Source organism: Geodermatophilus sp. SYSU D00684 (assembly GCF_054050455.1).
Genome location: NZ_JBJGZI010000013.1, coordinates 57672 through 115052, shown reverse-complemented (window position 1 = coordinate 115052; position 57381 = coordinate 57672). Strand labels below are relative to the sequence as shown.

Sequence of the window (57381 nt, the reverse complement as noted above, 5' to 3'; positions counted from 1 at the left end):
CGGTGCCGACGGACCTGCGCGAGCGGGCCGCCCGGCTGCTGCAGCACCAGCTCGCCGTCGCCGAGGAGCTCGTCGAGCGGATCACCCAGTCCCAGCGCCAGCGCGACGTCGCCGCCCGGATGGCCTACCGGCCCCGCCCGGTGGCCGCCTTCATCGACAGGGCCCTCTGACCCCGACTGGCACAACCCCACAACGCACCGGCCCGGCCGGGTCCGCCTCGCGGCGGGCCCGGCCGTCGTCGTCCCCGGGCCGGCCCCGTCCCCTGCGGGCGGGAGGCGGCTCGGGAGGCGGCAGGGGCCCCGGGAGTGCGCACCCGGCCCGTCCTCGCCATCCGTCCCACCCGTCACGCGAGTCACGGAACGTGGTCAAGGTGTGACGGACCGCTGCCGAGAACGGTCCTGCACGGACAGCACCACTCTCGCCACGGATCGGCGGCCCCTCCCCTGCGCTCGCGCGCCGGGGTCCCCGACGTACCCGGAGGCCAGTCGTGTCCTGCCGTCCTGCCCGCCGGCGGTCCACCCGATGACGATCAGCGACGTCACCATGACGACGCTGCACGCGGCGCTGAGCGGTCTGGCCCAGCGCCAGCGCGTGACCGCGGACAACATCGCCAACGTCCAGACCCCGGGCTTCCTCGCCGGCCGGACCGACTTCGAGTCCTCGCTGCGCACCGAGCTGCGCCAGGGCAGGACGCCCACGGTCTCCGGCGGCTCGATCGCGCGCTCGTTCGAGCCCACCCGCGAGGACGGCAACAACGTCAACCTCGACAGCGAGACGGTCATCGCCACCGAGACCGGCCTGCGCTACCAGTTCGCGCTCACCGCGCTCGACGGCAAGTACAGCGGTCTGCGCACGGCCCTGAGGACGTCCTGACGTGTTCGACAGCCTCGACATCTCCGGGTCCGGACTGTCCGTCCACCGCCGCTGGATGGACGCCGTCTCGGACAACATCTCCAACATCAACACGGTCAGCTCGACCGACGGCGAGGCGTTCCGGGAGCGCATGGTCGTCGCGCAGGCCGTGGACTACGGCTCCGGCGAGGGCGGCGTCCGCATCGCCCGGGCCGAGTTCGGCAGCGGCGAGGGCCGGCTCGTGCACGAGCCCGACCACCCGCTGGCCGACGCCGAGGGCTACGTCCGGTACCCGGACATCGACCTCGGCGACCAGATGACCCAGCTGATCATGGCCCAGCGCGGCTACCAGGCGAACCTGGCGTCCCTGGACCGGGCGACCACCGCCTACCAGGCCGCCCTCCAGCTCGGGAAGGGCTGACCGTGACCTCTCCGATCGACGGCATCTCGCTGCCCGGCGTCCCCCCGGTCGGCGCGCTCGACGGCGTGGCCGGCACGACGGCCGCGGCCCCGGCCTCGACGTCGGGCGAGGGCTTCGCGGCCGTGCTGACCGGCGCGCTCGACCAGCTCGGCAGCATGCAGGAGGCCAAGGACGCCCTCGCCGTCCAGGGCGCCACCGGCGACCTGCGTGACGTGCACGACTACATGATCGCCGCGCAGGAGGCCTCCGTGGCCACCGAGATGGTCGTGACGTTCAAGAACAAGGCGGTCGAGGCCTTCACCGAGATCATGAGGATGCCCGTCTGATGCCTGCCGCACTCGCCGGTCCCCTGGCGAAGATCAAGGGCACGCTCGCCACCATCAGCCTCGGCCAGAAGGTCGTGATCGGCCTGCTGGTGGCCGGGCTGGCGCTGGGCGGCTTCTTCTTCTACCGCTGGATCACGACGCCGACCATGGCGCCGCTGTTCTCCAACCTGGCCTCCGCCGACGCCTCGGCGATCGTCGACGAGCTCAACGCCTCCGGCGTCTCCTACGAGCTCGCCGACGGCGGCGGCACGATCCTGGTGCCCAACGAGCAGGTCTACGACCTGCGGCTGCAGATGAGCGGCAAGGGCCTGCCGGCCGGCTCGGACACCGGGTACGCGCTGCTCGACGAGCAGGGCATCACCACCAGCGAGTTCCAGCAGCAGGTGCAGTACCAGCGCGCCATCGAGGGCGAGCTGGCCAACACCCTCGAGGCGCTCGACGGCGTGCAGACCGCCGTGGTCCACGTCGCGCTGCCCGAGGACGAGGTCTTCGCCTCCGACGAGGGCGAGCCGACCGCCTCGGTGCTCCTGGACCTGGAGCCCGGCACCGAGCTCGGCGGCGAGCAGATCCAGTCGATCACCAACCTGGTGTCCTCCAGCGTCGAGGGCATGGACCCCGACCAGGTCACCGTCTCCGACTCGACCGGCCAGCTGCTGTCGGCCGCCGGCCAGGGCGTGAGCGCCGCCTCCGGCGACGCCCGCTCGCAGATGGAGACCGACTACGAGAGCCGCCTGGCGTCCAACGCCCAGGCCATCCTCGACACCGTCCTCGGCCCGGGCAACGCCCGCGTCGCCGTGCGCGCGGACCTGGACATGTCGCAGAGCGACAGCACCGCGACCACCTACGGCTACACCGAGGGCACCCCGCCGGTCTCCGAGCAGCGCTCGACCGAGCAGTACACCGGCGACGGCACCGCCGTCGGCGGCGTCCTCGGCCCGGAGAACACCGCCGACGCCGCCAACGGCACCGGCGGCGGGAACTCCACCTACTCGACCGAGTCCACGACGGCGAACAACTCCGTGGACCAGACGGTCACCAACACCGTCACCGCGCCCGGCGAGGTCAACCGGCTCACCGTCGCCGTCGTCCTCAACGACACGGTGGCCGGCAACCTCAACCAGACCCAGGTGCAGGACCTCATCGGCAACGCCGTCGGCCTGGACACGGCGCGCGGCGACGACATCAGCGTCGCCTCGCTGGCCTTCGACACCACCGCCGCCGACGCCGCCGCCGCGGAGATGACCGCGGCCCGCGAGGCCGAGCAGCAGGCGCAGATGTGGGCGCTGATGAAGAACGGCGGCATCGCGCTCGGCATCGCGCTGCTGGTCCTGGTCGTGTGGCTGCGCTCGCGCCGCCGCGGCGACGACGAGGAGGACGAGGACGACGAGCCGCTGGAGCTCGACGAGGGCCTGATCGCCGAGCTCGAGCGGCTGCGGGTGTCCAGCTCGCGGGACGACACCGCCGTCCTGGACAACCGGGCGCTGGAACTGGAGGCCGCGGAGCGGCAGCGGGTGCGGGGGGAGATCGCCACGATGGTCAGCGAACGTCCGGACGAGGTGGCGCAGATGCTGCGCGGCTGGCTGAGTGACGTGAAATGACGCTCGCCAGTGTCGAGCAGCTGGTGGGCGCGGGCGGGACCAACCTGCCCGCGCTGCCGCCGGCTCCCCCGCGCCCCGAGATGCCCGGCCTGCGCAAGGCCGCCGTCTTCCTCGCCCAGATGAGCAAGGAGGAGGCCGGGCTGCTGCTGTCCAAGCTGCGCCCGCGCGAGGTCGAGGCCCTCACCCGCGAGATCATGAAGCTCGGCTCGGTGGAGCCCGAGGACGTCGACGGCGTGCTCACCGAGTTCTCGCAGATGATGGCCGCGCAGCGGTACGTGGGCCGCGGCGGCGTCGACTTCGCCCGCGAGATCCTGGCCGCCGGCCTCGGCGAGGACAAGGCCGAGGGCATCCTCGCCCGGCTCAACGTCGTCTACACCGAGGTGCCGTTCGCCTCGCTGCGCAACGCCGACGTCCGCCAGCTGGTCACCTTCCTCAAGGACGAGCACCCGCAGGTCATCGCCCTGGTGCTGGCCCACCTGTCGGCCGCGCAGTCGGCCGAGGTGCTCTCGGGCTTCTCCCCCGAGCAGCAGGCCGAGGTCGCCCACCGGATCGCCACGATGGACCGCACCTCGCCGGAGATGGTCCGGCTGGTGGAGGAGGAGCTCGGCCGCCGCATGGGGTCGCTGCTCGCCCACCAGGACATGTCCACCGTGGGCGGCGTCGAGACCCTCGTGGAGATCATCAACCGCTCGCCGCGGCCGACCGAGCGCTCGATCCTCGAGTGGCTGGACACCTCCGACCCGGAGCTGGCCGAGCAGGTGCGCGCGCAGATGTTCGTCTTCGAGGACATCACCACCATCGACGACCGGTCGATGCAGCTGGTGCTGCGCGAGGTGGAGGCCAACGACCTGGCCACCGCGCTCAAGGGCGTGCGCCCCGACGTCCGCGACAAGGTGGTCCGGAACCTCTCCGAGCGCGCCGCCGAGAACCTCGCCGAGGAGATCGAGCTGCTCGGCCCGGTCCGCGCCCGCACGGTCGAGGAGGCGCAGGGCAAGATCGTCGCGGTCATCCGCACGCTCGAGGAGCAGGGCGTCCTGACCATCTCCCGCGGTGGGGACGATGAGTTCGTCGCCTGACGGGTCGCGTCCGACGGCGCGGGAGTCGGTGCTGTTGCGCGGGGCCTCGGCCAGCGCGGCGGCACCCTACCGGCAGGTGGCGGGGACGACGGTGCCCGAGCCGCGCACGGCGCCGCAGACGGTGACCCACCCGCCGACCCAGCAGCTGACCCGGCCGGTGACCCTCCCGCCGCCCCAGTCGCCGGACGCGATGCTGACCCGGCCGCTGACGAGGCCGGTCGTGGACGGCGCGCCCGACGTGGTCGAGCGGCGGTCCACGGTCCGCCGCGCCGGCGACGTCCCGGTGCCCAACGGCCGGGGCGTGCGGCGGCTCGGCGACGTGTACGCCGAGGAGCTGGCCCGGCTGCGCGAGTTCGCCCGCGCCGAGGGGCACGCCGCCGGCTACGCCGAGGGCATGGCCGAGGCGGGCCGGGTCGTGGCGGAGGCCGAGGCACAGGCGGCCGCCCGGCTGGCCGACGTGCAGGCCCGCTGGGAGCGCCGGATGGCCACGGCCACGGCCGCGCTCGGCGCCGCCGTCGCCGCCCTCGACGCCGCCGCGGTGCCCACCGCCGAGGACGTCCGCGACACGCTGGTCGACGGCGTCCTGACGCTGGTCGAGGACCTGCTCGGCCGCGAGCTGTCGGCCTCGACCACCGCCGGCGTGGACGCGATCCGCCGCGCGCTGACCCTGCTGCCCGCCGACGCGCCCGCCGTCGTCCGGCTGCACCCCGACGACCTCGCCGAGGTCCCGCCGGCCGCCCTCGCCGCGCTGCCGCCGTCGGTCACCGTCGTCGGCGACGACGCCGTCGAGCGGGCCGGCGCGGTCGCCGAGTGCGGCCCCCGCCGGGTCGACGCCCAGCTGTCGACGGCGCTCGCGCGGGTGCGGGCGGTGCTGTCTCCGTGAGCACCACGCGCACGCTGATCGAGCGCGCCCGCCTGGCCGCCCGCCCCCAGCTCACCGGCTCGGTGGTCGGCGCCATGGGGCTCACCCTCACCGTCGAGGGCGTCGCCGCCGCCGTCGGGGACCTCGTCGAGGTCGGCCCCGGCCCGCGCGGGCTCGTGGCCGAGGTGGTCGCCGTCTCCCGCGACCGGCTCACCTGCATGCCGCTGGGCGAGCTCGGCGGCGTACACGCCGGCGCGCCGGTCCGGAACACCGGCATGCCGCTGCAGGTGCCGGTCGGCGAGGCGCTGCTCGGCCGGGTGCTCGACGGCCTGGGCCGCCCGGTCGACGGGCACGGCCCGCTCGGGCCCGGCGTCGACTGGGTCGACCTCGCCAGCGAGACCCCGCACGCGCTGTCCCGGCGCCGGGTGGAGGAGCCGCTGCCGGTCGGCGTCCGCGCGCTGGACACCCTCGTGCCGGTCGGCAAGGGCCAGCGGCTGGGCATCTTCGCCGGCTCCGGCGTCGGCAAGTCCACGCTGCTCGCCCAGATCACCCGCGGCACCGAGGCCGACGTCCGGGTCATCGGGCTGATCGGCGAGCGCGGTCGCGAGGTGAAGGAGTTCCTCGAGGAGAACCTCGGGCCCGAGGGCATGGCGCGCACGGTCGTCGTCGTCGCCACCTCCGACGAGCCGCCGCTGGTGCGGCTCAAGGCCGCGTTCGTGGCCACCCGCATCGCCGAGGGCTTCCGCGACCAGGGCCGCGACGTGCTGCTGCTCATGGACTCGATCACCCGCACCGCGATGGCCCAGCGCGAGGTCGGCCTGTCCGCCGGCGAGCCCCCGGCCACCCGCGGCTACCCGCCGAGCGTCTTCGCGATGATGCCGCGGCTGCTGGAGAAGGCGGGCCCGGGCGCGACCGGCTCGATCACCGGCCTCTACACCGTGCTCGTCGAGGGCGACGACCACAACGAGCCGATCGCCGACACCGCCCGCTCGATCCTCGACGGGCACGTCGTGCTCACCCGGAAGCTCGCCACCACCGGCCACTTCCCCGCCGTCGACGTCCTGGAGTCGATCTCCCGGGTCGCCGGCGCGGTCACCGCGCCCGCCCGGATGGCCGACGCCCGCGAGATGCGCCGGCTCATGGGCGCGCTGCGCGACGTCAAGGAGCTGGTGGAGATCGGCGCCTACCAGGCCGGCAGCGACCCGCTCGTCGACCGCGCCCGCGCGCTGTCCCCCGCCATCGACGCCTTCCTGCGCCAGCCGCTGGAGGACTCGACCTCCCCCGACGACGCCTGGGCGATGCTGCACCGGCTCGTGACGGCCGGCTGACGTGGCCCGGCCGGCCGCCTTCCGCCTCGAGCCGGTGCTGCGGGTCCGCCGAGCCGCCGAGCAGGCCGCCGAGCGGGCCGCCGCCGAGGCGGCCGCCGCGGCCCGCGAGGCGGAGCGCCGCGCCGAGGCGCAGGCCGCCGCGCTGGCCACCCGGGTGCCGCCCGCGTCCGCGCCGGCGCACGTCTTCGTCGCCGCGATGGTCGCATCGGCCGCCGCGGCTGCCGATGTGACAGCTGCACGGGCGACGGCGCAGGCCTCGGCCGAGCAGGCCGGGCTGCTGCGCGCGCGGTGGACCGCCGCCGCCCAGCAGACCAAGGCGCTGGAGAAGCTGCGCGAGCGGCACCTCCTCGCGCTGCGGACCGCCGAGCTCGGCGCCGAGGAGCGCGCGGTCGACGACCTGGTCACCGCCCGGCACGCCGGGACCGGACCCGAGGGAGAGGAGGACCCGTGGAGGGACTGACCGCGGTGCACGGCCGCATCGCCGCGATCCAGAACCGGATCCTCACCCTCGCCTCGGCATCGGCCACCTCGACGTCGGCCGCCTGGGCCGGCGCGGCGGCCGCCGCCGGGCTCACCGGCACCGCGGCCACGGCGGCGACCGGCACGACGGCGGCCGCCGGCAGCGGCCTGGAGGGGCAGGCGGTCGCCGCGGCGCAGCGCTACCTCGGCGTGTCCTACGCCTGGGGCGGCACCGACCCGTCGGTGGGCCTGGACTGCTCCGGGCTGGTGCAGCGGGTCTTCGCCGACCTGGGCATCGACCTGCCCCGCACCAGCTCCCAGCAGGCCACCGCGGGCACCCCCGTCGCGAGCCTGGCCGAGGCCCGCCCCGGCGACCTCGTGTTCTTCGACAACTCCCCGTCGCGCCCGGGCATCGACCACGTCGGCATCTACGTCGGCGACGGGAAGATGATCGCCGCGCCGCAGGAGGGCGACGTCGTCCGCGTGCAGGACGTCGGCAGCCCGACCGTCATCCGCCGGGTGCTGCCCGCCTCCGCCGCCGCGTCTGCCGCGGTGGCCTCCCCCGGCGCCGGCCTCGCGGGCGTCCCGTACGCCGACCTGTTCACCGCCGCCGGGGCGCGGCACGGCGTCGACCCGGCGCTGCTCGCCGCGGTGGCGAAGGTCGAGTCCGGCTTCGACTCCGCCGCCGTCTCGTCGGCGGGCGCCACCGGGCTCATGCAGTTCATGCCGGCCACCGCCCGCGGCCTCGGCGTCGACGCCACCGACCCGGCGTCGTCGATCGACGGCGCCGCCCGCTACCTGCGCCAGCTCACCGACCGGTTCGGCTCGACCGACCTGGCGCTGGCCGCCTACAACGCCGGTCCCGGCACGGTGGCCCGCCACGGCGGCGTCCCGCCGTACGCCGAGACCCGGTCCTACGTCCGCAAGGTCACCAGCGCCGCGGAGGCCTACTCGTGACAGCTCCCGTCCCGACCGCCGCCGCGGCCGCACCCGCCCCGGCCTCCCCGGCCGGCGGGTCCGACCCCGGCTCGGCCGCCGGCTTCGCGTCCGCCCTCGACGACGCCCTCGACGACCCGATCGCCGGGCGCCCGCGCGCCGACCGCGGCGTCGGCCGCGACGGCGACCGGCCCGGCCGCGCCGTGGGCCGCGACGGCGACCCCGGCCGCCCCGGGACCGCCGACGACGCCGCCGGCGCCGGACCGGGCGACGGGCGGCCCGCGGGCGATCCCCCCGTCCCACCGGGCGCGCTGCCGGCCGGCTGGGCGCTGGCCCTCGCCCTCGGCACCGCCGTCCCCGGCGCCGGCACGACTCCCCCCGGCGGCACCGGCCCCGCCGCCCCCGGCGCGGCCGCCGCGCACGGCGCCGTCCCCGCCGGGGCCGTCGCGGTGCCGGGCGTCGCCGCCGGCCTCCCCCAGGCCGCCGCGGCGCCGGTCCCCGCCGACGCCGGGGTGCCGGCCGGTGCGGGCACCGCGCCCGCCGCCCTGCCCGGCGCCGCCGTCCCGGCCCCCGCGACCCCTCCGGCCGCGGCCCCGGGTGCGGCGACGCTGCCCGCCGGGCTCGTCGTCGTCGCCGCGGACCCGCAGCCGGCGCCGGTCCCGTCGGCCGCCGCTCCCGCCGAGGCGCCCGCCGCCCCGGCCGCCACACCGGTCCCCGCCGTGCCCGCGGACCCGGGCACCCAGGAGCGCGACCCGGGGACCTCCGGCGGGGCCCTGCCGTCGGCGGTCCCGGCGCCCGCCCCGGCACCGGCCCCCGCCGCGGCGACCCCGCCCGCGGCCCCGGCCCGGCCCGACGTGCCGCAGCCGCCGGTGGCCGCCCAGGTCGCCCCCACCGTCGCCACGCTGGCCGCGGGGCCCGACGGCACGCACACCATGACGCTGGTGCTCACCCCCGAGACGCTCGGCGCGGTCGAGGTCCGGGTGACCGTGCAGCACGGCACGGTCGAGCTGAGCCTGCGCGGCGCCTCCGACGCCGGCCGCGCCGCCCTCCTCGACGCCCTGCCCGACCTGCGCCGCGACCTGGAGGCCTCGGGCCTGACCTGCTCGCGGCTGCAGGTGGACCGCGACCCGGCCGGCTCCGGCTCGTCGCAGGCGCAGGGCGGCTGGCAGCAGGCCCAGCAGCAGGGCGAGCACGGCCGCGGGTCCGCCCAGGGGCGCGGCCCCGCCGACGACCGCGGCCGGCCGTGGCTGCGCACCCCCGACCCCGACGGGAGCCGCCCGGCTGCCGCCGCCGACCACCCCGCGTCGAGCGTCCTCGACGTCCGGGCCTGAGAGGAGCCGACGATGACCGAGCCCGTGGGCGGCGCGGGCGGCAGCCCGGCCACGTACACGGCCACCACCGCGGTGGACCGCAGCGACCAGATGGGCAAGGACACGTTCCTGCAGCTGCTGGTGGCGCAGATGCGGTACCAGGACCCGAACAGCCCGACGAGCACGACCGAGTTCATGTCGCAGACGGCGACGTTCACCCAGGTCGAGAAGCTCGAGGAGATCGCCGCGCAGAACGCCGAGCTGCTGGCCCTGCAGCGCTCGCTGTCGGCCGGCGCGCTGGTCGGCCACGGCGTCAGCTGGACCGCCGAGGACGGCACCACCCGGACCGGGACGGTGTCCTCGGTCCGCTTCGGCGGGGACGGGCCGACCGCCGTCGTCGGGGGCACCGAGGTGCCCCTCGGCCGCCTCAGCGAGATCTCCCTCCCCGCCTAGAGAAGGACCCCCTCGCCCCCCACAGTTCGCAAGCTCGCGGCGGGCCCCTGCGAGGGGGCCGCCGACCCCTCCTGAGAGGACCTCCCCGTGCTCCGCTCGATGTTCTCGGCCATCTCCGGCCTGCGCGCCCACCAGACCAAGCTCGACGTGACCGGCAACAACATCGCCAACGTCAACACCGTCGGCTTCAAGAGCAGCCAGACCGTCTTCGAGGACACCCTGTCCCAGGTGATCCGGAACGGCTCCTCGCCGACCGCCGAGACCGGCGGCACCAACCCGGCGCAGGTCGGCCTCGGCGTCCGGGTCGCCGGCGTCACCACCAACTTCGGCCAGGGCTCCACGCAGAACACCGGCCGCGCCACCGACTTCATGATCAGCGGCGACGGCTTCTTCGTGACCCGCGCCGGCAACGAGAACCTGTTCACCCGCGCCGGGTCCTTCGACTACGACGGCGCCGGCAACCTGGTCACCCCCGACGGCGCCCAGCTGCAGGGCTGGATGGCCGGCACGGACGGCACCGTGGACGCCAACGGCCCGATCGGCCCGCTGTCCATCCCGTTCGGCCAGGTCATGTCCCCGACCGCGACGACGACGGGCGCGCTGGCCGGCAACCTGTCGACGGCGTCCGTGGCGGCCGACCCGCTGGCCAGCCCGCCGGTCCCGGCCACCCAGGTGCAGACGCAGATCACCGCCTACGACTCGATCGGCACCGCGCACCAGATCGCGCTGACGTTCACCAAGACCGGCCCCAACACCTGGTCGGTGGCCGCCGGCGAGAACGGCACCGCGATCGGCGCCGCGCAGACGCTCACCTTCGACCCCTCCACCGGCCGGCCCTCCGGTGGCAGCACCTTCACCCTCGGCGTCACCGGCGCCAACTGGCCGGGCACCATCCCGCTCGACCTCACCGGGATGACCGAGTTCGGCGGCAAGACGGCGCTGACCCCGAGCGGCGTCGACGGCAACGCCATGGGCACGCTGCAGTCGATCTCGCTGAGCAACGACGGCACGATCATGGGCGTCTACTCGAACAGCCTGCGCGAGCCGATCGGCAAGCTGGCGCTGGCCACCTTCGCCAACCCCGGCGGCCTGTCCAAGGCCGGCAACTCCAGCTACCGGGTGGGCGACAACTCCGGCCAGGCCGTCGTCGGCGAGGCCGGCACCGGCGGCCGCGGCTCGCTGACCGCCGGCGCGCTGGAGATGTCCAACGTCGACCTCGCCGAGGAGTTCACCGGCCTGATCGTCGCCCAGCGCGGCTTCCAGGCGAACAGCCGCGTGATCACCAGCTCCGACGAGATCCTGCAGGACCTGGTCAACCTCAAGCGCTGACAGCGCGTCCGACCGAGCTCGCGGCCCGGCACCCGATCTCCCCGGGGTGCCGGGCCGCGTCGCGTCGTCCCCCGGTCGCCTCCCGGTGCGCGTGTGACGTGCGGGAACGCGGTGCCCGGCTCACCCCCGGGGGTGGTGCGGCGGGCCCGGTTCGGCTCAAGCAGGCCCCGCGCGGGACCGATGGTCCCTGTAGCCGGCGCCGCGCCGTCGCGGCCCCTCCCCCTTCCCGAACGAGCCAGAGGACCCACCCGTGATCCGAGTGACGCGCCTGAACGGGGAGCACTTCGCGCTCAACCCCGACCTGATCGAGCGGGTCGAGGGCCACCCCGACACCGTCGTCTCCCTCGTCGACGGCACCAGGTACGTCGTCAGCGAGGACGTCGACGCGGTGCTCGACGAGATCCGCGAGTACCGGGCCAGCATCCTCGCGACCGCCTACGCCATGGACCGCGGCAGCTACCGCTCGGGCACGACCGCCGGCGCGGGCGCCCCGGCGACCGACGCGGCCGGCGACACCCGCCGCGCGTCGGTCGTCCCCTTCCCGGCCCGCGAGGAGCGCTGACCCGTGGACCCGTCGACCCTGATCGGCTTCGTCGTCTCGCTCGTCGCGCTCCTGGTCTTCATGGTCCTGGAGGGCGCCGATCCGACGTCGCTGCTCTTCCTCCCGGCCATCGTGCTGGTCGTCGTCGCCACCTTCGGCGCGGCGATGTCCGGCCAGACGATGGCCGACCTCAAGAAGATGGGCGGCTGGTTCAAGGCCGGCCTCGTGCCGGCCAAGGTCCCGGCGGCCTCCGAGCAGATCCAGACCCTGGTCAGCCTCGCCGAGAAGGCCCGCAAGGAGGGCCTGCTCGCGCTGGAGGCGCAGGTCAAGCAGATCCAGGACCCGTTCCTCAAGCGCGGCCTGCAGATGGGCATCGACGGCACCGACCCCGAGGAGCTGCGCGCGGTCCTCGAGAGCGAGATCGCCGCCAAGAAGGCCGAGGACAAGGTCGCCGCCAAGTTCATGACGACGATGGGCGGCTACGCCCCGACCATCGGCATCGTCGGCTGCATCGTCGGCCTGATGAACGTCATGGGGAACCTCAGCAACCCCGCGGCGCTCGGCCCGATGATCGCCTCGGCGTTCGTCGCGACCCTGTGGGGCGTCATGGCGGCCAACTTCTGGTTCCTGCCCATGGGCGCGAAGATCCTGCGGGTCAGCGAGCTGCAGGCCGCCCAGATGGAGCTGCTCGTCGAGGGCATCGCCGAGATCCAGGCGGGCACCAGCCCGCGCGCCGTCCGGCTCAAGCTCAGCGCCCTCATCCCGCCGAGCGAGGCCGCCAGGGAGGCGGCGTGACCGCCACCCGGGCCCGCGCGTGAGCGCCGGCGGCCACGGCGGCAAGCGCCGGGCGAAGAAGCACGAGGAGGAGGAGCACGAGAACCACGAGCGGTGGCTGGTGTCCTACGCGGACATGATGACGCTCCTCCTGGTGCTCTTCGTGGTCCTGTTCGCGATGAGCCAGGTGGACAAGGAGAAGTTCGCCGCGCTGGCCAGCGGCCTGTCGGAGGCGTTCGGCGCCCCGGTGAGCGCGCTGAGCAGCGCGGGCACCAACTCCGACGCGTCGGTGCTCGACTCCCTCGACGCCGCCGTCGACGTGCAGATCCCGCCGGCCCCGGCCGCGGAGTCCGACGTCGACGCGGCGGCCGCCCAGGCCGCCGCCCAGGAGGCCGTGAACGTCGCGGCCGAGGCGCGCGCCGAGTACGACCTGCTCGCCGCGGCGCGCGACGCCATCGACGCCGCCCTCGCGGCGGCCGGGCACGCCGGGACCGCGCGGTACGAGATCGACGAGCGCGGCCTGACCGTGCACATCGTGTCCGACCCGGTGCTGTTCGGCCCGGAGGAGGCCACGCTGCAGCCGCAGGGCCGCACCATCCTCGACGCCGTCTCCTCCGCCCTGGCCGCGCTGCCCAACGACCTCGCGATCGAGGGGCACGCCAACTCGCTGCCGGTGACCCCGGGCGGGCCGTGGCCCTCCAACTGGGAGCTGTCGGCCTACCGGGCCACCACGGTGGTGCGCTACCTCGCCGCCGCCGGCGTCCCGCAGGACCGGATGTCCGGCACCGGCTACTCCGACACCCGTCCGGTGGTGCCGGCGAGCGCCCCGAACGCCCTGTCCCTCAACCGCCGCGTCGATGTCGTCGTGCTGTCCGACGCCTCCGCCGAGGCCCGGGAGCTCCTGCCCGGCCTCGACGCCCCCGCACAGGCCGCGCCCGCACCGGCCGCCGCCCCTGTCCAGGAAGGCACCCACGAGTGAGCACCAAGAGCAAGGCCAAGGAGAAGGACGCCGCCGAGGACGCCGAGGCGAAGGGCGGCGGCAGGAAGAAGCTGCTCGCCGTCGTCGCCGTCCTGCTGGTCGCCCTCGGCGCCGCGGCGTACTTCTTCCTGTTCGCCGGCGGCGAGGCCGCGGCCGAGGAGCCCGAGCACGGCGGCTACACCGCGCTGGAGCCCATCGCGGTCAACCTGGCCGGCGGCGGCTACCTCAAGATCGGCATCACCCTCGAGTACACCGCGGCCGCCGCCTCCGGCGGGCACGGCAGCGGCGGCGTCGACGGCTCCAAGGCCCTCGACATCCTCATCTCCACCTACTCGCAGGCCCAGCCGGCCGACGTGACCGGCGCCCGCGAGGCGCTCAAGGAGTCCCTGGAGCACCAGATCGTCGAGGCCTACACCGAGGACGGCGTCCCGATGGTCATGCACGTCTACCTCACGGAGTACGTCACCCAGTGACGCAGTAGTCCCACCCGTCCCACACTCCCCGGCTGACCGGCGGCGCCCCGCGCCGCCGGTCAGTTCGCGTCCCGGCCCCGCCGATGAGGGGACCGTGACCCGCCCCGACACCGCGACCGCGCCCGCAGGGCCCGGGCCGCAGGCGCCGGCCGGTGGCGGCCGCGGCCGGCGCGGTGCGCTCCGCACCTACGACTTCCGCCGCCCCACCAAGCTCTCCCGCGAGCACGTCCGCGTGTTGCAGATCGCCCAGGAGGCCTTCGCCCGCCAGGCGACGACGGTCCTCACCACGATGCTGCGCACCGGCGCCCGGATGGAGCTGCACGGCATCGAGCAGCACTCCTACGACGACTTCCTCGCCACGCTGCCCGACCCCTGCTTCCTGACGACGTTCACCATCGAGCCGCTGGGCGGCAAGGGCCTGCTGGCCTACCCGCTGGACATGGCGATGGCCGGCGTCGACCACCTGCTGGGCGGCTCCGGCGCCGCCCAGCAGCCCGAGCGGCCGATGACGGCGATGGAGACCACCATCACCACCTCGCTGCTCACCCGGCTGCTGCAGGAGTTCGCCGCCTCGTTCGCGCACGTCACCGAGCTGCAGCCGGCCATCGACGGCATCGAGTACAACCCCGCCCTCGCCCAGGCCGCGGCGGGATCGGACACCGTGATGGTGGCCCGCTACACGATGTCGATCGGCGGCCGCGAGGGCGCCGCGTCCCTGGTGCTGCCCTTCAGCTCCTTCCAGCAGGCCCTCGACAGCGCCGCCTCCCCGCAGCTGTCGGAGTCGGCCCAGCGCACCCGGCAGCGCGCCGCCGAGCTGCTCGCCGCCCGCCTGGAGCTGGTGCCGGTCGACGTCAGCGTCCGCTTCAGCCCGCTCGAGGTGTCCTCGGAGGACCTGCTCTCCCTGACCGTCGGCGACGTGCTGCTGCTGCGGCACCCGCGGGACGCGCCGCTCGAGGTCACCACCAACGACGCCGTCTTCGCCCACGCCATCGCCACCAACCACCGCCGCCGGCTGGCCGCCGCCATCGTGCCCGCCCCGTCCGCCGTGAAGGACCCCGCATGACCGCCACGCTCGACACCACCCAGGCCGCCACCCACGCCGCTGCAGAGACCATCACCGCCGTCGTGGTGGCCGCCGCCCGGGCCGCGGCCGCGCTCGTCCCCTCCGGCGCCGAGCTGGTCCCCGGGCCCGCGGTCACCGACCCCGACGCCGTCCCGGTCCCGCCCGCCGCGGCCGCCGCGGTCGGCGCCCGGCTGTCCGGGGAGATCACCGGCGACGTCGTCCTGGTGCTGTCGGCGGAGGTGGTCGAGGCGCTCGACAACTCCCCGGTCGGCCCGATGGACGTCGCGACCGCGCTGCGCCCCGCGCTCGAGGCCGCCGCGGCCACCCTGGGCCGGGTGCGGGTCGACGCCGAGCGCACCGAGGACCCGGTGACCGCGCTCGACGGGCTGCGCGACAAGGGCATGTTCGTCGCCGTGCCGCTGGTCGCCGGCGCCGACCACCAGGCCACGCTCGCGCTGCAGGTGACCCTGCCGACCGCTCCGCGCACCCCGCGCAACAGCCTGGACCTGCTGCGGCACGTGGCCATGGAGGTCACCGTCGAGATCGGCCGCACCCGGATGACCGTCGGCGAGCTGCTCTCGCTGCACCCGGGCGAGGTGGTCGAGCTCGACCGCGCCGCCAGCGCGCCGGCCGACCTGCTGGTCAACGGCACCCTCATCGCGCGCGGCGAGGTCGTCGTCGTCGACGAGGACTTCGGCCTGCGGATCAGCGAGATCGTCACCGACGCCGCCGCCGAGCTGGGGGCCGCGCAGGCATGACCTGGATGCTGATCCGGCTGGTCCTGTCGCTGGCCTTCGTCGGCGGGGTGCTGTGGTTCGCCGCGCGCCTGGCCAAGAAGCGCGGCCTGGGCTCCAGCGGCGGCCTCGTCGAGGTCGTGGCGCGCCAGCGGATGGGCCGCGCCAGCACGGTCAACGTGCTGCGCATCGCCGACCGGGTGCTCGTCGTCGGCGCCACCGAGGAGCAGGTCACCCTGCTCGCCGAGCTCGACGGCGACGCCGTGGAGGCCACGCTCGCCGAGCGCGCCGCCGCCCCGGCCGCGGGCGGCCCGGCCGTCCCGGCGCCCCGCGTCGGCGGCGCGCTGGCCGGCTCGGTCTTCGACCGGTCGGGCTGGCAGGGCTTCGTCACCCAGCTGCGCGAGCGGACGGTCCGCCGCTGATGACCACCACCGCCCCGCCGCGCGCCCGCGCGCGCCGGGCCGCCACCCTGCTGCTGGCCCTGCTGGGCTGCGCGCTGGCCGGCGTATCGCTCGCGGGTCCGGCCGCGGCGGCGCCCACGGCGCCGACCGCGCCCACGGCACCGACGGTGCCCGCGGTCGACGGCGGGGTCGACATCTCGGTCGGCAACGGCAGCCCGAGCACCTCGATCACGCTGATCCTGGCGATCACCGTGCTGTCGGTGGCGCCCGCGGTGCTGCTGCTGTGCACGTCGTTCACCAAGATCGTCGTCGTCCTGTCGCTGACCCGGAACGCGCTGGGCCTGCAGTCCTCCCCGCCGAACTCGGTGCTCACCGGCATCGCGCTGTTCCTGACGCTGTTCGTCATGGGGCCGGTGCTCTCCGACATCAACGACGTCGCCGTGCAGCCCTACATGGACGGCGCGATGTCGGTCTCCCAGGCCTACGACGTCGGTGTCGTGCCGCTCAAGGAGTTCCTGCTCGACAACACCCGCGACGACGAGCTGCAGCTCATGGTCGGCCTGTCCGGGGAGGAGCAGCCCGAGGACCGCGCCGCGGTGAGCATGACGACGCTGGTCCCGGCGTTCGTCCTCTCCGAGCTCAAGAGCGCCTTCATCATCGGGCTGGTCGTGTTCATCCCGTTCCTGGTGATGGACATGCTGGTCAGCGCCGCGCTCATGTCGATGGGGATGATGATGGTGCCGCCGTCGATCGTGTCGCTGCCGTTCAAGCTGCTGTTCTTCGTGGTCGTCGACGGCTGGGCGATGATCACCACGTCGCTGGTGGGGTCGTACGGATGACCGACGCCGACGTCACCGACATCGCGATCCAGACCATGATGGTGGCCGCCAAGGTCGCCGCCCCGGTCCTGCTGACGGCCCTGCTGGTCGGCTTCCTCATCTCGCTGTTCCAGGCGGCGACCCAGATCCAGGAACCGACGCTGTCGTTCGTCCCCAAGATGATCGCGGTGAGCATCGCCCTGCTGGTCACCGGCAACTGGGTGCTCTCCGAGCTGGTCGACTTCACCCACACCCTGTTCGACCAGCTGCCGCGCCTGCTCGGGCGGACCTGACCGGCATGGACCTCGAGGTCCCGGCGGTCACCCTCGCGGCCCTGCTGCTGGCCACCGCCCGGGCGGCCGGCTTCGTCCTGCTCGCCCCGCCGTTCACCACCCGCACCATCCCGGCGCCGGTCAAGGGCGCCCTGGCCCTGGCGCTGTCGGTCGCCCTGGTCGACCGCGTGGCGCCGGGCCTGCCGGAGCCGACCACCGGGTTCCTCGTCGTCACCGCCGTCAGCGAGGTGGCCATCGGCGCGGCGCTGGGCTTCGTCGTCCAGCTGTTCTTCACCGCGGTGCAGTTCGCCGGCGAGCTCATCGACCTCACCGGCGGCTTCTCCCTGCAGCCGGCCTACGACCCGCTGGCCATGACCACCAACTCGGTCATCGGCAAGCTGCACTACCTGCTCGCGACGACGCTGCTGTTCACCAGCGGCGGGCACCTGATGATCGTGCGCGGGTTCGCCACCTCCTACGAGGGGCTGCCGGTCAGCGGCGGGTTCCCGGCCGGGGACGTCGGCCAGGTCGTGCTGACGGCGTTCTCGATGATGTTCCTCGCCGCGCTGCAGATCGCCGGCCCGATGGTGGCCGTGCTGCTGCTGGCCGACGTCGCCCTCGCCCTGCTGTCCCGGGCCGCCCCGGCGCTGAACATCTTCGCCATCGGCTTCCCCGTGAAGATCATGCTGACCCTCGCGCTGCTCGGGCTGACCTTCCCGCTGCTGCCGCCGGCGCTGGACGCGCTGGTGGAGCAGGCCACCCGCGCGATCGTCGGCTTCCGGAGCGGGTGAGGCCGCGTGGCCAAGGACGGACAGGGCGGTGAGAAGACCGAGAAGCCCACTCCCAAGCGCCTCAAGGAGGCGCGCAAGGAGGGGCAGATCCCGCGGACCCAGGAGCTCGGCACCTGGGCGGGCGTGGCGGCGGCGAGCGTGTTCCTGCCCGTGCTGGTCGGCAACGCCTTCGACGCGGTGGGCCGGCTGTTCGTGCGGTTCGGGTCGGTGGTCGAGCACCCGGAGGCCGACGCCGTCGGCGCGCTGCTCGGAGAGGCGCTGAGGACGTTCCTCGAGACGGCGCTGCCGATGGCGCTCGCGCTCATGCTCGTCGGGGTGCTCGCCTCGGCCGCGCAGGGTGGGGTCGCGCTGGCCACCAAGGGCATGAAGCCGACGCTCAAGAAGCTCAACCCGTTCCCCGGGATGAAGCGGATGTTCGGCACCCACGGCCTGTGGGAGGCGCTCAAGGCGGTCATCAAGACGGCGGCGCTCGGCACCGTCGTCGTCGTGACCAGCAGCGAGGCGCAGGCGCTGGTGTCGGCGTCCGGTGCGCTGCCGCTGTCGGCGGTGGTGGCGACGTTCGCCTCCTCCGCCGTCCTCATGTTCCGCGTCGTGGCGATCACCGGCCTGGTCATCGCGATCGCCGACTACGTCGTGGTGCGCAAGCAGACGATGACCAGGCTCAAGATGACCAAGTACGAGATCCAGCAGGAGCACAAGCAGTCGGAGGGCGACCCGCACGTGAAGGGCCAGCGCCGCTCGATGCAGCTGGCCATGTCGCGCAACCGGATGATGGCCGAGGTCGCCACCGCCGACGTCCTGCTGGTCAACCCGACGCACGTCGCCGTCGCGCTGCGGTACGAGCCGGACAAGGGCGCGCCGCGGGTGGTGGCCAAGGGCGCCGACGAGGTCGCCGCGAGGCTGCGCGAGCGGGCCGCCGAGGCGCGGGTGCCGATGGTGCAGGACGTGCCGCTGGCCCGGGCGCTGCACGCCTCCTGCGAGCTCGGCCAGGAGGTGCCGCCGCAGCTGTTCACCGCCGTCGCCCGGGTGCTGGCCTTCGTCATGCAGCTCGGCGCCCGGGGTGTGCGCGGCGGCTTCCACCGGCCGGGGTTCGAGGCGCCCGACGTCGCCGGCCTGCCCCGGGCCGGCCGCCGGAGGACCCCGGTCGCCTCGTAGGCACCCGCGACGCTGGGACGGCTGTGACTCGTGCGCCGTCAGCGGTCGGCCGGGGACCCCCGGCTGCCGATGGTGTGCCCGTGCGAGGGATGACCAAGGCCGCCGTGCCGATCGGCGTGGTGGCCATCGTCCTCATGCTGGTCGTGCCGCTGCCCGCGGCGGTGCTGGACCTGCTGCTGGGCCTGAACATCACGGCGTCGCTGCTGATCCTGCTGGTCGCGATGCAGATCAAGCGGCCGCTGGACTTCGCGGTCTTCCCGTCGCTGATCCTCATCGCGACGCTGTTCCGGCTCGCCCTCAACGTCTCCTCGACGCGGCTGGTGCTCACCGACGGCTACGCCGGCAAGGTCATCGAGGCCTTCGGGCACTTCGTGATCGGCGGCTCGCTCGTCGTCGGCCTGGTGATCTTCGTGATCCTCACGATCATCCAGTTCGTCGTCATCACCAACGGTGCCGGCCGCGTGGCCGAGGTCGGCGCCCGGTTCACCCTCGACGCGATGCCTGGCAAGCAGATGGCCATCGACGCCGACCTCAACGCCGGGCTGATCAACGAGCAGCAGGCGCGCAGGCGGCGCACCGAGGTCACCGCCGAGGCCGACTTCTACGGCTCGATGGACGGCGCCTCGAAGTTCGTCAAGGGCGACGCCATCGCCGCCATCATCATCACGCTGATCAACCTGGTCGGCGGCTTCGCCGTCGGGGTCATGCAGCGCGGCATGGCGCCGGGCGACGCCGTCTCCACCTTCTCGCTGCTGACCGTCGGCGACGGCCTGGTCTCGCAGATCCCCGCGCTGCTGCTCTCCACCGCGACCGGCATCATCGTCACCCGCTCGGCCAGCGACGGGGACATGGGCAGCGACCTGCTCGCCCAGCTCGGCCGCTTCCGCCAGCCGGTGCGCATCGCCGGCGGCGCGGCCCTGGCGCTGTGCCTGATCCCGGGGCTGCCGAAGCTGCCGTTCCTGGTCATCGGCGGGCTGTTCCTGGTCATGGCCGCGCGGATGCAGGAGACCCCGGCCGAGGACGACGACACGCCCGCGCTCGCCGCCGCCGAGGAGCCCGCGCCGGACTCCCCCGAGGCGATCGCCGAGCGCATGCGGGTCGACCCGCTGGAGCTCGAGGTGGCCTTCGACCTGGTCGACCTCGTCGACTCCTCCCGCGGCGGCGACCTGCTCGACCGGGTCAAGGCGCTGCGCCGGAAGGTCGCGATGGAGACCGGCCTGGTCATCCCGCTGGTCCGCACCCGCGACAACCTCGACCTGCCCTCGTCGCAGTACGTCATCTGGCTCAACGGCGTCCCGGCGGCCAAGGGCACCTCCCCCGCCGGCACCGTGCTGGCCATCGGCGACGCCCTCGACGGGCTGCCGGGCCGGCCCACCCGCGAGCCGGTGTTCGGCCTGCCCGCCAAGTGGGTGCCGGTGGAGCTGCAGCGGCAGGCGGAGATGGCCGGCGCGACCGTCGTCGACCGCTCCTCGGTCATCACCACCCACCTGGCCGAGGTGGTCCGCCAGAACGCCGCCGAGCTGCTCGGCCGCGAGGACGTGCGGCTGCTGGTCGAGATGGTCAAGCGGACCCACCCGGTCGTCGTCGAGGAGCTCACCCCGGGGCTGCTCACCCTCGGCGAGATCCAGCGGGTGCTGCACGCGCTGCTGGCCGAGAACGTCTCCATCCGCGACCTGGTGCGCATCTTCGAGGCGCTGTCGCTGCGCGCGAAGACCTCCACCGACCTGGACGGGCTGGTCGAGGCGGTGCGCGCGGCCCTCGGCGCGGCGATCAGCCACCCCTACGTCACCCCCGACGAGCGGCTGCACGTGCTCACCCTGGAGCCGGCCTTCGAGCAGCGGCTGCTGGAGGCGGTGCGGCACAGCGACGGCGGCCAGGTGCTCGCGCTGGACGCCGGCTCGGTCGACGCGCTGGTCACCGGGTGCAGCGGGCTGCTCGAGGACGCCGAGCAGCACGGCCTGTCCCCCGTCCTCGTCTGCTCCCCCCAGGTGCGGGCCGCGCTGTCCCGCCTGATGCGTCAGGTCCTCCCCCGCCTGCCGGTGATCTCCTACTCGGAGGTCTCCCGGACGGCCCAGATCGAGTCACTGGGAGTGGTGAACGGTGCCGTTGCCATCCGTTGAGGCGCCCACGCCCGAGGCCGCCGTCGCCGCGGCCCGCGAGCGGTACGGCAACGCGGTGCGGATCACCGGCGTGCGCCGCATCCGGTCCGGCGGCGTGCTGGGCTTCTTCGCCACCGAGCGGTTCGTCGCCGAGGTGGAGGACGTCGAGCCGGCCCGGCGCGGCCCCGCACCGAAGTCCGAGTCGGTCCGCCGGATCGAGGCCGCGCTCAGCCGCGACCCCGGCCCGCTCGCCGACACCGGCGCGTTCCTGCGCGCCACCGAGCTGCACCGCAGCCGCCCCGCGGCGACCCGGCCCACCGCGCGCCCGGCCGTCCGCACCGAGCGCCCGACCCTCCCGACGGAGCTGCCGGACCCGGTGTCCGAGCTGGCCGGCCTGCTCGGGTCCGGCGACGGCGACCCGGGCGTCGACCTGTACTCCCGGGCGTCGGTGGGCGCGACCCGCCGCCCCGCCGCCGGCACCGCGGCCTTCCGCCCGGCCACCGCCGTCCGCACCGCGGCCCCCCGCACCGCGGCCCCCCGCACGGCTGCCGCCCCGTCCGCTGCGGTCCCCTCGGCGGCCGCACCCTCGACCGCCCGGCGGCCTGCTCGGGCGGCGGTGCGCCCGCCGGCCGAGCCCGCCGGTCCGTCGCTGTTCACCGCCGCGCTGGCGCAGGTCGTCGCCGGTGACCGGGAGGTCCGCGAGGCCGTCGACGACGCCGTGCGCTCGGCCGCCGCGATGTCCGCCGCCGAGGCGCTGCGGGCGGTCCAGGCCGTCGCCGCCGCGACCGCCGAGGCCACGGACGAGGAGCTCGCGCCGCCGTCGGTGCTGCGGACCCCGGAACCCGCCCCCGCCGCGCCGGCGATGCCGCTGGCCGCCGCCCTGGCCGCCGCGATGGCCGCGCCCGCCCCTGCTCCCGCGGCTCCTGCTCCGGCTCCGGAGCCGGTCGCCCCGGTGGCCGAGGAGCCCGTGGCCGAGGCCCCCGTCGTCGAGGAGTCCGTGGTCGAGGCGCCGCTGCCCGAGGCTCCCGAGGTCACCGAGGTCACCGAGGTCACCGAGCCTGCCGACGAGTCCGGTCCCGGCGTGGACATGTGGGCCGACCCCGTGCCCGTGTCCCGCCCCGCCGCCGTCACCGAGCCGGTCGTCGCCGAGCCGGTGGTCGAGGCGCCGGCCGTCGAGGAGTCCCCGGCGGGCGAGGACCCCGAGGACCTCGACGACACCGAGGGCTCCCTCCTCACCGAGCTGCTCGGCCCGGAGGCGGACGAGACCGCCACCGACGAGACCGAGCACCCCGCCGTCGAGGACACCGCCGTCGAGGACACCGCCGCCGCCGTGACCGAGGACGAGCCGGTGACCGACGTGCTGCCGGCCGTCGTCGCCGAGCCCGTCGAGGTGCCGGCGCCCCAGCCGGTGGCCGCCTGGGCCGACGCGGACCTGACCGGCCCGGTCACCGGGCGGGAGGAGGCCATCGCCGAGGTGCTGCGCGCGGCCCTGGCCCACGACACCCCGGACGACGCGCTCACCGACATCCTCCGCGGCGTGCTCGCCAGCGCCTCCACCCAGGGCGGCGCGCACCGCGGCCGCCCGCCGGTCCCGGCGCCCTCGCAGCGCGTGGACCAGGAGCCGGGCTGGGTCGACGCCGCGGCCGAGTCCGACGAGTGGGAGGCCGAGGAAGCGGTGCTCGCGCCGACCGCCAGCGACCCGGCGCCGCTGGCGCTGGACTCGACGGCCGTCCTGCCCCCGCTGTCGCTGCTGCCGCCGCCCACCCCGGGCGCCGAACTGGCCGTGCCGCGGCTGCTCGGGCGCCCGCCGGTGCCGCCGGCGCGCCGCCTGCCCCCGGCGCCGGGTCAGGCCGTCGCCCGCGTGGCCGCCCCGGCGCCGGGCCTGGCCACCGTGACCCGCCTGCCCGTCGACGCCCGCGGGTGGACGCCGGCCCGCGTCGTCGTGCCGTCGGTCCGCGAGGCCGGCGCGGTGGCGCCGGGCCGCGGCTGGGTCGACCCGCGGATGGTCGAGGCCGCCGGCACCGTCGCCCGCCTGCGTGCGCTCGGCGTGCCGGAGGACCTGCTCGGTGCGGGCTTCCCCGCCGAGGTCGCGCAGTCCGGCACCTACGCGGCGCTGACCCGCGCGCTCGGCGCGACGCTGCCCGCGGCGCCGTCGGCCCCGGCCGGTGCCGGCGAGGTGCTGCTGGTCGTCGGCCCCGGCGTCGAGACGCTCGCCGCCGCCCGCTCGCTGGCCGCCGGCATGCGGCTCGACGGCGACCGGCTGCAGTGGGCCACCCGCGGCGACCTCGCCGCGCTCGCGCCCGGGTCCAGCCGGATCACCTCGGTCGACACCGCGATCGCGCGCAAGCAGGACGCCGCCGCCGCGGGGACGCCGACCGTCGTCGCGGTGGACGCCCCCATGCGTGCCGCGAGCCGGACGTGGCTCGAGCAGGTCATGGCGATCTTCTCGCCGGTCGCCGTCTGGGCGGTCGTCGAGGCGACCCGCAAGCCCGAGGACGTCGGCCCGTGGCTGGAGGCGCTGCCCCGCGTCGACGCGCTCGTCGTCCAGGACTCCGACCTGACCGCCGACCCGGCCGCCGTGCTGGGCCGGACGACGGTGCCGGTGGCCCTCCTCGACGGCGTGCGGGCGACCGCGCACCGCTGGGCCTCGCTGCTGTGCGAGCGGCTGGAGACCGCTGAGGCATGAGCCCGCTGCGCTGGGACGTCCTCACGGCGGGGTTCGTGCTGGCCCTGCCGGTGCTCGCGCTGTACCTGCGCGGCGACTTCACCATCGACGACGTCGTCACCCGGCTGCCCTGGTGCCTGCTCGCCGGCTGGGGCGCCGTGGCGCTGCTGCGCTGGGCCGCGACGCCGCGGACCCGCCCGGCCCCCCAGCCCGCCTCCCGGGCGCCGGCGCTCACCGACGAGGACCCCACCGCCGCCGCCTGACCCGGCGTCGGGTCTCGTTGCCGGTGTTCCTCGCCCGTTGCCGGTCCTGCAGGACCCGCACGGCGCGAGGAACACCGGCAGTGCACTGTTCACAGGGGCTCGCCCCCTCCACGGACCGGCCGCCCGGACACCGGGCAGGGCATCCCGGCGCGACGGTGGCCCGCATGCCGTCCGACGAGCCGATCCCTCTCGTCCTGCGCCGCGTCCTGGTCGCCGACGGGTGGAGTGACGACGAACTCGCCCGTGCCCGTCGGTCCGGCGAGCTGTCCCGGGTGCGCCGCGGCACCTACGTCGAGGGCACGTTGCCGACGACGGCGGCGGTCCGCCACGAGCTGCTCGTCCGGGCGACCGTCGCCGGTCTGCGGAGGGACGCGGTCGTGAGCCACGAGTCGGCGGCCGTCCTCCACGGGCTGCCGACGTGGGGACTGCGGCTCGGTCGCGTGCACGTCACGCGGCGACCGCCCGCCTCCAGCGACGTCGGCCGCACCCTGCGCTGCCACGTCGCCCGGCTTGGGGACGACGAGGTGACGACGGTCGGCGGGATCCCCGTCACCGACCGGGTCCGCACGGCGCTCGACCTCGCCCGATCCCTGCCCTTCGAGGTGGCGGTGGTCGTGCTCGACGACCTGCTCGCCGCACGGCCGGCCGACGCGGTCGTCCTGGCTGCCCGGCTCGCCCGCATGACCGGGACCCGGGGCAGCCGCACGGCAGCGCGGGCCGTGGCCTTCGCCGACGGACGCAGCGAGAGCGTCGGGGAGAGCCGGAGCCGGGTCCTGCTGCACCGTCTCGGGTACCCGCCCAGCGGACTGCAGCACCCCGTGCACACCGCCGACGGGGTGATGCTCGGGCGGGCGGACTTCGTGTGGGAGCCCGGACGACTGCTCGGGGAGTTCGACGGACGGGTCAAGTACGGGCGGCTGCTCCGGCCGGGGCAGGATCCGGGCGACGCCGTGTTCGAGGAGAAGCGCCGCGAGGATGCGATGCGCGGTGAGGGCTGGGGCATGGTCCGCTGGACCTGGGACGAACTCGACGGCGCGCTGGCCATCCGGGTCGGCCGTGCGCTGCGCCTGCGTCGTCCGGGCTCCTGAACCGGCCATTGCCGAGGTTCCTCGTGCACTGCCCGCCCTGCAGCACCGGCAGCGCACGAGGAACGCCCGCAATGGGTCCCGCGGTCAGAGCTCGAGGTCCTCCAGCATCTCGGTGACCAGGGCGGCGATCGGCGAGCGCTCGGACCGGGTCAGCGTCACGTGGGCGAACAGCGGGTGCCCCTTGAGCTGCTCGACCACCGCCGCGACGCCGTCGTGCCGGCCGACGCGCAGGTTGTCCCGCTGCGCGACGTCGTGGGTGAGCACCACCCGCGAGCCCGAGCCCAGTCGCGACAGCACGGTCAGCAGCACGCCGCGCTCGAGCGACTGCGCCTCGTCGACGATCACGAACGAGTCGTGCAGCGAGCGGCCGCGGATGTGGGTCAGCGGCAGCACCTCGATGAGGTCGCGCGCGGCGATCTCGTCGAGGACCTCCTTGGACACCAGCGCGCCGAGGGTGTCGTAGACCGCCTGCGCCCAGGGCGACATCTTCTCGCCCTCGCTGCCCGGCAGGTACCCGAGCTCCTGCCCGCCGACGGCGTAGAGCGGGCGGAAGATCACGACCTTCTTGTGCGCCCGCCGCTCCATCACCGACTCCAGCCCCGCGCACAGCGCCAGCGCCGACTTGCCGGTGCCCGCGCGCCCGCCGAGCGAGACGATGCCGATCTCGGGGTCCAGCAGCAGGTCCAGCGCCACCCGCTGCTCGGCCGAGCGCCCGTGCAGCCCGAACGCCTCGCGGTCACCGCGCACCAGCCGCACCTGCTTGTCCGGCGTCACCCGGCCCAGCGCCGACCCGCGCGAGCTCAGCAGCACCAGCCCGGTGTGCGCGGGCAGCTCCGCGGCCGCCGGCACGTACACCTCGCCGGTGTCGTAGAGGCCCGACAGCTCGGCGTCGTCCAGCGACAGCTCGGCCATGCCGGTCCAGCCCTCGTCGACGGCGTCCAGCGCGCGGTACTCGTCGGTCTCCAGGCCGACGGCGGCCGCCTTGACCCGCAGCGGCACGTCCTTGGTGACCAGGCAGACGTCGCGGCCCTCGGCCCGCAGGTTCAGCGCGACCACCATGATCCGGCTGTCGTTGCTGTCGTTGCGGAAGCCGGCCGGGAGCACCGCGGCGTCGCTGTGGTTGAGCTCGACGTGCAGCGTGCCGCCGCCCTCCCCCACCGGGACCGGCGCGTCGAGCCGGCCGTGGGTGACCCGGAGGTCGTCGAGCAGCCGCAGCGCCTGGCGGGCGAACCAGCCGAGCTCCGGGTGGTGCCGCTTGTCCTCGAGCTCCCCGATGACGACCAGCGGGAGCACCACGTCGGCGTCGCCGAAGCGCAGCAGCGCGCGAGGGTCGGACAGCAGGACGGAGGTGTCGAGGACGTACGTGCGGCGAGTGGTCACGGGTCGTCTCCCCTGGGGCGCGAGACCGCGCCCCGGCTCGAAGGTGGCCGGGCCCCGGCGCAGGGGCCGGGCACCGGCCCCCCTGGTCGACGAGAACGTCAGCACCAACCGGGCCTCCCGTGGACGGCGGGGCGGGCCCGTCGTCCACCCCGGACGCTAGAGCTCCGGACCGACAGGAGCGCGCGGTCGCAGCGCGCCGAAACGCACTGTTCACCCGATGGGGTCCCACCCGTACCGCCCGTCCCAGCGACGGCCGGGCACGCACCGCTCAGTACGGCTCGCGCCCCCGCGCGTCCGGCGGCCGGGGCAGCGGGCGCGACGCCGGCAGCTCCCACGTGGGCGGCGGGCCGCCGTGCTCCGGCGCCCCCCAGGTCTCCGCCCGCCGTCCCCGCCGCGGCCGCAGCACGACCGCCGCCCACAGCACCGGCACGAGCAGCACCGGCCACTGGACGGCGAGGTCGCCGATCCACACCAGGCCGGCGAGCAGGAGCACGAACAGCCATCCCGCCGTCCACAGTCCGAGGGCGCGGGCCTCCCGGGGATCGCGGCGGGGCACCGGTCAGGCGTCCGAGAGCTCGGCGGTGACGACGGCGGGGGTCAGCGGCTCGTCGAGCAGGCGCACGAAGCGGTCGGCGACGTCCTGGTCGGCCGGCCGGGCGCCGAGCCAGCGGTGCAGCAGGTCGTAGCCCTCGACGTAGGTGGTGATGTAGGCCCGCCACAGCGGGTGGGTGAGGAACCGCAGCTGCTGGCGGGCCCGGTCGGGGCTGACCAGCGACCAGCGCTGGATGTAGGCGGCGACCTCGTCGGCGTCGGCCCCGCGGTCGTGCAGCAGCACCGCGGCGTCCTGGCGCACCCGGTTCAGCGGTGCGGCGGCCGCGGCGATCCGCTCGGCGAGGTGCCCGTCGAAGCGCAGGCCCAGGTCGCCGAGCACCTCGGCCGACCACGGCCCCCAGCCGTCGCCGACGGCGGCGTCGACGCCGAGGTCGGCCAGCCCCTCGGCCATGAGGCACTCGGGGGTGTTGACGAGGAACACCGTGTGCTCGAGGTGGCCGGCCCGCTCGACCAGCCCGCGCTCCTTGCGGCAGTGCTCGGTGTGGTGGCCGGGGTAGGACTCGTGCGCCACCAGGTGCACCAGCTGGCTGAGCCGGTGCGGCAGGTCGGCGTTGATCGCCACCCGCGAGCGGAAGTCGCCCTCGTAGTAGTTGAAGCCCGACCACGGCTTGTCGGTGACCACCTCGTAGCGCACCGTCTCGGCCTCGGGCAGCCCGTACCGGCCGCGCACCCGGTCGCGCAGCGCGCTGGACAGCGCGTGCACCGCGGCCTCCAGCCGCTGCGGCGGGCACTCCTCGCGGCGGCGGTGCGCGGCGTAGCGCTCGGCCAGCGCCCCCTCGCCGGGCAGCAGCCCGTCGAGCTCGGCGTGCGCGGCGGCGTAGGCGGCCGGGTCGCCGAGGGTGAGGTCGACCTGGAAGTAGCTGCGCACCTCGTCGAGGAAGCCGACCGGCTCGCCGCTCATCTTCCGGGCGCTGCACTCCAGGCCGGCGAGCTGGCCGCGCAGGAACGCGGCGCGGTCGGCCGGGAGCAGGGCCGAGTCCAGCTCCTGCAGCAGCGCCCGGGCCTGGTCGCGCAGGCCCTGCGGCGTCGGCGCCGGCTCGCTCTCGACCTCGGCGCGGATCCGCTTCTCGCCGGTGTAGGCGTCGACGAAGCCGGACTCCAGCCGGTCGAACCGCAGCCCCAGCCGCACGTACTCGAGGGGGACGTCGACCGCGCCGGCTGCCATGGGCCCGAGTCTGTCACCCACCGAAACGGCGGTGCCGCGCCGCGTAGGCCCGCAGCGCGCGCAGGAAGTCGACCCGCCGGAAGTCGGGCCAGTAGACGTCGGTGAAGTAGAACTCCGAGTGCGCCGTCTGCCAGAGCAGGAAGCCCGACAGCCGCTGCTCGCCGCTGGTGCGGATGACCAGGTCCGGGTCGGGCTGGCCGCGGGTGTAGAGGTGCTCGGCGATGTGCTCGACGTCGAGCACCTCGACCAGCTCGTCCAGCGACGTCCCCCGGCTGGCGTGCTCGGCCAGCAGCGAGCGGACGGCGTCGGCGATCTCCCGGCGGCCGCCGTAGCCGACGGCGAGGTTGACCGTGGCGCCCGGCCGGTCGCGGGTGACCTCCTCGGCCTCCTTGAGGACGGTGACCGTCTCCGGCGGCAGCAGGCCCAGCGCGCCGACCGGGTGCAGCTGCCACCGGCGGTCGGGCGCCGACAGGTCCAGGGCGACGCCCTCGATGATCCGCAGCAGCGGCGTGAGCTCGGGCTCGGGGCGGGACAGGTTGTCGGTGGAGAGCAGGAAGAGGGTGACCACCTCGACGCCGGCCTCGTCGCACCAGGCGAGGAACGAGGCGATGCGGTCGGCGCCGCGGCGGTGGCCGGCGTTCGGGTCGAGCAGCCCGGTGGCGCGCGCCCAGCGGCGGTTGCCGTCGATGATCGCGCCCACGTGCCGGGGGACGTCGGCACCCACCAGCTGCCGGGCCAGGCGACGCTCGTACATCTGCGTCAGGACGTCGCGGACCCACTGACGCGCCCCCACGGGGCCTCACCCTAGGCGCCCCGGGACACCGCCGTTCCGCTGCCTCCCGCCCGCGCGTCGCCCCTCCGGGACGCTGCCGGGGAACTCACAGGTCGCTGCCGGTGCAGGCTCACCTACGCCTCCGTAACCTCGGGTGCGTGACCCCTTCCCCCGACGAACTCGAGCCGGTCCGGGTACAGGCCGACGGCGCCGAGATCGAGGCCCCGCGCGGTCCCGCCCTCGCCGCCGTCCTCGAGGAGGACGAGCAGGTCGAACGGACCTGGACCGCCGAGGACTTCGGGGACAGGGACTGGGACCACCCCGACACGCGACCGCGGATGCGCGGGTGGCTGCACCTGTTCGCCTTCTTCGGCGCGATCGTCGCGGGCGCCGTCCTCGTGCCGCTGGGCTCGGTGCTCGGCGCCCGCGCCGGCTTCTCGGTCGCCGTCTACTGCCTGACCATCTGCGGCCTGTTCGGCATCAGCGCGCTCTACCACCGGCGCCGGTGGTCACCGCGCGGCTGGAAGGTCATGAAGCGGCTCGACCACTCGATGATCTTCCTGTTCATCGCGGGCACGTACACCCCGTTCTCGCTGCTGGCCGTCGACCAGCCGCTGGGGTACTGGATCCTCGGCGGCGTCTGGGCCGGCGCGCTGGCCGGCGTCTGCCTCAAGCTCACCTGGCCGACGGCGCCGCGCTGGGTGGGCGTGCCGCTCTACGTGGGCCTGGGCTGGGTCGCGGTCTTCATCCTCACCGACATCCTGCACATCGCGGGCGTGACCTCGCTGGTGCTGCTGGCGGTGGGTGGCGTGCTCTACACCGTCGGCGGCGTGGCCTACGCGATCAAGAAGCCGAACCCGTGGCCGGGCGTCTTCGGGTACCACGAGGTCTTCCACGCGATGACCGTCGTGGCCGCGATCTGCCACTACATCGCCGTCTACTTCGCGATGTACAACTCGCCCTTCGTGTGAGGCCGCTCAGCTGAAGGGCGGACGGTCGTCCCACCGGGTCGACGCCCGGCCCGCCGCCCGCCAGGCCCGCGCCACGACGTCGCGGTCCTGCTCGCTGACCAGGTTGCCCATCACCCGCAGCGCCACGGTCATCAGCGACCGGGACCGCATCCCGACCGGGCCCGCCGTGGGCAGGAACCGGGGCACCGTGAGCAGCCCGGCCAGCCGCCGGGCGATCGAGAAGGCCTCGCCGTAGTGACGGCGCAGCGTCGCCGGCCAGGCGGCCGACCAGTCGTCCTCGCCGAACAGGTCGACGACGGCCCGCCCGGTCTCCAGGCCGTAGTCGATGCCCTCGCCGTTGAGCGGGTTCACGCAGCCGGCGGCGTCACCGACCAGCGCCCAGTTCCGGCCGGCGACGCCGGAGACGGCGCCGCCCATGGGCAGCAGCGCGGACGCGACGTCGCGGACCGGCCCGTCGAGCTGCCACTCCTCGCGCCGCGCCTCGGCGTAGAACTCCAGCAGCGCCTTGAGCTGCACGCCGGCCGGCCGCCGGGCGGTCGCCAGGGTGCCCACGCCGAGGTTGACCTCCCCGGCCGCGGCGCCCAGCGGGAAGACCCAGCCGTAGCCCGACAGCAGCTCGCCCTCCTCACCGCGCAGCTCGAGGTGCGAGGAGATCCACTCGTCGTCGCTGCGGCCGGAGCGGACGTAGCTGCGGGCGGCCACGCCGTAGGCGGTGTCGCGGTGCCACTCCCGGCCGAGCACCCGGCCCAGCGGCGACCGCACGCCGTCGGCGACGACCAGCCGGCGGCAGGCGACGCGCACCCGACTGTCGTCGGCGAGCTCGAGCACCACGGCACGGACCCGGTCGCCGTCGCGCTCGACGTCGACCGCCCGCGCGCCGTCGGCGGGGACCGCCCCCGAGCCGAGCGCGACCTCGCGGATGCGGGCGTCGAGCTCGGTGCGCGGCACCGCGCTGCCGTGGTCGGGGAACTCCCCGCCCGGCCAGGGCAGCTCCCACTGCCGGCCGAACCCGGCGGCGCGCAGACCCCGGTTGCGGGTGTGCCCGCGGACCCAGTCGCCGAGGCCGAGGTGGTCGAGCTCCGCGACCGCGCGGGGGGTCAGCCCGTCGCCGCAGGTCTTGTCGCGCGGGAAGACGGCGGCGTCGGCGAGCAGCACGTCGTGACCGGCGCGCGCGGCCCACGCGGCCGCCGCCGAGCCCGCCGGCCCGGCCCCCACCACGAGGACGTCGGTCGCGGCGGGGACGGCGGCAGCTGCTGGCACGTCGTCCAGTGTCCCCGACGGTGAGGTGCTGGAACGGCGAGCCTTCAGGGGCCCGCGCCGAGCCTGCGAGGCGTGGGGGGAAGGGTGGTCCTCCTCAGCCGAACAGGGGGAACCGGGCGGCGGCGTCCCCCAGCGCGGCGCGGTCGGCGTCGGACAGCGGCTCCCGGCCGGTGCCGCGGCGGACGGCGGTGGCGTCGTCCCAGCCGGGCGGCAGCGGGCCGCCGAGCAGGCCCTCGAGCACCCGGCGCACCTCGGCCAGCAGCTCCGGCGCGGGTCCCGGCCGGTCCAGGTGCGCCACCAGGTCCAGGTGGTGGACGGCGGCCTCGACGGCGAGCGTGGACAGCAGGTCGTCGACGCGGACGACCCAGCCCTGGGTGCCCACCAGCTCACCGGGCCCGACCCGGCCGGCCGCCACCCCGACCGCGGCCGCCGTCCGGACGTAGAGCGGCGCCAGCCCGCGCAGTCCGTCCGTCACGCTGGCCCGCACGCGGGTCCGCCACAGCGTGCCGTCGTCCTCGGCCGGCGCGGGCTGCCAGGCCCGCCAGTAGGCGACCGCGTCGGTGGTGGCCGGCGCCTCCGCCGGGGTGGCCAGGGCGACCAGGCCCCGGCGGGCGTCGTCGAGCAGGTGCTGGGTGAGGTCGAGGACCGTCCAGCCGGCGCAGCCGCTGGGCTGCCAGGCCTCGGCGGGCGTCAGGTCGGCGACCAGCCCGCCGAGGGCGCCGTAGGCCGACCGCAGCAGTTCCAGGCTCACCCCGCCAGCCTGGCAGGGCTCACAGCTCCGGGCCGCGCGCCCGGACCTCCTCCACCGAGGCCATGGCGTCGCGCAGCTCGGTCAGCCAGGCGTCGGCGTGCTGCCCGACCAGGCGCACGGCCCACACCAGGGCCTCCGAGCGGGAGCGGGCGACGCCGGCGTCGACGAGCGTGTCGAGCACCAGCCGCTCGGGCTGGCGCAGCCGGGTCATCACCGGCACCGAGGCGTTGGTGAACACCTCCCGGACGTCGCCGCACGCGGCGCCCCAGGCCACCGAGCGGCCGTAGCGCTCCTGGGCGGCGTCGGCGATGGCCATCCGCTGACCGCGGGTGTCCTCGCGGAAGCGGGCGATGCGGCCGGCGCGGGCGGCGGTCGGGTCGCCCTCGCCGGCGTCGGGCTCGGCGAGCGGGCCGACGACGGTGATCTCGTCCCGGTCGACGGTGATGTCGGCCGGCCCGGTGAACCAGCCGTCGGGCAGCCGCCCGGCGAACCAGCCGGCGACCTCGGCGCGGTCGACCGGCGGGGTGTCGCCCCCGCGGCCGCCCGGGCCGCGGCGGCGCCAGCCGGGGGCGCCCATGCGGGCGAACGGTGAGTCGGCGAAGCGGTGGTGGTGTCCGTGCACGACGGCCTCCTCCGGTGCGGTGCTTACGTGATTACACGGTAAGACCGCAGGACGGTGTCAGGAAGGGGCCATCGCTGCGCTGAGAGCGGACACGTCGGTCACCGGCGCGGAGCAGACGAACCCCCGGCACACGTAGGCGGCGGGGCGCCCGCCGACGGCCGGCCGGCCGGCCAGCAGCGGCACCCCGGGGGCGTCGGGCTCCCCCACCACGACGACGGCCCCGGGACTCGTCGACCTCCGCGCGACCGCGGCGAGCGCGTCCCGCTCCGGCCCGGCCGGCCCGCTGACGGCGACCTCCAGGGGCCCGGCGAGCAGCGCCTCCCCCACCGCCGCGGCCCAGCCCGCCGCCCGCGGCGCCCGGCGCACCAGCACGCCGAGCTGCCCGGTGGCGGCCTCGCCGAGCTCGCGGTGCCGCGGCGACCCGGCCAGCGCCGCGTAGGTGACGAACGCCCCCGCGGCCGCGGCCACCCCGGCCGGCGTCGGCCCGTCGGCGGGGTCGAACGGGCGGTGCACCAGCGCCTCGGCGTCGGCGGCGGTGTCGTGCCACCCCTCGGCGTCGAGGAACTGCTCCGCGACGACGTCGAGCAGGTCGCCGGCCCACTCCAGCCACCGGCCCTCGCCCGTTGCCTGGTGCAGCGCGAGCAGCCCCTCGGCGAGGTCGCCGTGGTCCTCGAGCACCGCGGCCGGGGCACCGGCGACGCCGTCCCGCGAGGCCCGCCGCAGCCGCCCCTCCACCCGGTGCACGCCCGCGAGGAGCTCCGCCGCGCGGCGGGCGGCCTCCACCGACGCGGGGGCGCCGGTGAGGACGCCGTGCTCGGCCAGCGCGGCGATCGCCAGCCCGTTCCAGGCGGTGACGACCTTGTCGTCGCGGGCCGGCTGCGGGCGCCGGGCGCGGGCGGCCAGCAGCCGCTCGCGCACGGAGGCGAGGCGGGCGGCGTCCTCGGGGTCGTCGCCGGGGTCGCGGAGCAGCTGCAGCGTGGAGGTGCCGTGCTCGAACGTGCCGCGCTCGGTCACCGCGAACAGCTCCGCGGCCCAGCGGCCGTCGTCGTCGCCGAGCACCTCGGTGAGCTGGGCCGGCGTCCACACGTAGGTCAGGCCCTCGACGCCGTCGGTGTCGGCGTCCAGCGCGCTGGCGAAGCCGCCCTCGGGCGTGCGGAGGTCGCGGACGAGGAAGGCGGCGGTCGCGTCGGCCACGCGGCGCGCCCACTCCTCGCCGGTGGCCCGCCACAGGTGCAGGTACACGCGCAGCAGCAGCGCGTTGTCGTAGAGCATCTTCTCGAAGTGCGGCACCACCCAGCGCGCGTCGACCGAGTAGCGGGCGAAGCCGCCGGCCAGCTGGTCGTGGATGCCACCGCGGGCCATCGCCTCCAGCGTGCGGCGGGCCACCTCCAGCGACCGCGCGTCCCCGCTGCGCGCGGCGTGCCGCAGCAGGAACTCCAGCAGCATCGACGGCGGGAACTTCGGGGCGCCGCCGAACCCGCCGTGCCGGTCGTCGTGGTCGGCGGCCGCCGCGGCCGCGGCGCCGTCGAGGTCGGCGGCCGACAGCGGCGTGGGCGGCCCGAGGTCCAGGCGGCGGGAGATCCCCTCGGCGATCCGGGTGCCGGCGTCCTCCAGCTGCTCGCGGCGCTGCGTCCAGGCCTCGGAGACGGCGGCGAGCACCTGCCGGAACGCGGGCATGCCGCCGGCGGGGCGCGGCGGGTAGTAGGTGCCGCAGTAGAACGGCCGCCCGTCCGGGGTGGTGAAGACGGTCATCGGCCAGCCGCCGGAGCCGGTGAGCGCCTGGGTGGCGGTCATGTAGACGCTGTCGACGTCGGGCCGCTCCTCCCGGTCGACCTTCACGCACACGAAACCGGCGTTCATCTGCGCCGCGGTCGCCTCGTCCTCGAACGACTCGTGCGCCATCACGTGGCACCAGTGGCAGGCGGCGTACCCGACGCTCACCAGCACCGGGACGTCCCGCTCGCGCGCCTCGGCGAAGGCCTCCTCCCCCCACTCGCGCCAGTCGACCGGGTTGTCCGCGTGCTGCAGCAGGTAGGGGCTGGTCGCGGCGGCGAGACGGTTCACCATCTGGCGCCTCCCGGCGTCGGATCGGAGGTGGGGTGCCCCGGCGCTCGGCCACCGCGACACCAGGTCCCCACCGTGGCAGAGGACCACCGCGACGACGAGACGGCGCCCGGACCGCCGCCCGCAGGGCGCACGGGCGGAGCCCCCGCCACCGGTCAGGGCACCGACAGCTCCTGCACCGGCAGCAGGCCCGCCTGTACGGCGTACAACGCCGCCTGGGTCCTGCTGCGCACGCCGAGCTTGCTCAGGATGTTGCTCACGTACGTCTTGACCGTCTGCTGCCCGATGCGCAGCTCGCGGGCGATCTCCTTGTTGGCCCTGCCCTTGGCCAGCAGCACCAGCACCTGCGACTCGCGCGGCGTCAGCTGCGCCGGCGCGACCGGGGCCGTGACCTCGCGCACCAGCCGGGCCGCCGCGGCGGGCGAGAGGTACACCTGCCCGGCCGCTGCGGCCCGGATGGCGTGCAGCAGTTCCGGGCCCTCGGTGTCCTTCAGCAGGTACCCCACCGCCCCGGCGCGCACCGCTCCCACCACCGACGCGTTCTCCAACACGCTGGTCAGCGCGAGCACCTCGACGTCGGGCATCTCCGTGCGGATGACCTCGGTGGCGGAGATCCCGTCCATGCCGTCCATCAGCAGGTCCATCACCACCACGTCGGGGCGGAGCTCACGGGCCAGCGTCACCGCCTGCTCCCCGCTCGCGGCCTCCCCCACCACCTGGAGCTCGTCCTCCAGCTCGAGGTACATGCGCAGTCCCTGGCGGACCACCGTGTGGTCGTCGGCGAGCAGGATCCGGACGGCCACGGCCACCACCTCTAGGACTCGGTCGTCGGGCCTGGGCTGCCCACTCCCAGCATGGGTCCCTGAGCTCCCCTCGACAGGGTCCAGGGACTCCGTCGGTCAGGGGAACCCGGCTCGTCCCGCCACTCGCCCCCTCCACCCGCGGCGGCGTCGGCCACGCGCCCTCGTACCGGCGGGGGCGGGAGCGTCGCCGCAGGTCAGCGGCGTCCCCACGGCGGCCCCTCCCCGCTCCGGGGGAACGCCGCTCCCCAGAAGGCCCGGCCGGACTCCCCCGGAGCGAGAGGCCCCGGTCAGGCGTGCGTGGGTTCCACGCCGGGCCGAGCGGCGGCCGCTCCCCGGTGCTGGCCGGTGTGGGCGGTCTTCTCCCAGTTGTGCACGCCGCGCAGGTGCCGTGCGAGAGCGCGCAGCGCCGCGTAGGCGAGCAGCACCTGGTAGGGGAACCACGCGACGGCCATCCGCAGGATCATCGTCCTGGACGGCTTGAGCCCGTGCGCCTCGGTGAACTCGTACAGGCCCACGACGTGGATCATGAAGTGCGCGGCGAGCAGCACGACCGGCACGTAGGAGATGAGGGCGATCCCCACGGGTGCCCGCAGGGTGAACATCATCAGCAGCGACAACGGCACGTAGATCCCGAGCACGGCCTGGGCGTTGGGGAAGGCGAGCGTGTAGAAGGCCAGCCACCGCTGGGTCCGGGTCGGCATGTGCCTCCAGGTCCCCTTGGCCAGGGTCTGCATGAACCCCTGGCACCACCGGGTGCGCTGCTTGATGAAGTGGGTCAGCGTCGGCGGGGTCTCCTCGCGGGTCACGTAGCGGTCGTCGTAGATGACGCGGACCCGCTCGCCCATCTGGCTGACCCGCAGGCCCATGTCGGCGTCCTCGGTCAGGTTCGTCTCGTCCCATCCACCGAGGCGGTCCAGGACGTCGCGGCTGAAGAAGACCGTGTTCCCGCCCAGCGGGATCGCCCCGTACTTGGCGTGGTAGTGCAGCCGGCTCTTGAACCAGAAGAAGTACTCCAGCACGTTCAGCACCGAGTACCAGCGGGACGTGTAGTTCATGAGCTGGACGCCGGCCTGCACGACCTTCACGCTCTCCTCGACCATGACGGTGTTGACGATGTTGAAGATGTCGGGGTGCATGTCGTCCTCGGCATCGAAGATCGTCACCACGTCCCCGGTGGCGAAGGCCAGCGCGTGGTTCATCCCGTGCGGCTTGTTGATCGGGTCGTCGTCGAACACCACGATGTCGACGTTCTCCAGCCCCACGTCGGCGAGCTGCTCGAGCTTGGCCAGCGCCCGCTCGATGGTGCCCTCGTCGTCGACCCGGCAGATCACGAAGACCTGCAGCAACCGCGAGGGGTAGTTCGCCCGCATGACGTTCTCGATGGTCTGGGCGATGACGTCTTCCTCGTGCCGTGCCGGTAGGAGGACCGTGAACGACACCGCCGGCGACGCGAACACGTCCGGCGCCCTGGCTCGCCGCTCCGCCTCCGGCTGGTCCCAGGTGTAGACCATCATGTACAGCGCGTAACCCGCTTGCAGCGACAGGATGAGCGACAGCGCCGTCAGCACGACGAGCACCACGGACATCGGTCGCCTCCGCCGGGTGTCGGCCTGGGAGCGGGAGGGGCCCGCGTCCCCGCTGAGCGGACCTCCGCTGGACCGGCCTTCCCCGGATGTTCCGACACAGGACGGGCGGCGGCATCCCGCCGGGAAGCGAGGCCGTGCCCGGACTTCCCGGGGTCGGGGGGACCCACTCGCTCGGGGGGTGCGCCCCCGCCGCACGGGCGACCCCTCCCCGCGGTGGGGCGACCGGACGACGCCGGGGCGTCGCGGTGTCGCGCTCCCCTGACCTGGCGAGCACCCCCTCCCGGTGACCGGCGCCTCCCTCCCCAGCAGAGGTCAACGCCGTGCCCCCCGGAAGTCGGCCCGCGGTGTCGCTTCGTTGCGGGATGCGGACCGCCGGCCCCGCGTCGCACGGTTCCGGTGCCGGTGGATGAAGGGACGACGGGCGGATGGCAGAGTCGTCGTGGAGCACTGCTCCGGTCACCGGGCGCACCCCGCGGGTGTCGACGCCCGTCAGGGCGTTGCGCTTCGCCGTGGTGGGCACGGGCGGCGTCGTCGTCAACGTGCTGGTGCTGCAGGTGCTCTACGCGGCGGCGGACCTGCCGCTGCTGGTCGCCTCGCCGGTGGCCGTCGCCACGGCGGTCGTCCACAACTACCTGGTCAACAACCGCTGGACCTTCGGGTGGCGCCGGGTGTCGCTGGCCCGGTTCGCCCGGTACGGCGTGAGCTCCCTGACCACGGTCCTGCTGAACGTCGCGGTGGTGTGGTCCCTGGTCGGGGCCGGGGTGCACCACCTGCCGGCCGACCTGGCCGGGATCGCCGTCGCCGCCGGGCTCAACTTCGGTGCGAGCACGCTGTGGGTGTGGCGCGACACCGGCACGTCGACGCGCGGAGGCGTGCCGGCCGGCCTCGCGGTGGCCGACGACGGGCCCGGGGGTGCCGGGACCGCACCGGTGGAGCGCGGTGACCGGCGACCGCTCGCCGTCGGCGGACCCCTGCGCGACGACGCCGTCACGGACACCGCGCAGCCGCTCCCCGCCGCGGGCGCAGCGGTCCCGCGCCTGACCCCGGCGCCGTGAGCGCGTCCGCGGGAGCCGGCACGGCGGGCCGGGGCGGTCGCACGGCCGCGAGTACCCGGCGGGTGGCCACCCTTCGGGTGAGCCGGCGGACCCCCGAAGTGCTGGGGGCGGGACGGATTCTCGCGGGATGCCGGCGGTGGATCCCGCAACGGACGATCCACGGGACGGTCGCCCCCGATGGGGCCTCGCCGAGAGGGGGCTGGAGCTGGCGATGACGCAGACCGTTCCCGACACCTCCGAGTCCCCGGTCGCGACGCCCGTGCGTCCGCGGACCGGGGAGGCTGCGTCGGACCGGGCCGGTGGGCCGCGGGTCGCCCGGCCGAGGGGGGCGGCTGCCGGTGCGCAGGACCCGGGGGCCGGGGCGGAGCCGCGGGACAACCGGGTGTTGCTCGCCCTGCTCGCGGCGGGCGCTCTCTCCCACGGCTACAACCTGTTCCGCTACCCGCTGTACCTGACCGACGAGGGGATCTACCTCCAGCAGGCGTGGGCGGTGCTGCGGGAGGCGACGCTGTCCCCGTACACCTACTTCTACGACCACGCGCCCGGTGGGTGGCTGACGCTGGCTGCGTGGGTCGGGATCCTGCCCGGGCAGTTCGACCTGTTCGGTCATCCCGTCGACACCGGCCGGGTGTTGATGGTGCTGGTGCACACGGCGTCGGCGTTCTTCCTGTTCGAGATCGCGCGACGCTTCTCGGGGAGCACGACCACCGCGGTGGTGGCGACGGCGCTGTTCAACCTGTCGCCGTTGGCGATCTTCTACCAGCGGCAGGTGCTGCTGGACAACCTCATGGTCTTCTGGCTCCTGCTGAGCCTCTACCTGCTCAGCAGGACCGACGACCGCATCACCCCCTCCCTCGTCGCGGGACTCGCCTTCGGGATCGCCGTGACGACGAAGGAGAACGCCATCTTCTTCGGCCCGGTCCTCGTCTTCCTGCTGTACCGGCGGATCCGTGGCCGGCTGAACCACCGGTTCGCCAGGGGCTTCTTCTTCCTGGCCGCAGGGACGCCGGTCACCTTCTATCTCATGTACGCACTCCTCAAGCAGGAGTTGTTCCCGACGGGCCTCAACTTCGACCTGGAGAACCCACCCGCCGACCGGGTGTCGCTGCTGTACACGGTGTGGTGGCAGCTCAACCGCACCCAGGGGACGGCGATCAGCGGCGACAGCGTCTTCTGGCAGATGATGAACGACTTCTGGCTGCCCAAGGACGTGTTCCTGCTGGTCGCGGGGGGCGCCGCCACCGTCGTCCTGCTGGTCCGGGGACTGCGGGACTCGCACCGCAACCAGAGCCAGCTGGTCGCGGCCCTCCTGGTGCTGAGCTACGGGGTCTACCTCGCCCGCGGCAGCGTCCTGCTGGAGTTCTACGTCCTGCCGTTGATCCCGCTGCTGGCGCTCAACATCGGCCTGGTCACCGGCCCGCTGGTGCGCCGTGTCCCGGTGATGGCGAGGAGGGCGGTGCTGGTGGCCGCGGCCGCGGCGCTGCTCTCGCCGGTCGGCGGCTACCTGGTCGTGCACGGCGACCAGGGCCAGCTGCAGGCCCACGACATGTACCGGCTGAACCTGACCGGGATGCAGGAGGAGCAGCTGGCGTGGATCGAGGACAACGTGCCGAAGGACGCCAAGCTGATCATCGACGACGACATGTGGATCTCGCTGCGCGAGGCCGGATACGAGTTCGCGCACTCGCACTGGAAGGCGTCGGCCGACCCCGAGGTGCGCGACGAGCTCTTCGGTCAGGACTGGCAGGAGATCGACTACATCGTGATGTCCAACAAGATGCGCGTCGCGATGGACCGCAACAACGGTGACGGGCGCGAGGACTGGATCCTCGACGCGTTGGACAGCCACTCCGAGCAGGTGTGGCAGGTCGAGCAGGGCGACGTCGCCCTGTTCGTGCACCGCGTCGGGTGACGACGTCCCCGCCCGTCCCCACGGCCGGGAGGTACCAGCGAGATGAGCGACTCCACCGAGGCCCCGGACAAGGTCGCGACGAACCGGTCGGCCGCGCGGCTGCTGCGTCCCAAGCCGCGCCGGGCGGCCGAGGAGCAGGAGCCTGCGGCCACTCGCACCGGCGTCCCGGACGAGCCGGCCCCGCACCCGGCCGGCGCGGGACCGTCCGCCCAGGGAGAGGTGCGCCCCGCACCCGGCGACCCCCGACCCGACGTCCCGGTCAGCCGCAGCCCGCACCCGTCGGAGTCCGTGACCGGCGGGACGGGCGTGCTCCCGGACGACTCGGACGTCCCGCGGGCCGCGACGCGCGGCGCCGCTGACAGGGGGGCCGCGTCCTCCTCCGGCGACGTCCGAGGACCGGCCACGGGGGCTGCCGAGCCGCCGGTCCCGGCGCGTCCGCCCGGTGCCCCGGACGCCGGAGGCGCGCCCTCGACGGGTGCCCGGCACGCGGACACCTCCGCCCCGGCCGACGCCCCGTCCCCGCGCGCCGCGTGGCGCGCGTTCCTGCCTCCCGTCCGGTGGCGGAGGCGTCCGCCCGACGCCCCGGACGCCGAGGGCCCGCCCTCGACGGGTGCCCCGCACGCGGACGCCCCCGCCCCGGCCGACGCCCCGTCCCGGCACGCGAGGTGGCGCACGTCCCTGCCGCCCCTCCGGTGGCGGACCCTGGCGGTGGTACTGGCGGTGCTCGCGGTGGCGGTCTGGGTCGGCCGCGGTGTCATCGGGAGCTCCGGTGGCGAGTCCGAGCCCGGCGCGGGGAACGGGGGCGCGGAGGCCGCGGCGGAACCCCCGCCCGAGCCGGTGGTCATCGACGGGCAGCAGATCGCGCCGGCGGGTTCCCTGATCACGCTGAACCCGGCGGTGGCCCAGCCGGGTGCGGCGATCGCGGTCGACGGCGCCGGCTTCGACCCCGGGGCGACGGTGGACCTCGCGGTGAGCCCCGCGGACGCCCCGGCGGACCAGCCTCCCGCGGGCGAGGCGGTGGGGTCCGCGGAGACCGACGAGAACGGGGGGTTCACCGCCGAGGTCACGCTGCCCGAGCAGCTGGCGACGGGCAACGTGGTGGTGACGGCCCAGCAGCGCAACAGTGACAAGACCGCGCAGGCCGAGGCGGTCGCCACCGCCGGCACGGGGTCGGTCAGCCTCAGCGAGGAGACCGGGCAGCCGGGCGACGTCATCTCGGTGACGGCGCGCGGGTTCTCGCCCAACGAGACGATCGACGTGTTCTGGGGCCGGGTGTCCGGTGAGCCCTCGGCGACCCTGACGGCGGGCGAGGGCGGGGGCGTCGACGAGGCACCGGTGCGGGTCGGCACCGGGACGGTGGGCGAGAACACCCTGGTGCTGGTCGGCGAGGAGAGCGGCACCACGGCCACCGCGGGGTTCTTCCTCAACGGCCTGTACCCGACCTCTGCCGCGACGCCGTACGCGGTGAAGGCCAAGCAGGTGCTGACGCTGTCCGGGGAGGGCTTCGCACCCGACGAGCGGGTGCTGGTCTACGTCAACGCGTCCAGCGGGGCGCCGCTGATGACCGCGCAGGCCGACAGCCAGGGCAGCTTCGGCGGGGTCGGGTTCGAGGTCCCGTACGGGCTGTCGGGCTCGAACAGCCTCGTGATGATCGGGGAGCTGAGCAGGGCGACGACCCGGTCCGGCTTCGAGATCCTGCCCTACACCCCCAGCGCGGGGCCCAGCACGTACGGCGGTTCCCCCGGTACGACGTTCAGCTTCTTCGCCGAGGGGTTCGGCCCGGACGAGGTCGTGCTGGTCTACCTCGGCCGCAGCGAGACCAGCGAGGGCGAGCTGGTCACCGCGTTCCGGGTCGACGACCGCGGCGAGGCGGGCCCGGCCGGCAGCTTCCAGGTCGACGGGGGCGACCAGGGCACGCTGTCCTTCACGCTGATCGGGCGCGACAGCGGAGGCCAGACCACCGTGGAGTTCGAGGCGAGTGCGCCGACCGGCCCGGTGGGCGACGTCCCCGAGCGGGCGGAGTACACGCTGCCGGCGGAGCTCGCCGAGACGGCGGACACGCCCCAGGGCGACCAGCCACCGGAGGGCGCCACCCCGCCCGAGGGCGCCCCCCAGGAGCCGGCCGCCCCGCCGGAGGGCGCTCCCCCGCCGGAGGGCGCCACCCCACCCGAGGGGGCCGCCCCACCCGAGGGCGCGCCGCAAGAGCCGGCCGCCCCGCCGGAGGGCGCTCCCCCGCCCGAGGGCGCGCCGCCGGAGCCGGCCGCCCCGTCCGAGGGCGGGCAGGGATGACCGTCGGCGGCCGGGTGGCCTCCTCGGGCGACCCGGTGCCGGGGCGGGTCCTCGATCGGGACAGGGCCGCCCTCCTGATCGTCGACACCGAGGACCGGGTCGGCCGGGTCAACCCGGGCGTCGAGCAGCTGTTCGGGTACCCGCCGGGCGAGGTGGTCGGCGGCCCGGTCGACGTCCTGGTGCCCGACCGCTGCCGGGCCGAGGTCGCGCAGCACCTGGAGCGGTGCCGCGCCACGCGGGTGACGACCAGCCTGCAGGTGGCCGCGCGCCGCCGGGACGGCACCGAGGTCCCCGTGGAACTCACCATCACCCCCCTCGGCCGCGACCCGGGCAACGGGCTGGCGTTGTCCTTCTGGAACGACGCGCAGCTGGAGCGCGCGCTGGGGGTGGTGGACGACAGCGTGCGGTGGCTGCACGCGACCGAACGGGCGCGCGTGACGCTGCTGACCCACCTCGTGCGCGCCCAGGACGAGGAGCGGAGACGGATCGCGGCCGACGTCCGCGACCACTCCATCCTGGCGATCGCCGTGGCCTCCCTGCGCCTGCAGCAGCTGCGGCGGCGCCTCAGCGACCCCGGCGACCGCAGGCTGCTGACCCGCCTGGAGGAGAGCATGCAGCTGGCCGTCGGACGGCTGCACCACCTCGTGTGCGACCTGCGGCGACCCGGACCGGAGCGGGGTGGGTCCCTCGTCGCCGTGCAGCAGTGCCTGCAGCAGCTGCGCGCCGACACCGGCGCCACCGTCGGTCTGGACCACGGCCTGAGCGGGGGCCTGCCCGTCGAGACCCGGGCGCTGGCGTACCGGCTCACGCAGGAGGCGCTGACCGACGTGCGCAGGTACGCCCGGGTCAGCACCGTCCACGTCCGGCTGCACGAGGTCAGTGACGGCGTCCTGGCCATCGTGGCCGACGACGGCGTCGGGGACCCCGCCGACACCGCCGGGTCGGACCCCGTACCCCTCGGCCTGACCCTCCTGCACGAGCGCGTCGAGATCGCCGGCGGCTGGTGCCGGATCGAGAGGACGCCCGGTGCCGGCGCCACCGTCGAGTTCTGGATCCCCCGGATCGACGAGGCGACCGACCGGGCGGAACCGCACAACACCCGTCCAGAGGCGAACCATGAACGCAGGTCGTGCAGTCGAGTCGGTGGGCGACGTCGGAGCGGTGCTGGTCGTCGTGCCGACCTATGACGAGGCAGCCAACATCGCATCCGTGGTCGGCCGGCTGCGCGCGGCCGTGCCCGGAGCGGACGTCCTCGTGGTCGACGACGACAGCCCCGACGGGACCGGGCGGATCGCCGACGGTCTCTCCGCCGGGGACCACCACGTGTCGGTGCTGCACCGGCCGGCCAAGCAGGGGCTCGGCAGGGCCTACCTCGCCGGGTTCCGCCAGGGTCTGGACCGGGGCTACGACGTGCTGGTCGAGATGGACGCGGACGGATCCCACCAGCCGGAGGAACTGCCCCGGCTGCTCGCCGCGCTCACCCGGGCCGACCTGGTGCTGGGCTCCCGGTGGGTGCCCGGGGGTGCGGTCCGCAACTGGCCGGCGACGCGCCGGCTGCTGTCCCGGGGCGGCACCGCCTACGCCCGGCTGGCGCTGGGGCTCCCGGTCCGGGACGCGACGAGCGGGTACCGGGCGATCCGCGCCGGCGCGCTGGAGCAGCTCGACCTCGACACCGTCGCGTCGCAGGGCTACTGCTTCCAGATCGACCTGGCCCGCCGGGCGGTCGAGCGGGGCCTGCGCGTCGTCGAGGTCCCCATCACCTTCGTCGAGCGGGAGCGCGGCGCGAGCAAGATGAGCGGCGCGATCGTCCGCGAGGCGCTGTGGCGGGTGACCGTCTGGGGAGTCGGACGCCGCGTCCTGCACCGCCCGGCCACCGGCGGGCGCCCGGTGCAGGCCACCTCGGGGGCCGGGGCCCTGGCGGCGTCGCGGCGGTGACCGCCCGACCCGCCCCGGGTCCGCAGGAGGCGTCCCCCGCTCGGCTCGGGCGACCTCCCCCGTGGGTGGGTCGCCGGCTCCCCTCGCAAGTGCCCGGTGCGGCTCCGAGTCCTGCGGGATGCCCGCGGTGGCCGGCCGGCCGGAGGATGACGGCCAGCCCGTTCAGGAGCACAGACGGCCTCACGCACGGGACAGAGGGCCAGAGATGATCGACATCTTCGGACCCGGTTCGCAGAAGCTGCTCGGGTTCCTCGTACAGATCCCTGACCTCGGTCCCGACGACGTCGATGCCGTCGCCAGGGCATGGCGGCGGACACCGGCGGAGGCGCGGGCCACCGCCTGGGCGGCGATCCAGCGCGCGATGCCGCCGGAGGACCGTCCCCTGGTCCACAACGCCGCCATGGTGGCCCGCGAGCGGGCGATGAGCGTGGCCCTGTCGCACGACCGGACCGACTGGGCCTTCTGGGCGGCGGCGTGGGACGCCGCCGGCGCGCTCGCCGCCGAGCACCGCATCAGCGGCGGGTCCTACCGGGTGCTGGTCGAGCCCATGGCGGTCGCGCTCGGCTGGCTGGCGCCGGACACCGCCGACCTCGTCCCGGCGCCGCGGGAGGCGCGGCTCGAACCGGCCCCGACCGAGACGGGAGGCACCGGATGAGCGCCGCCGTCGTCCGGCTCCTGGTGGCCGACGACGACCGGGCGATGCGCGACGCGCTGGCCGACACCCTCGTCAGCCACCCCGGCATCGTGCTGCTCGGCGTCGCCGACGACCACGCCGACACGGTGCGGCAGGCGGCCGAGCTGCGCCCCGACGTGGTGCTGGTGGACATGCGCATGCCCGGCGGCACCGGTCCGGACACCGCACGCGAGGTCCGGGCGAGGTCGCCGGGCACCGCCGTGCTCGCGCTCTCCGCCTTCGAGGACCACGGGCTGGTGCTCGAGGTGCTCGCCGCCGGCGCCGCCGGCTACCTGCTGAAGGGCACGCCGGGCACCGAGATCGTCGAGGCGGTGCAGCGCGCCGGCCGGGGCCAGCTCAGCATGCCCGTCGACCTCGGCACCCGGTTCGCCCGGGCCCTGCTGCGTGACCGGGAGGACCACCGGCGCGCCGCCGCGGAGCTCCGGCACAGCGAGGAGGCCTTCCACGACCTCGTCGACGCGGTCCCCGCAGCCGTCGTGCTGGTCGGGCCGGACGACCGGATACGGCTCGTCAACGCGGGGACGGACCGGGTCTTCGGTCGGGTCAGGCGCGAGCTGACGGGGAAGCCCGCGACCACGCTGCTGCCCCCGAGGTACCACGGGACCCTCGCCGACCGGCTGTTCCACGCGCGGAGCGCACCGCCCGACGAGGCCCCCGGCCCCGCGGCCGAGCTGGCCGGTGTCCGGGGCGACGGGACCGAGTTCCCGGTGGCCGTCACCACGAGATCCCTGCACCTCGGCGGCGAGTCGCTCGTGGCGGTGTTCCTGCGCGACCTCGGCACCCCCGACGCGGTCGACACCCACCACCGGTACGTGCCGCAGTCCGCCCCCGACGCCCTCGTCGCGGTCGACACCGCGGGACGGGTGGAACTCGTCGACGAGCAGGCCGAGCTGCTGTTCGGCTACGGGCCCGGCGAGCTGCTGGGGCGACCGCTGGAGCTCCTCCTCGACGGTCCCGTCGAGACGTACGTGCGCCGGTGGAGCGGCCCGCCACCGCCCCGTGCCGAGCGGGGCACCGAACCGGGGGTCGAGCTGACCGGCCGCCGCAGCGACGGCACCGGGTTCCCCGCCGACGTCGTCTTCAGCCGGCTGCGCGACGGACACCGGTCCCTGGTGGCCGCCACGATCCGTGACCGGACCGAGCAGCGCCGCTCCGAGCTGGCCCTCGAACGCAGCTTCCAGCTGCTCCGCAAGAGCGACCACGAGCACCAGTTGCTGCTGACCCACCTGGTACGGGCCCAGGAGGACGAGCGCAAGCGCATCGCCGCGGCCATCCACGACGACCCGTTGCAGGCGATCACCGCGGCCTCGCTGCGGTTGCAGCAGCTGCGCCGCCGGCTGAGCACCCCCGCCGAGCGCGACCTGCTCGCCGTGGTCGAGGAGACCGTCCAGCAGGCCATCGGCCGGCTGCGTCACCTCACGTTCGACCTGCAGCCGCCGTCGACCGAGCTGGGGCTGGTCGCGAACCTGACCGGCCACCTGGAACAGCTGCGCTCCGACACCGGCACCACCTTCACCGTGACGAACCGGCTCCGCTCCGAGCCCAGCGCGGACGTGCAGCTCATCGTGTACCGGATCGCCCAGGAGGCGTTCACCAACATCCGCAGGCACGCCCGCGCCCGCACGGTGACCGTCCGGTTGTCCACCGTGGACGACGGGTGCCTCGTCGCCATCAGCGACGACGGCGTCGGCTACCAGCCCGACACGGAGTCCGTCCCGGGGCACCTGGGGCTGCCGCTCATGGTCGAACGCGCACAGATCGCGGGTGGGTGGTGCCGGATCGAGAGTGCCCCCGGCCGGGGGACGACGGTCGAGTTCTGGATCCCCCACACCGCCGACGCCCTGCACGGCGCGCGCCAGGACGAGGAGACGCACGCACCATGACGGTCCCGGAGAGCCCGCCGGACGCCCCGATCCGGGTGCTGCTCGTCGAGGACCACCAGGTGGTGGCCGAGAGCCTCGCCGCCCTGCTGGCGGAGTACCCCGACCTGGACGTCCTCGGCTGGGTCCCCACCGTCGCCGCGGCCGTCGACGCGGTCCAGCGATCCGAGCCGGACGTCGTCCTGGTCGACTTCCGGCTCCCCGACGGCAGCGGCGCGCAGGCAGCGGCCAGGATCCGCGAACTGCGCCCCCGCGCCGCCGTCGTCTTCCTCAGCGCCGACTCGTCCGACGACGCCGTGACCGCTGCTGTCGAGGCCGGCGCGGCGGGCTACCTGCTCAAGTCCGCGCCCAGCGACGACCTCGTCCGCGCCATCCACCGGGCGGCCGACGGCGAGATCCTCATCCCCGCCCAGCGGCTCGCCGAGCTGCTGACCCGGCGGCGTGTCATCGCGCGCCAACGGGCCCAGCACACCCGACTCGGCGCGAGTCTGACCCCCCGCGAGCGCGAGGTCCTCGGCCTGATGGCCAGGGGCATGGACAACCGCGCACTCGCCCGCCACCTGGGCGTCGAGTACTCGACGGTGCGCAGCCACGTCCACAAGGTGCTGCTCAAGCTGGGCGCCCGCTCGATGCTCGAGGCGGTCGCGAAGGCCACCGAGTCGGGGATCGTGCCGACGCCGCGGTCCCCCGGGGAGCCGCGGTGACCTCGGCCCGGGTCGGGCGCGGCACCGAGCCACGGCGGAGGTCCTTCTACGCAACGACCGGTAGCGATAGGCTCCCCGGACCCGAGCCCGTGGTCTCTCCCCTCCCCCGGTCACCTCACGCGAGCATCGACACCAGGGGTGGTGGCTGCCGTGAACGCCGAGGCGTCGAGTGCCCTGTGGCACGAGACCGGCCGGCTCGGGGTGCCTTCGCCCTGGGCCGCCCCCGCGGACGGCGACGTCGCACGCCCCGCGGACGGGTCCCTGTTCCGCCGCCTGGTGGACTCGGTGACGGACTGCGCGATCGTGGCCGTCGACGCCCGGGGCCGGGTGGCGAGCTGGAACCAGGGGGCCGCGCAGAGCTTCGGTCACCGGGCCGACGAGATCATCGGGGAGCCGATCGAGCGGTTGTACCCCTCCGCGGTCGCCGAGTCGGGCGAACCGGGCAGGGCCCTCGCCGAGGCGGCGCGCCGGGGCAGCTGTACGGGGATCGGGTGGCTCCGGCGCGGGGACGGGGCCCGGTTCTGGGGCAGGACGGTGCTGTCGGCGTCGACCGACGACGCCGGGCACCTCGAGGGGTTCTGCCTGGTCGTCCAGGACCTCACCGCGCAGAGGTCGCTCGAGGACAAGCTCCACCAGCGCGGGCGGCTGGAGCAGCGCCTCCTCCGGGCGCTGGCCGAGATCACCCAGGCCGTCCTGGAGGCGGGCCCCAGCGACGAGGTGCTGCGGCGCACCGCCCGGCTGGCCCGGTGGCTGGTGGGGGCGGCAGCCGCGACGGTCGTCATGCCCTCCCCCGGCGGCGAGCTGGTGCCGCGGGCCACCGACGGCCCGGACGGGGATGCGGCGCAGGGGGCGGCCTCGTCCGCGGTGTCGTCGATGGCGGCGGAGGTGATGCGCAGCGGGCGCGTCTGCGTCGTCGCCGACCCGTCCCCGGAGCCCCGGGCCGGCGCCGGTCCCCCGGCGCACGACGGCGCGGGGTCCGTGCTGCTCGTCCCGCTCCTGGTGCGGAAGCGGGTCGTCGGGGTGGTCGAGCTCGTGAACCGGCACGGGCAGGTGGCGTTCGACGACGAGCAGGTGCTGACCGTGCAGTTGTTCGCCGCCGACGCCGCGGTCGCGGTGGAACGGGTCCGGATGCGCGAGCACCTGAGACAGCTGGCCGTGACGCCGATGCTGGCCGAGCGGCCGCTGCAGGAGACGCTCGACGACCTGGCGCGCAGCGTCGTCGAGTTCGCCGACGCCGAGGCCTGCTCCGTCCACCTCCTCGACGGCGACCAGAGGCTGCGGACCGTGGGCAGCCACGGCCTGCCGACGGCCCTGGTGCTGGGGCTGGACGCCGCGTGCCGCGGAGGCGAGCACCCGGCGATGGAGGCGATCACCGGGCACGGCCCGGTGGTCGTCGAGGACGCGAGGGCGCGACTGCGCGGCGACGAGCGGCTGCGCCCGGTGCACGACCTCCTGGACGAGGCGGCCTGGACCACCGTGGTGTGCCTCCCGCTGATCGGACCGGTCGCGACCCGCGGGGCGCTCTGCTGCTTCTTCGCCGAGCGGCCGGACGACCCCGACGTCGCCTTCCTCCGAGTCGTCGCCAGCGACGCCGCGACCATCGTGGGCAACCTCCTGCTGCTCGCCGCGGCCCGGGAGAGGGGGTCGCTGGCCGAGCGGCAGCACCTCGCCAGGGAACTGCACGACTCGGTGTCGCAGGCGCTCTACGGGATCGCGCTGGGGGCACGCACCATCCGCGAGCTGCTCGACCGGGACCCCGGACAGATCTCCGGGCCGGCGGACTACGTGCTGCAGCTGGCCGACGTGGCCCTCGCCGAGATGCGGGCACTCATCTTCGAGCTGCGCCCCGAGTCCCTGGAGCTGGAGGGACTGCACGCCGCACTCAGCAAGGAGGCCGACGCCGTCCGCGCCCGGCACGGGCTCGTCGTCGAGACGGTCCTCGACGACGTGCCCGAGGTCTCGCTCCAGGCGCAGCACGCGCTGTACCGGATCGCGCAGGAGGCGCTGCACAACGCGGCCCGGCACGGGCACGCCTACCACGTCGGCGTCCGGCTCCACGCCGACGGGTCCACCGTGATCCTCGAGGTGGTCGACGACGGGGTCGGTTTCGAGCCCGACGCCGAGTACCCGGGACACCTCGGGCTGCGCTCCATGCGCGAGCGCGCCGCCGCGCTGGGCGGGACGGTGCGGATCACCAGCTCCTTCGGCGCCGGGACGCGGGTGCGGGTCACCGTCCCGTCCGGCCCGCCACCCGCCGCAGGGCCGCTGCGGGGCGTCATCTGGCCGGGCTGACCCGCCGGGACGTCGTCGTGGTCCCGCCGGGCGCCGGGTCGCGGCGGTGCGGCTGCGAGGTCCCGGCCCGACGTCACGGCTCGACGGGCTCCGCTCCCTCGAGCAGGCTCATCGCGAGCTCCGGGGAGAACTCGCCCGCCGCGGTGCCCTCGCCGATCCCGCAGTCGCCGTCGGACTCGCCCGGGGCCTTGAGCCACAGTCGCAGCTGTCCCCCGTCCTCGGCGCCGGGCGCCTCGCCGATCTGCCGGTCACCGGGGTTGCACCACTCACCGTTCGCGCCGTTGCCGTTGCGGCTGGTGTCGACGACGAAGGGCTTGGAGGTCCCCAGGGCACCGTTGAGCTCGTCCGCGTACGCGACCTCGTCGTCCGTGGCGTTGTAGTTGGACACGTTGAGGGCGAACCCGTGCGCGTCGGCGATGCCGGCCGCCTCCAGCCGCTCGGCCATCACGTCCGCGGGGACCCAGTTCGAGTGGCCGGCGTCCAGGTACACCCAGACGTCGTCCGACTGCAGCTTCTCCACCGCGTAGGACAGCAGGCGCAGCCGGTCCTCCTGCTGCTGGTCACTCAGGCAGGTGTCCAGCTGGGCCAGCGCGTCCGGCTCCAGGACCACCAGCGCGGGGCGGTCGCCGAGTCCGGCGTCGAACCCGTCCACCCAGCGGCGGTACGCGCCCTCGTCGCCCTGTCCGCCGGCGCTGTGGCCGCCGCAGTCGCGGTGGGGGACGTTGTAGGCGATCAGGACGGGCACCTCGCCGGCGTCGGCCGCGGCGGAGGTGTAGTCCTCCACGGCGGTGGTGATGTCACCGCTCCACGCGCCGAACCACTTGCCCGTCGGCTGGCTGGCGATCCGTTCCTCGACCTCCCGGGCCGCGGGATCGTCCGGGTTGGACTCCGCCCAGACCGCGGCCTGGGAGTCCGGGTCGACGTACAGCGACGAGGCCAGCTCCGGCAGCGACGTGCCGGACGGCGCCGGCTCCGGCGAGGACGTGCCGTACGCCGCTGCGGAGACGGCCAGCGTCGCGGCCGCGAGGGGCGCGGCGACCTTCCATCGGGTAGCGCGGACCGTGGCCCGCGGTGAGCGCAGGGGCATCGCGGGGGACTCCTGTCGATTCGGCGAGGCACCGCCGGCCTCGCTGGCGGTCACTTCGCGGAACCGCGGTGGTGTTCGTGGACGAGATCCCGCATGAGTGACGCGAAATCTGCTTCCTTGGGCTCGAACCGGTCCGCACCGGCCGAGAGCATCCCGCGGATCCGTTCCTCTTCCAGATGTGCGGACAATGCGACGATCCGCACGCCGGGAAGCATTTCCCGAATGGTGGAGGCCACTCGTTCACCACCGCCGTCGGGCATGTGCACGTCCACCAGGACGACGTCCGGGCAGTGGGCCAGCGCCAGCGTTATGGCGTCGTCCACCCGCAGCGCAGCGCCGACGAGCCGCACGGACGGCTCCTCCGCGATGAGATCGATCAGCGCAGCGAGGGAGAGCGGGTGGTCGTCCGCGACGACGATCCGCAGGAGGCCCGCGGAACGGCCGTTCGGTGGAATGGACACACCAGGGACGTTAGATTTCCCGCACCGGCCGATCAGCGTACGACGGATCGATCTTCACATCCGTCAATTGCATGACGCCGGAATGGACGACGGGACGATCCCGCCGGTCGAGCGCCCGGTCGGGCCGCCCACCACGACACCGGTCACCTCCCGGTCGGGAGGTCCCGCCCCGGCTGCCCGTCCTCGGCGCCGGCCCGCCGTGGTGGGCTGCCGTCACCGTGGAGCCCGGGGCCTGCGGGCCGCTGCGTGGGTGCCGGCTGCGTGAAGGCGGTCAGGGCGGCGTGCACGACGCGGTCGACGTACTCGCGGGTGACCGGGTCGCGGGTGATGAGCAGCCGCGTCCAGACCGGGCCGATGAGCACGTCGATGAAGAGCTCGTGGTCGACGGCCGGCGACAGCTCACCGCGGGCCAGCGCCCGCGCCAGGATCCGCCGGTAGGCCTGGCGGCGGGTGTGGATGACGGTGGCCAGCAGGTCGGCTATCTCCGGCCGGTGCCCCGACTCGCGGATCAGCCGGGGCACGAACCGTCCACGGCCGCGCACGAACGTGTCGACGGCCCCGTGCAGCATCTCCTCCAGGTCCCCGCGCAGGGTCCCGGTGTCCGGCACGGACACGCTGTGCAGGGCCAGCCGCTCCAGCCCGGCGGCGGCCACCGCCGCCTTGGACGGCCACCGGCGCAGGATCGTGGTCTTGGCGACGCCGCTGCGGGCGGCCAGCTGGTCGAGGGTGAACCCGGCGTAGCCGTGGGCCACGAGCAGCCGGATCGTCTGCTCCAGGATGCGCGAGTCGAGGCTGTCGTCCCGGGGCCGCCCCCGACCGCGGGAGGACCCACCGGACCGGGACGTCACCCGCCAACGCGTAGCGGAACGGGTCACCGGACACAAGCAGGCCGCGGCGGACGCCGTGCGCCGACCCCGCCGATCCGGCCCCTACCGGTTCCCCGCACGCAGCGTCATGCCCGGACCACGGGAAGGCGATCTGCCACCTCGTGTCGCGCCCGGGAGGCCGTTTCCTGTCACTTCTGCACAGTGGAAGGCGCCGCAGATCGACGCCCGTGGGCGATCCGGGCCATGGTTTCCGGACGACCGTCGGCGCATCCTCGCCTCGTCCGCATCCCCCTGACCCGGGAGCCCGCCATGAGCACCACCCGCACCCGCGCCGCCGTCGTCCTGGCCGCCGCCACGGCCGCCCTCGGCGTCGCCCTCCCCTCCGCCTCCGCCGCCTCGTGCAGCACGGCGTGGGGCTCCCTGCCGGAGACCGTCGCCGACGGCGGCCGCGGCACCCTCGACGACGTCCGCACCGGCCGGCACGCCTGCTACGACCGGCTGGTCCTCGACCTCGACGGGATCGACGCCACCGACGTCGGCTACGACGTCCGGTACGTGCCCCAGGTCGTGCAGGACGGGTCGGGCCGGCCCGTGCCCCTGCGCGGGGCCGCCGACCTGCAGGTCGTCGTGCACACCCCCGGGTACACCGAGACCGGGGCGGCGACCTACGACCCGCCCACCGACGCCGAGGCCGTCGCCGTCGCCGGCTACCGCACCTTCCGGCAGGTCGCCTACGCCGGCTCGTTCGAGGGCAGCAGCACCGTCGGGCTGGGCGTGCGCGCCCGCCTGCCGTTCCGCGTGCTGGTCCTCGACGGCCCCGGCGACGGCTCGCGCCTCGTCGTCGACGTCGCGCACACCTGGTGAGCAGCGCGGCCGGGCCGGGGCTCCCCCGGCCCGGCCGGCAGGAGGCCCGCCGGCGTCAGTGCGCCGGCGGGTCCGTGCGGTCGTCGCGTTCGGGGTCGCTCCGCCTGGGGCCCTCGATCGCGCGGGGAGCGCGGCGCAGGTCGTCGAGCAGGTCCTGACCGGGCCGGCGCGGCGGGTCGACCAGCTCCGCCGGGGTGTCGGGGACGACGACCTGCGGCTGGTCGTCCTCCGGCTCGAAGCTGCGCGGGATCCGCTTGAGGTGCCGGTTCATCGAGCGGACCAGCAGGAGGACGGCGAGCAGCAGGACGAGGGTGAGGAACAGCCCCAGCGGGCCGGACTTGCCGACGTCCTCGGGCAGCTGCTCCTCCGCGGCCAGGACCGCCCCGGCCAGCGCGCCGCTCACCAGCCCGGCGTTCACGGGACCGGCACCTCGCTGCGGATGCCGGCGAACAGGTCGTCCTCCGGCAGCATCGAGTCCACCAGCGAGCGGGCCAGCTCGTAGTCCTCGGTCGGCCACACCCGCTGCTGCAGGTCCATCGGGCAGGCGAACCAGCGGCCGTCCGGGTCGATCTGGGTGGCGTGCGCGATCAGGGCGGCGTCGCGCACCGGGAAGTACTCGGCGCACGGGACGCGGGTGGTGACGCGGTGGCTCGTGTCCCGCTCCGGGTCCCAGTTGGCCAGCCACTCGGCGTAGGGCGACTCGGCGCCGGTCTCGAGCATCGCCTCGTGCAGCGCCCGCGTCCGGGTCAGCGTGAAGCCCATGTGGTAGTAGAGCTTGCTCGGCTGCCAGGGCTCGCCCAGCTCGGGGTAGCGCTCGGGGTCGCCGGCGGCCTCGAAGGCGTGCACCGAGACCTCGTGCGTCTTGATGTGGTCGGGGTGCGGGTAGCCGCCGCGCTCGTCGTAGGTGAGCACGACCTGCGGCCGGAACCGGCGGATCAGCGCCACCAGCGGCGCGGACGCCTCCTCGGTGGGCACCAGCGCGAAGCAGCCGTCGGGCAGCGGCGGCAGGGGGTCACCCTCGGGCAGGCCGGAGTCGACGAACCCGAGGAACTCCTGCTGGACGCCCAGGATCTCCCGGGCCCGGGCCATCTCCTCGACGCGCAGCTGCGGCAGCCGCTCCCAGATCTCCGGGCGGTCCAGCGACGGGTTGAGCACCGAGCCGCGCTCGCCGCCGGTGCAGGTCGCCACCATCACCTCGACGCCCTCGGCGACGTACTTGGCCATCGTCGCGGCACCCTTGCTCGACTCGTCGTCGGGGTGGGCGTGCACGGCGAGCAGGCGCATCGGATCGGCGTCGGTCACCTCCCCAGTGTCCCCCGACCCGCCGACGGAAGGCCGCCGACGGGTCCCCCGGAGGGCTGGATGTGGTGCCTGTCACGGTCCGTTCCGGTACCGTCCGCTCCCCCGACAGGGAGCGGACGGTCCCTGCACGGGCTGCCCGGCCGGTGTTAGCTTGGCCGGATCGACGTCGCCGCATCCCGACCGGGAGGCGGCTCCCGAGCTGTGCAGGAGTACCCCGCGTGACCACCCCCACTGAGAACGAGCAGGGCATCTGGCTGACCCAGGAGGCCCACGACCGGCTGAAGGCCGAGCTCGACCAGTTGGTGGCCGGCCGGCCCGCCATGGCCGCCGAGATCAACGCCCGCCGCGAGGAGGGCGACCTCAAGGAGAACGGCGGCTACCACGCCGCCAAGGAGGAGCAGGGCAAGCAGGAGGGCCGGATCCGGCAGCTGACCGACCTGCTCCGCAAGGCGCGCGTCGGCGAGCCGCCGACGACGGCCACCACCGCCGAGCTCGGCACCGTCATCACCATCCGCTTCCAGGGCGACGACGAGACCGAGAAGTTCCTGCTCGGCTCCCGCGAGATCGCCGGCACCACCGACCTCGCCGTCTACTCGCCGGAGTCGGCGATGGGCTCGGCGATCCTCGGCGCGAAGCCGGGAACCTCGGTCACCTACCAGGCGCCCAACGGCCGCGACATCACCGTCGAGGTCGTCGCCGTCGAGCCGTTCGTCCCCTGACCGGGGTCCTCCCCGTGCGCGTGGCCCGCTCGCGGCGGGCGGAGAACACCGGCTTCGCCTGCGTGCACTGCGCCGCCGACGTCCCCGCGAACACCGACGGGCACTACCGCAACCACTGCCCGGTGTGCCTGTGGTCGCTGCACGTCGACGACCTGCCCGGCGACCGCGCGAGCGGGTGCCGGCAGCCCATGGAGCCGATCGGCCTGGTCGAGAAGTCCGGCAAGGGCTGGCAGGTGGTGCACCGCTGCACGGCGTGCGGCCACCGCCAGCCCAACCGCCTCGTCCGCGACGGCGACGCCCCCGACGACCTGGACCTGGTGCTCTCGCTCCCCTGGCTCTGACACCGCCGGCCTACCGGCCGACACCGCGGCCAGGTGCCGTCCCCGGCTGCCGTGGAGCCGCTGCGTCGCGCCTGCGCGGACCCCTCCGGGGCCCACTCGGCACGACATGGCCCGACGGCCCTAGCTGCTCGCCACCAGCCCGCGGCGGCGGAGCAGGGGCGCCGGGTCGGCGTCGCGGCCGCGGACCGCGCGGAAGGCCTCCAGCGGGTCCACCGCCCCGCCGCGGGACAGCAGCCGCTCGCGGAAGACGTCGCCGTTCTCCCGCCGCAGGCCGCCGTTCTCGCGGAACCACTCGACGGTGTCGGCGTCGAGGACCTCCGACCAGATGTAGGAGTAGTAGCCCGCCGCGTACCCGCCGGCGAAGACGTGCTGGAAGTACGTCGTCCGGTAGCGCGGCGGCACCAGGTCGGAGGCGACGCCGGCCGCCTCGAGCGCCTGCCGCTCGAACTCCGCCGGGTCGCCGACCTCGGTCTCCGGGGTGATCCGGTGCCAGGCCTGGTCCAGCAGCGTCGCGGCGAGGTACTCCAGCGTCGCGAAGCCCTCGCCCCACAGCCGGGCGGCGTCGAGCGCCTCGACGGCGGACGACGGCAGCGGCTCCCCCGTCTCCACGTGCCGCGCGTAGTGCGCGAGCACCTCCGGCCACAGCGCCCACATCTCGTTGACCTGGCTCGGGAACTCGACGAAGTCCCGCGGCACCGCGGTCCCGGCGAAGCGCGGGTAGGTCACCGCGGAGCTCAGCCCGTGCAGCGCGTGGCCGAACTCGTGGAAGAGGGTGTCGACCTCGTCGAGGGTGAGCAGCGTCGGCCGGCCCTCGGGCGCGCGGGCCACGTTGAGGTTGTTGACGACGACCGGCCGGGTGCCCAGCAGGCGCGACTGGGTGACGAACGAGCTCATCCACGCGCCGCCGCGCTTGCCCTCGCGGGCGGAGAAGTCGCCGAGGTAGAGGCCGACCGCCTCGCCGTCGGGACCGCTGACCTCCCACACCCGGACGTCGGGGTGGTAGCCGGCGAGGTCCGGGCGCGGGCTGAACCGGAAGCCGTAGAGCAGCTCCGCGGCCCGGAAGACGCCGTCGACGAGCACCCGGTCCAGCTCGAACCACGACCGCAGCGCCGCGGTGTCCACCGAGTACCGCTCGGCGCGCACCCGCTCGCTGTAGAACGCCCAGTCCCACGGCGCGAGCTCGTCGACCCCGTCGCGGGCGGCGGCCTCGGCCAGCACCTCGGCCTCGGCCCGCGCGTTCGCCGTCGAGGGCCCGACCATCGAGGTGAGCATCGCGTCGACGGCGGCGGTGCTGCCGGCGGTCTGGTCGGCCAGCACCAGGTCGGCGTGGGTGGCGAAGCCGAGCAGCCGCGCCCGCTCCGCGCGCAGCCGGGCGATCCGCGCGGCGACCGGCCCGTTGTCGTGCTCGCCCGACGACGCGCGGGTCACCGACGCCTCGAACACCCGGCGGCGCAGCTCCCGGTCCCGCAGCTTGGCCAGCACCGGCTGCCGGGTGGGCAGCAGCAGCGGCAGCACGTACCCGTCGAGGCCGCGGTCGGCGGCGGCGCGCGCCGCGGCGGCGACCTCCTCCTCGCCCAGCCCGTCGAGCGCGGCGGCGTCGGCCACCCGGACGGCGGCGGCCTCGGTGGCCAGCTGCAGGTTCTGCCCGAACTGCGTGGACAGCTCCGACAGCTCCCGGTTCAGCTCCGACAGCCGGGCGCGGCCGGCCTCGTCCAGCCGGGCGCCGGCCAGCACCCGGTCGAGGTGGTGACGCTCCACCAGCCGGACCGCCTCGGGGTCCAGGCCCGCGGAGTGCCGGGCGGCGTGGACGGCGTCGACGCGGGCGAACAGCTCCGGGTCCAGCCGCAGCGCGTCGGCGTGCGCGGCCTCCAGCGGCGCGAGCTCCCGCTCGATCTCCCGCAGCCGCGGCGTGGACAGCGACGAGGACAGGTTGCCGAACACCGCCTCGGCCCGGCGCAGCAGCGCGC

57 protein-coding genes (2 of these 57 running past the window's edge) are annotated in these 57381 nt (G+C 75.2%); 41 read left to right on the top strand and 16 right to left on the bottom strand.

Translation table 11 applies throughout. The annotated features are described in order from the left end of the window. From ACI79L_RS11660 to ACI79L_RS11525, 28 genes are all read left to right on the top strand, one after another. Positions 1-170, top strand: the final stretch of a protein-coding gene (locus tag ACI79L_RS11660; RefSeq protein WP_456936944.1) for a hypothetical protein. Its footprint begins 175 nt before the window's first position; only the last 170 of its 345 coding nucleotides appear in the window; its start codon lies beyond the left edge, outside the window; its stop codon occupies positions 168-170. Positions 171-522: 352 nt separating this feature from the next. Then, a complete protein-coding gene (locus ACI79L_RS11655) occupies positions 523-873 on the top strand; it encodes a flagellar basal body rod protein FlgB (RefSeq protein ID WP_456926415.1) in 351 nt (116 codons plus the stop codon). Between the two features lies 1 nt (position 874). Further along, positions 875-1273, top strand: coding sequence for a flagellar basal body rod protein FlgC (locus ACI79L_RS11650; RefSeq protein WP_456936943.1), 399 nt, complete (start codon positions 875-877; stop codon positions 1271-1273). A 2-nt stretch (positions 1274-1275) separates the two neighbouring features. Continuing rightward, on the top strand, positions 1276-1599 hold the full coding sequence (gene fliE, locus ACI79L_RS11645) for a flagellar hook-basal body complex protein FliE (RefSeq protein ID WP_456936942.1): 324 nt from the start codon (positions 1276-1278) through the stop codon (positions 1597-1599). After that, complete coding sequence (fliF, locus tag ACI79L_RS11640; protein WP_456936941.1) at positions 1599-3197, top strand: flagellar basal-body MS-ring/collar protein FliF; 1599 nt, start codon at positions 1599-1601, stop codon at positions 3195-3197. Before fliE ends, fliF begins: the two co-directional genes overlap by 1 nt. Beyond that, positions 3194-4273: a flagellar motor switch protein FliG gene (gene fliG, locus ACI79L_RS11635; protein ID WP_456936940.1), complete on the top strand. Its 1080-nt coding sequence runs from the start codon at positions 3194-3196 to the stop codon at positions 4271-4273. The genes fliF and fliG overlap by 4 nt, the downstream gene beginning before the upstream one ends. Before the next feature lie 76 nt (positions 4274-4349). Continuing rightward, positions 4350-5156 (top strand): FliH/SctL family protein, encoded by an 807-nt coding sequence (locus ACI79L_RS11630; protein ID WP_456936939.1) that lies wholly within the window; start codon positions 4350-4352, stop codon positions 5154-5156. Beyond that, the gene (locus tag ACI79L_RS11625; protein WP_456936938.1) at positions 5153-6463 is read left to right on the top strand and encodes a FliI/YscN family ATPase; all 1311 of its coding nucleotides are present in this window, start codon (positions 5153-5155) and stop codon (positions 6461-6463) included. The genes ACI79L_RS11630 and ACI79L_RS11625 overlap by 4 nt, the downstream gene beginning before the upstream one ends. 1 nt (position 6464) lies before the next feature. Then, positions 6465-6923 (top strand): flagellar export protein FliJ, encoded by a 459-nt coding sequence (locus ACI79L_RS11620; protein WP_456936937.1) that lies wholly within the window; start codon positions 6465-6467, stop codon positions 6921-6923. After that, positions 6911-7879: a transglycosylase SLT domain-containing protein gene (locus ACI79L_RS11615; RefSeq protein ID WP_456936936.1), complete on the top strand. Its 969-nt coding sequence runs from the start codon at positions 6911-6913 to the stop codon at positions 7877-7879. Before ACI79L_RS11620 ends, ACI79L_RS11615 begins: the two co-directional genes overlap by 13 nt. Beyond that, positions 7876-9189, top strand: coding sequence for a flagellar hook-length control protein FliK (locus tag ACI79L_RS11610; protein WP_456936935.1), 1314 nt, complete (start codon positions 7876-7878; stop codon positions 9187-9189). Before ACI79L_RS11615 ends, ACI79L_RS11610 begins: the two co-directional genes overlap by 4 nt. A 12-nt stretch (positions 9190-9201) precedes the next feature. Continuing rightward, positions 9202-9621 carry a flagellar hook capping FlgD N-terminal domain-containing protein gene (locus ACI79L_RS11605; RefSeq protein ID WP_456936934.1) on the top strand — a complete coding sequence of 140 codons (420 nt, stop codon included), beginning with the start codon at positions 9202-9204 and terminating at the stop codon, positions 9619-9621. A gap of 87 nt (positions 9622-9708) precedes the next feature. After that, positions 9709-10950 carry a flagellar hook protein FlgE gene (locus ACI79L_RS11600; RefSeq protein ID WP_456936933.1) on the top strand — a complete coding sequence of 414 codons (1242 nt, stop codon included), beginning with the start codon at positions 9709-9711 and terminating at the stop codon, positions 10948-10950. 250 nt (positions 10951-11200) lie between these two features. Further along, positions 11201-11512 carry a flagellar FlbD family protein gene (locus tag ACI79L_RS11595; protein WP_456936932.1) on the top strand — a complete coding sequence of 104 codons (312 nt, stop codon included), beginning with the start codon at positions 11201-11203 and terminating at the stop codon, positions 11510-11512. Positions 11513-11515: 3 nt separating this feature from the next. Then, a complete protein-coding gene (locus ACI79L_RS11590) occupies positions 11516-12286 on the top strand; it encodes a motility protein A (RefSeq protein ID WP_456936931.1) in 771 nt (256 codons plus the stop codon). A 19-nt stretch (positions 12287-12305) separates the two neighbouring features. Further along, complete coding sequence (locus tag ACI79L_RS11585; protein WP_456936930.1) at positions 12306-13244, top strand: flagellar motor protein MotB; 939 nt, start codon at positions 12306-12308, stop codon at positions 13242-13244. Continuing rightward, complete coding sequence (locus ACI79L_RS11580; RefSeq protein WP_456936929.1) at positions 13241-13717, top strand: flagellar basal body-associated FliL family protein; 477 nt, start codon at positions 13241-13243, stop codon at positions 13715-13717. Before ACI79L_RS11585 ends, ACI79L_RS11580 begins: the two co-directional genes overlap by 4 nt. A gap of 94 nt (positions 13718-13811) precedes the next feature. Continuing rightward, positions 13812-14780 carry a flagellar motor switch protein FliM gene (locus ACI79L_RS11575; protein WP_456936928.1) on the top strand — a complete coding sequence of 323 codons (969 nt, stop codon included), beginning with the start codon at positions 13812-13814 and terminating at the stop codon, positions 14778-14780. Continuing rightward, a complete protein-coding gene (gene fliN / locus ACI79L_RS11570) occupies positions 14777-15538 on the top strand; it encodes a flagellar motor switch protein FliN (protein ID WP_456926432.1) in 762 nt (253 codons plus the stop codon). The genes ACI79L_RS11575 and fliN overlap by 4 nt, the downstream gene beginning before the upstream one ends. After that, positions 15535-15936, top strand: coding sequence for a FliO/MopB family protein (locus ACI79L_RS11565; RefSeq protein WP_456936927.1), 402 nt, complete (start codon positions 15535-15537; stop codon positions 15934-15936). The genes fliN and ACI79L_RS11565 overlap by 4 nt, the downstream gene beginning before the upstream one ends. Continuing rightward, entirely contained in the window at positions 15936-16754 is an 819-nt protein-coding gene (gene fliP, locus ACI79L_RS11560; RefSeq protein ID WP_456936926.1) for a flagellar type III secretion system pore protein FliP, read from the top strand. The genes ACI79L_RS11565 and fliP overlap by 1 nt, the downstream gene beginning before the upstream one ends. Then, positions 16751-17026, top strand: coding sequence for a flagellar biosynthesis protein FliQ (gene fliQ, locus ACI79L_RS11555; protein ID WP_456936925.1), 276 nt, complete (start codon positions 16751-16753; stop codon positions 17024-17026). Before fliP ends, fliQ begins: the two co-directional genes overlap by 4 nt. 5 nt (positions 17027-17031) lie before the next feature. After that, positions 17032-17796, top strand: coding sequence for a flagellar biosynthetic protein FliR (gene fliR, locus ACI79L_RS11550; protein ID WP_456936924.1), 765 nt, complete (start codon positions 17032-17034; stop codon positions 17794-17796). A gap of 6 nt (positions 17797-17802) precedes the next feature. Continuing rightward, positions 17803-18951 (top strand): EscU/YscU/HrcU family type III secretion system export apparatus switch protein, encoded by a 1149-nt coding sequence (locus ACI79L_RS11545; protein ID WP_456936923.1) that lies wholly within the window; start codon positions 17803-17805, stop codon positions 18949-18951. Positions 18952-19040: 89 nt separating this feature from the next. Then, entirely contained in the window at positions 19041-21071 is a 2031-nt protein-coding gene (gene flhA, locus ACI79L_RS11540; protein WP_456936969.1) for a flagellar biosynthesis protein FlhA, read from the top strand. Then, the gene (locus ACI79L_RS11535; protein WP_456936922.1) at positions 21058-23736 is read left to right on the top strand and encodes a hypothetical protein; all 2679 of its coding nucleotides are present in this window, start codon (positions 21058-21060) and stop codon (positions 23734-23736) included. Before flhA ends, ACI79L_RS11535 begins: the two co-directional genes overlap by 14 nt. After that, positions 23733-23978, top strand: coding sequence for a hypothetical protein (locus tag ACI79L_RS11530; protein WP_456936921.1), 246 nt, complete (start codon positions 23733-23735; stop codon positions 23976-23978). The genes ACI79L_RS11535 and ACI79L_RS11530 overlap by 4 nt, the downstream gene beginning before the upstream one ends. A gap of 164 nt (positions 23979-24142) precedes the next feature. Beyond that, positions 24143-25066, top strand: coding sequence for a type IV toxin-antitoxin system AbiEi family antitoxin domain-containing protein (locus ACI79L_RS11525; RefSeq protein ID WP_456936920.1), 924 nt, complete (start codon positions 24143-24145; stop codon positions 25064-25066). Positions 25067-25150: 84 nt separating this feature from the next. Here the strand turns inward: ACI79L_RS11525 and ACI79L_RS11520 are convergent, their stop codons facing one another. The 4 genes from ACI79L_RS11520 to ACI79L_RS11505 form a co-directional block, all read right to left on the bottom strand. Beyond that, a complete protein-coding gene (locus ACI79L_RS11520; RefSeq protein WP_456936919.1) occupies positions 25151-26446 on the bottom strand; it encodes a PhoH family protein in 1296 nt (431 codons plus the stop codon). 268 nt (positions 26447-26714) lie between these two features. After that, entirely contained in the window at positions 26715-27002 is a 288-nt protein-coding gene (locus ACI79L_RS11515) for a hypothetical protein (RefSeq protein ID WP_456936918.1), read from the bottom strand. 3 nt (positions 27003-27005) lie between these two features. Further along, on the bottom strand, positions 27006-28223 hold the full coding sequence (locus ACI79L_RS11510; RefSeq protein ID WP_456936917.1) for a DUF885 domain-containing protein: 1218 nt from the start codon (positions 28221-28223) through the stop codon (positions 27006-27008). Between the two features lie 13 nt (positions 28224-28236). After that, the gene (locus tag ACI79L_RS11505; RefSeq protein WP_456926444.1) at positions 28237-29016 is read right to left on the bottom strand and encodes an isoprenyl transferase; all 780 of its coding nucleotides are present in this window, start codon (positions 29014-29016) and stop codon (positions 28237-28239) included. A 137-nt stretch (positions 29017-29153) separates the two neighbouring features. Here ACI79L_RS11505 and trhA point away from each other — a divergent pair, with 137 nt between their 5' ends. Then, the gene (gene trhA, locus ACI79L_RS11500; RefSeq protein WP_456936916.1) at positions 29154-29966 is read left to right on the top strand and encodes a PAQR family membrane homeostasis protein TrhA; all 813 of its coding nucleotides are present in this window, start codon (positions 29154-29156) and stop codon (positions 29964-29966) included. Between the two features lie 6 nt (positions 29967-29972). Here trhA and ACI79L_RS11495 read toward each other — a convergent pair whose 3' ends face one another. From ACI79L_RS11495 to ACI79L_RS11470, 6 genes are all read right to left on the bottom strand, one after another. Beyond that, entirely contained in the window at positions 29973-31226 is a 1254-nt protein-coding gene (locus ACI79L_RS11495; RefSeq protein ID WP_456936915.1) for a geranylgeranyl reductase family protein, read from the bottom strand. A gap of 94 nt (positions 31227-31320) precedes the next feature. Continuing rightward, the gene (locus tag ACI79L_RS11490; protein ID WP_456936914.1) at positions 31321-31977 is read right to left on the bottom strand and encodes a maleylpyruvate isomerase N-terminal domain-containing protein; all 657 of its coding nucleotides are present in this window, start codon (positions 31975-31977) and stop codon (positions 31321-31323) included. 19 nt (positions 31978-31996) lie between these two features. Next, positions 31997-32599 (bottom strand): hypothetical protein, encoded by a 603-nt coding sequence (locus ACI79L_RS11485; RefSeq protein ID WP_456926448.1) that lies wholly within the window; start codon positions 32597-32599, stop codon positions 31997-31999. A gap of 57 nt (positions 32600-32656) precedes the next feature. Continuing rightward, a complete protein-coding gene (locus ACI79L_RS11480) occupies positions 32657-34666 on the bottom strand; it encodes a thioredoxin domain-containing protein (protein WP_456936913.1) in 2010 nt (669 codons plus the stop codon). A gap of 152 nt (positions 34667-34818) precedes the next feature. Continuing rightward, positions 34819-35466: a response regulator gene (locus ACI79L_RS11475; protein WP_456926450.1), complete on the bottom strand. Its 648-nt coding sequence runs from the start codon at positions 35464-35466 to the stop codon at positions 34819-34821. A 287-nt stretch (positions 35467-35753) separates the two neighbouring features. Then, positions 35754-37052 (bottom strand): glycosyltransferase, encoded by a 1299-nt coding sequence (locus ACI79L_RS11470; protein WP_456936912.1) that lies wholly within the window; start codon positions 37050-37052, stop codon positions 35754-35756. A 425-nt stretch (positions 37053-37477) separates the two neighbouring features. On the opposite strand from ACI79L_RS11470, the gene ACI79L_RS11465 reads away from it, so the two are divergent. The 9 genes from ACI79L_RS11465 to ACI79L_RS11425 all read left to right on the top strand — a co-directional run bounded on the left by ACI79L_RS11465 (position 37478) and on the right by ACI79L_RS11425 (position 49813). After that, entirely contained in the window at positions 37478-38107 is a 630-nt protein-coding gene (locus ACI79L_RS11465; protein WP_456936911.1) for a GtrA family protein, read from the top strand. A gap of 382 nt (positions 38108-38489) precedes the next feature. After that, on the top strand, positions 38490-40019 hold the full coding sequence (locus ACI79L_RS11460) for an ArnT family glycosyltransferase (protein WP_456936910.1): 1530 nt from the start codon (positions 38490-38492) through the stop codon (positions 40017-40019). Between the two features lie 708 nt (positions 40020-40727). Next, positions 40728-42308 carry a hypothetical protein gene (locus tag ACI79L_RS11455; protein WP_456936909.1) on the top strand — a complete coding sequence of 527 codons (1581 nt, stop codon included), beginning with the start codon at positions 40728-40730 and terminating at the stop codon, positions 42306-42308. Beyond that, entirely contained in the window at positions 42305-43495 is a 1191-nt protein-coding gene (locus ACI79L_RS11450) for a PAS domain S-box protein (RefSeq protein ID WP_456936908.1), read from the top strand. The genes ACI79L_RS11455 and ACI79L_RS11450 overlap by 4 nt, the downstream gene beginning before the upstream one ends. After that, positions 43452-44243 (top strand): polyprenol monophosphomannose synthase, encoded by a 792-nt coding sequence (locus tag ACI79L_RS11445; protein ID WP_456936907.1) that lies wholly within the window; start codon positions 43452-43454, stop codon positions 44241-44243. The genes ACI79L_RS11450 and ACI79L_RS11445 overlap by 44 nt, the downstream gene beginning before the upstream one ends. 205 nt (positions 44244-44448) lie before the next feature. Continuing rightward, positions 44449-44898 (top strand): hypothetical protein, encoded by a 450-nt coding sequence (locus tag ACI79L_RS11440; RefSeq protein ID WP_456936906.1) that lies wholly within the window; start codon positions 44449-44451, stop codon positions 44896-44898. Beyond that, entirely contained in the window at positions 44895-46820 is a 1926-nt protein-coding gene (locus ACI79L_RS11435; protein WP_456936905.1) for a PAS domain S-box protein, read from the top strand. Before ACI79L_RS11440 ends, ACI79L_RS11435 begins: the two co-directional genes overlap by 4 nt. Next, positions 46817-47521 (top strand): response regulator, encoded by a 705-nt coding sequence (locus ACI79L_RS11430; protein WP_456936904.1) that lies wholly within the window; start codon positions 46817-46819, stop codon positions 47519-47521. Before ACI79L_RS11435 ends, ACI79L_RS11430 begins: the two co-directional genes overlap by 4 nt. A gap of 150 nt (positions 47522-47671) precedes the next feature. Further along, positions 47672-49813, top strand: a complete 2142-nt coding sequence (locus tag ACI79L_RS11425; protein ID WP_456936903.1) for a GAF domain-containing protein — start codon at positions 47672-47674, stop codon at positions 49811-49813. A 73-nt stretch (positions 49814-49886) separates the two neighbouring features. Here ACI79L_RS11425 and ACI79L_RS11420 read toward each other — a convergent pair whose 3' ends face one another. The 3 genes from ACI79L_RS11420 to ACI79L_RS11410 form a co-directional block, all read right to left on the bottom strand. After that, a complete protein-coding gene (locus tag ACI79L_RS11420; protein ID WP_456936902.1) occupies positions 49887-50900 on the bottom strand; it encodes a glycoside hydrolase family 6 protein in 1014 nt (337 codons plus the stop codon). 50 nt (positions 50901-50950) lie between these two features. After that, entirely contained in the window at positions 50951-51361 is a 411-nt protein-coding gene (locus ACI79L_RS11415) for a response regulator (protein WP_456936901.1), read from the bottom strand. Between the two features lie 143 nt (positions 51362-51504). After that, positions 51505-52209 (bottom strand): TetR/AcrR family transcriptional regulator, encoded by a 705-nt coding sequence (locus tag ACI79L_RS11410; protein WP_456936900.1) that lies wholly within the window; start codon positions 52207-52209, stop codon positions 51505-51507. Positions 52210-52497: 288 nt separating this feature from the next. Here ACI79L_RS11410 and ACI79L_RS11405 point away from each other — a divergent pair, with 288 nt between their 5' ends. Continuing rightward, positions 52498-53052: an AMIN-like domain-containing (lipo)protein gene (locus ACI79L_RS11405; RefSeq protein ID WP_456936899.1), complete on the top strand. Its 555-nt coding sequence runs from the start codon at positions 52498-52500 to the stop codon at positions 53050-53052. 55 nt (positions 53053-53107) lie between these two features. Here the strand turns inward: ACI79L_RS11405 and ACI79L_RS11400 are convergent, their stop codons facing one another. Both ACI79L_RS11400 and mca read right to left on the bottom strand, forming a co-directional pair. Then, complete coding sequence (locus ACI79L_RS11400; protein ID WP_456936898.1) at positions 53108-53470, bottom strand: hypothetical protein; 363 nt, start codon at positions 53468-53470, stop codon at positions 53108-53110. After that, complete coding sequence (gene mca, locus ACI79L_RS11395) at positions 53467-54354, bottom strand: mycothiol conjugate amidase Mca (RefSeq protein WP_456936897.1); 888 nt, start codon at positions 54352-54354, stop codon at positions 53467-53469. Before mca ends, ACI79L_RS11400 begins: the two co-directional genes overlap by 4 nt. 218 nt (positions 54355-54572) lie before the next feature. On the opposite strand from mca, the gene greA reads away from it, so the two are divergent. Both greA and ACI79L_RS11385 read left to right on the top strand, forming a co-directional pair. Beyond that, complete coding sequence (gene greA / locus ACI79L_RS11390) at positions 54573-55073, top strand: transcription elongation factor GreA (protein WP_110907602.1); 501 nt, start codon at positions 54573-54575, stop codon at positions 55071-55073. A 14-nt stretch (positions 55074-55087) separates the two neighbouring features. Continuing rightward, positions 55088-55414 (top strand): RNHCP domain-containing protein, encoded by a 327-nt coding sequence (locus tag ACI79L_RS11385; RefSeq protein WP_456936896.1) that lies wholly within the window; start codon positions 55088-55090, stop codon positions 55412-55414. A gap of 120 nt (positions 55415-55534) precedes the next feature. Here the strand turns inward: ACI79L_RS11385 and ACI79L_RS11380 are convergent, their stop codons facing one another. Next, positions 55535-57381, bottom strand: partial view of a M3 family metallopeptidase gene (locus ACI79L_RS11380; protein ID WP_456936895.1) — the 3' portion only. Its footprint extends 214 nt past the window's final position; the window shows 1847 of its 2061 coding nt (coding positions 215-2061); its start codon lies beyond the right edge, outside the window; the stop codon is at positions 55535-55537.

Excerpts from the sequence above, each read along its gene's own strand:
- ACI79L_RS11470 (WP_456936912.1), bottom strand. The coding sequence starts at position 37,052 with ATGTCCGTGGTGCTCGTCGTGCTGACGGCGCTGTCGCTCATCCTGTCG.
- ACI79L_RS11435 (WP_456936905.1), top strand. The coding sequence starts at position 44,895 with ATGAGCGCCGCCGTCGTCCGGCTCCTGGTGGCCGACGACGACCGGGCG.
- ACI79L_RS11440 (WP_456936906.1), top strand. The coding sequence starts at position 44,449 with ATGATCGACATCTTCGGACCCGGTTCGCAGAAGCTGCTCGGGTTCCTC.
- ACI79L_RS11605 (WP_456936934.1), top strand. The coding sequence starts at position 9,202 with ATGACCGAGCCCGTGGGCGGCGCGGGCGGCAGCCCGGCCACGTACACG.
- fliN (WP_456926432.1), top strand. The coding sequence starts at position 14,777 with ATGACCGCCACGCTCGACACCACCCAGGCCGCCACCCACGCCGCTGCA.
- fliF (WP_456936941.1), top strand. The coding sequence starts at position 1,599 with ATGCCTGCCGCACTCGCCGGTCCCCTGGCGAAGATCAAGGGCACGCTC.
- ACI79L_RS11565 (WP_456936927.1), top strand. The coding sequence starts at position 15,535 with ATGACCTGGATGCTGATCCGGCTGGTCCTGTCGCTGGCCTTCGTCGGC.
- ACI79L_RS11655 (WP_456926415.1), top strand. The coding sequence starts at position 523 with ATGACGATCAGCGACGTCACCATGACGACGCTGCACGCGGCGCTGAGC.
- fliR (WP_456936924.1), top strand. The coding sequence starts at position 17,032 with ATGGACCTCGAGGTCCCGGCGGTCACCCTCGCGGCCCTGCTGCTGGCC.
- ACI79L_RS11465 (WP_456936911.1), top strand. The coding sequence starts at position 37,478 with ATGGCAGAGTCGTCGTGGAGCACTGCTCCGGTCACCGGGCGCACCCCG.
- ACI79L_RS11420 (WP_456936902.1), bottom strand. The coding sequence starts at position 50,900 with ATGCCCCTGCGCTCACCGCGGGCCACGGTCCGCGCTACCCGATGGAAG.
- flhA (WP_456936969.1), top strand. The coding sequence starts at position 19,041 with ATGACCAAGGCCGCCGTGCCGATCGGCGTGGTGGCCATCGTCCTCATG.
- fliG (WP_456936940.1), top strand. The coding sequence starts at position 3,194 with ATGACGCTCGCCAGTGTCGAGCAGCTGGTGGGCGCGGGCGGGACCAAC.
- ACI79L_RS11525 (WP_456936920.1), top strand. The coding sequence starts at position 24,143 with ATGCCGTCCGACGAGCCGATCCCTCTCGTCCTGCGCCGCGTCCTGGTC.
- ACI79L_RS11530 (WP_456936921.1), top strand. The coding sequence starts at position 23,733 with ATGAGCCCGCTGCGCTGGGACGTCCTCACGGCGGGGTTCGTGCTGGCC.
- ACI79L_RS11480 (WP_456936913.1), bottom strand. The coding sequence starts at position 34,666 with ATGGTGAACCGTCTCGCCGCCGCGACCAGCCCCTACCTGCTGCAGCAC.
- fliQ (WP_456936925.1), top strand. The coding sequence starts at position 16,751 with ATGACCGACGCCGACGTCACCGACATCGCGATCCAGACCATGATGGTG.
- fliP (WP_456936926.1), top strand. The coding sequence starts at position 15,936 with ATGACCACCACCGCCCCGCCGCGCGCCCGCGCGCGCCGGGCCGCCACC.
- ACI79L_RS11430 (WP_456936904.1), top strand. The coding sequence starts at position 46,817 with ATGACGGTCCCGGAGAGCCCGCCGGACGCCCCGATCCGGGTGCTGCTC.
- ACI79L_RS11405 (WP_456936899.1), top strand. The coding sequence starts at position 52,498 with ATGAGCACCACCCGCACCCGCGCCGCCGTCGTCCTGGCCGCCGCCACG.
- ACI79L_RS11450 (WP_456936908.1), top strand. The coding sequence starts at position 42,305 with ATGACCGTCGGCGGCCGGGTGGCCTCCTCGGGCGACCCGGTGCCGGGG.
- ACI79L_RS11510 (WP_456936917.1), bottom strand. The coding sequence starts at position 28,223 with ATGGCAGCCGGCGCGGTCGACGTCCCCCTCGAGTACGTGCGGCTGGGG.